We start from the raw sequence: 57,671 nt of genomic DNA, 5'->3' as shown, positions 1-57,671 counted from the left end.
AAATGAAAGGAGTAATTGTGGTAAAGTGCTTTTTGAGGAAGTACTCGCTGCCCTTTTAATACAACCTGACTCATTTCACCAAGTGCCACTTTTAAAAAAACCTCAGGCACACGGAGCCAATGTGGGCGGTGAAGGACGTCTGAAATTGACCTTCCGAATGATGACATGCGAATTGGATTAGGCGAGGTCACATTCAACGGTCCATCTATTTCGGGTTTAATTATGGCGAAGTAAAGCAACTCAACCACATCTTGAATGTGAACCCAGGAAATCCATTGCATTCCATTGCCGATTGTCCCCCCAATACCCAATTTATACGGTAGCACCATTAGCGGTAAGGCACCCTTTTGACCAAGAATTATACCGAAGCGTGCAAAGACCGTTCGAATGCCAAATTCTTTGGCCGTAGCCCCTTCATTCTCCCACAGCTTTACAACTTTTGCTAAAAAATCATTTGCATCACTTTGTGAGGTTTCATTAAACGTCTTAAAGTGTGACATCCCGTAGTAACTTAAACCCGAGGCGTTAACAAGAACTTTTGGCTTGGGATTAAGATGTCTTAGAATTCGAATTACCTCTTTTGTGGCTGTGAGTCGGCTATTTAAAATAGCCTCCTTTTTACTTTTGGTCCATCGCCCGCTATTGATTGATTCCCCGGCTAAATTGACCATTGCATCCACATCCTCAAGTTCGTTTTCAGGCTGATTATCTTTAGAAAGCCACTCAACATAATTAACGAACTCATCTGTTCTATTATGATCAGGAAGATGTCGTGTTAATATGGTTACCCGATGGCCTTTTTGAGTCAACAGGTGTGTTAAGGCTTGACCCAGAAACCCGGTTCCTCCCGTTAAGACAACATGCAATTTACTCGCCTCCAGCAACTACCTTTTTATTATGGATCAACTTTCGGTTAAATGAGGAAAAGTAGCCATTTTATTCGAGAATGAAATGGTCACCAAGTAAATAAAAGAGTAAGGGCCAATTAGTGAATAAAATAACGGCCTAAGAGATTGCCAACAAGAAAAATCGGGATCATTAATAGGCTGACGGGAATACTTGCGAAAATGAAATGCAAGTCTATCAGGCCGCGCTCGAACAAACTGTAATAGGCAATAAGACAGTAAGGGATGAGGAGGAACAGCGCCGTTATGATACCTGGTGTATAGCCTTTAAAAAAAATAGACTGAACAATATGCATGCTCGCCTGCAGAATAAATAAATTGAGAATTGCTGTATATAAGAGAAAGCCCCTTCCGTTCAAGGAGAAATGGGCAGTCATCAATGTGGTGAATGAGATAATTAGCAAAATCCATGTAGCCGAAACAGAAAGTTGGGCAGCAGTCGAACCTAGTTTTTCCCTCATTTTTAATGTTAGTTCGACGAAGGGAGGTTTTTGAGAACTATATTTGTATGTACTCATGGAAGATTCAATTGTTATGATCTCTTCTAAGTCATGGAAAATAAATATGATTGGGAACAACCAAATGACTGTATTAAGGTCGAAAAATTGGAGTAAAGTTTCAAACATCTTTTGCCTCCTGCTTGTTGGAAATAATTTGTATTTCATCAAGACTTTGTATGGTTGTAGTTTTGTTCAGTGTATGGGACAGGATATAAAAATATGCCAGCCTATATGTTTAATCACTCTATCTAGCATTCCTAACTGCCAACTCGCTCTGTTTTTAACTCCCTTCAGCTAAATTTTTATAATGCGCCAGGGCCAGGAATGGAAAAACGTATTCATAACAATGATAATTGAGATAAAAGGATCCCGCCATTCCCCTTCCTTTTGGATAGGTCTTTGTCCAATCTTTTTCTTTTCCGTCCACTAAAAATGCTGCACCGTGTTCAATTTCAGGTGTGACATCAGTCGCGGCCGAGATAAGTGTGTCAAGGGCCCATGCTGTATGAGTGCGGGTACTTTCGCAGAGCGGCACATAACAATTATCGATATCACTCTTACAGGATTCTCCCCAACCACCGTCTTGATTTTGAATAGCTTTTAACCAGTTTACAGCCTTCTGAATGGATGGATGATTAGGGGAAACCCCAACCGCAACCAATCCCGTTACAGCCGCCCATGTGCCATAAATATAGACGCCCCAGCGCCCTACCCAAGAACCATCCGAATTTTGATTCTTTAACAGCCAACGAATCCCACGTTTAACCATGGGATGGTGAAAATCCAAATGCGTATAGTTCCCAAAAAACTCTAATGTCCTTCCTGTTAAATCAACCGTCGACGGATCAATCAACAAATCTTTTCCGCCCTCGATCGGTAACAGATTCAATATTTTCTTGTTCACGTTCTTTTCGAATGCTGCCCAGCCACCGTCATTGTTTTGTATGGAAATGAGCCAGTTGATTCCGCGATCCCATGCCTGCCGACAATCTACCTGTTCGATAGCCAAAGTTCGAATCGCTCTTAGTGCTGCCGTTGTGTCGTCAATATCCGGATGGATTGTATTCATGTCCGCAAAGCCCCAGCCTCCAGGCAACAAGTTCGGGTCATGAATGACCCAATCCCCGTATTTGATATGTTGACGGGAGAGGATATATTGGTTTGCCTTCTGGACGGTATCCGCTGAATAGGGGACACCGGATTCTTGCAGAGCATAACTAATTAACGTCGTGTTCCATACCGTAGCAGTCGTATATTGGCAGTGAAGTTCTCCGTCAATCCTGCAGGTCATCGCTTTTAAACCTTGCACAGCACGAGTAATCACTGGATGTGTATTCGAATACCCCCTCGCCAGTAAGGCAAAAATCATTAGAAGAGTTGAGCTGGAATAATTTAAATAGGTGCCGTCCGGTTCGATTCGGTCCAGCATATATTTTTCGGCACGATATAATGATAATTCGCGAAGATTTACATGGGATTTCAGACCCTTAATCCCCTGTTTAATCCATTTGATTACCGAGCGGGCCTCTTCTGCTTGATCCTCTGTAAAAAAACGAACAGCTTTATTTTGAAACAAATCGGAGAGATTGGGCGATCGAGGCGTTCTCCTACGAAAATTCGTATTGGCGAGAATCAAAAACGGGATAATGTTCGCTCTTCCGTACACGGAGAGGTCAAAAAGATTGATGGGAAAGGAGTCTGGTAAAAGCATCACTTCAATATTAATGGGGAAGTGCGGCCACTCACATTGTCCTGTTATGGCCAACATGATTTTCAAAAACATATGGACTTCCGTAGCCCCTCCGTTGGCCATAATAAACCTTCTTGCAGCCTGGATTTCCTGGTCTTTTCGATCGCGGTAACCAGAATAAAGAAGGGCATAATAAGCTTCCACTGTGGCTGTCAGATTTCCTTTTTCTTCGTCATGAAACAGCTTCCATGACCCATCTTCCTGCTGTTTTCCTGCGATACGTTTCACCAAATCTTTTATGAACTCCTCATCATTTATCTCCAATGTCCGTAATAGGATAATCATACTGCAGTCTGTTGCGATTCCGGTCTCGAAGGGATATTGCCAGGACCCGTCATCTGATTGGTCCTTAATGAACTGATCGGTGATTCGGTTGATTTCCGCATTTACCCGATCCATCATGATACCCACCCTCTTTCAAAAACTCACTATGTATTCATATTCATCTAGTAATATGAATATGCATTATTTAATGAGAGTAAAAAAATCAAAACAATTAGTCATAATTTTAGTGAGAAAAGGAGCACAAATTTCGCGCTCCTTTTTAACTTCACTTATTTTGGACGTGCAATCCCATATGCTCAAATCACTTTTGCGAGCTGGTAGATTTTTTGAAGCCATTTCTGCCGAGTTTTATAGGTAGAATGTTTAACAGACGTTAATCGAGTTCTTTTGATATTTTTAATGCCGCAGAATTTTAAAATGTAATCTCTTACAACAATCCATTCGACATTTTTTCTAAACAATCGAATAAATAAAGAGGGAGCATCGATGGTATAAATAACCCATGCCGATTTATTCTTCAATAAGCCTTTCGGAAATATTCCTTTGTGTTGATACGCAAATCCGGAAACAAACACGCGATCAAAAAAACCTTTTAAAATGGCGGGTACGCCATACCACCAAATCGGGTAAATGAAAATTAACTGGTCAGCCTGCTCAATTTTTTTTCGATACTTTTCAGTATATGGATCATGCATTAAATCCCTTAATTTTTGCTGATTATCGATGACTAAAACAGGATTGAATTTCTCCGCGTATAAATCAATTAATTCAAATTTCCGTTTGGCTTCCTTTAACCCTTTCATGACGTTCTCTAAAATCGCATGATTAAGGCTATCCTTATTTGAGTGGGCATAAATAATTAAGGTAGTCATATGGTTCCCTCCATTAATGGATAATGAATTTTCCCTAGGCCAATACTGGCGGTTTCAGACATATCATATTCTAAGTTAATCGCTACGTTTACACCCTTTGGGAATCTATGTTCAACATAGGTTCTTGTTCACCAAAAGGGGCTGGATAGTGGAACAATAAGGGGGTATACAATGATTATTAATAAAAAAGTGTCTGCAATACATGCAAACACTTTTTTAGAGCTATTTATAGACTCTTTTTATATTTTTGGGACAAACATCCACACTCGGAGACAAAACCATTCATAGTTTATCTAAATGAGTAGCAAAGAGAGGAGAAGAAGTCATTGGCGGGGAATGATAATAAACAAAAACAAAAGCCAAATGAAGAAAAAATGGTGGAAGAACAAATCATCCCTTTAGAAAAATACAATTTAGTTCACAATTGGCAACTCATAATGCAATTCAATTTTGCTTTATTTAAAAATAAAGACGAATTTGTAATTATTAATAATAATGATGAATATATAGCTCGTTTTAGCATTACCGATGTAGGGGTAATCGAACTAAAAAAAACCTCATCTGAATTACCTCCGAAGATTGATTTTAAGAATAAAATGATTAAGATACCAATTTATTATAGAGTAGGGTGAGTAATGAGTATTTATAATAGAAAGGTTATTTCGGGGGAATAAGGAGTTTTTAGAAGAGGGATTGTGACTGAAATTCCTTTTTTGTTATCGAACTATCGGGGTACGTATCTACAATAAGTGAAGACGCTTTTTTACTAATGGGAGTTTAATTTAAGTAATTGTTAACACAAAATGTTGTTTATGTTAATCTATTACTAGGAATTTTTTTACTTTTAGGAGTGTTGAATAATGAAAAATAAAACTCGGACAATTATTACACTTGTATGTAGTTTACTTATTTTTGCTGTTGGTATGTTTAGAATACTTACAGAATCACTTTCTTCAACACCTTTGTATGTAGCATATATTTTCGCAATTGCTGGGTTAATTGGAGTTATTGCAAACGGTGTAATACTAAGAAAGTTACAAACAAATTAAGCAACGAGTAGTGTAGCTCCTTTTAGGGTCGCTTTATTCATGTTCGAATAACAGGTGCAAGAGGTTGAGACTGGGATCGCTGCGGTGATCTTTTTTTGTTATCGGGCTAATGGAACAGTATAGTTGATGTAGGAGAAGGAGCTTTTGTTATGTGTAGAGAATTTAAAAAGGAGTTAATGCTAATTTAATACATATATTGACGGGGGAGCCAGACAGTGAATAAATCAGCAATTGAATGCATAGATGAAATGGTATTTATGGATAGAATTAATCTTTTTGAAAAACCTGATGTTATTCTTTATCATCCAGGTCACTTTCCAGAGCTAAATGAACAATTATTGAATTTCTATGAGAAATCTGGAGCAAATTTAATTATGATTCCCGAAGTTTATAATGATTTCTTAAAATGTAGTGAATTTGATTTTTATTCCCCACTTTTAATAAAAAAAGGTATCGAAAAGAAAAAACTAATGCCAATTCCTACTAGTAACGGGATAAAAGGGGTAGACGGTGTAATTCAATCAGCATTTAGTTTTCTCAACAACACTAGTAATAAAAATATCTTATTGGCTGGAAAATCATTCTTTTGTAAACGATTCTATTTCTTGGCTTCTATCTATGCAAATGACGATAAGGTTTTAGATGTATTACCACTCCAAGATAATAGAGATATTATACCTACCAAATGGACGCAAAGTGAAAAGGGTAGAGCAAGGATATTAAACGAAATTGAACAATATGCAAATATTATAAAAGAAAAATCGAGTGCTTTGTTTTTATGAGGTGGAAAGAAATTTCTCTTATTCAAGTAACTTGGCGGCGATAGTTAAAGAAGAAGTTGTTTAGTTACTTCGCAATTGACCCAAACTATTGATATCTAGATGGCGAAAAGAAGGGGATGGGGAGCAATGTTAGTTAGAGAAGTGACAGAAAATGAATACTTAGAAGCAATCAAACTATCAGAGTATGCGTTTCAATATAAGGTTCCTGAAGCTGACAAACCAGCTAGAAAAGAATCTTTGAAAGACCATAAGATTTTAGGAATATGGGATGACAATAGGTTGGCGGCCAAATTGCACATGATTCCGCTAAAAGTTTTCATGAAGGAAGCTGAATGGGAAATGGGGGGAATTGCAGGAGTCGCTTCCTACCCGGAATATAGACGAAATGGTTATATAAAAACATTGATGATTGAGTCGTTAAAACACATGCAAAATAATGGTCAGATAGTGTCTTTATTACACCCATTTGATATCTCTTTCTATCGGAAATATGGCTGGGAAATATTAAGTGAACAGAAAAAGGTAACGATTGAAAAAATCGACCTAAAGTTCCTCGAAATGCAGCCAGGATTTATCAGAAGATATACAAAAGAGACTCATAATGAAGAGATCGAAAAGATTTACGACCAATTTTGCACTCAATATACAGGAATGCTCAAACGCGATTCAAATTGGTGGAAACAGAAGATATACGGTGAAGATTCGCAGCTGGCTGTTTATTACAATTCCAACCAAGAGGCCAAAGGCTATATTCTTTACGAGGTAAAGGAAAGAAAAATGACGGTGGAGGAGCTCGTTGCTCTTGACCACGAAGGAAGAATCGGGCTTTGGAATTTCATCTGCCAGCATGATTCCATGGTGGAGACCGTAACAATTACCCTTCCAGTTCATGAGTCGTTCCCATATTTTATGACACAGCCAAAGGTGAAAACAGAGTTATATCCGTATTTTATGGCGAGGGTCGTAAATGCTGAGGAGTGTTTGCGGAGATTTCCGTTTACTCCGGACAGTGAGTCCCTATTCCTGCATCTTGAGGATTTTCATGCACCCTGGAATAATGGAAGCTATTTGCTCGGACAGGGAGAACTCAAGGTATATAAAGAAAAGGCCGGAGCTCAATGTGCTCACCCTCCGAAAAAAGGGATTCAATTAAACATCAATTCTCTTTCAACGATTCTATTCGGTTACAAAAGACCAATGGAGCTTTATGACATGGGATACTTGAAAGGTTCCAAGACAGAAATTGAACTTTTTGAAAAAATGGTTCCAGCACTTAAATCATCATTTTTGGATTTCTTTTGATATTTTTTAAGATATTTTTAAAAAGAGACCTTGCTACTGTAAAGCAAGGTCTGATTTTCCATGCATGGGTTGGAAGTTGAAACTCATGTTAGTTTTTTGCTAGGAATATTCTGTTTTGAGGCCAACAGAACCGTACCCATGGTTTATTCCCAAACACTTTCAGCAATAGTAATGACGTGTTTTATCTTATTCCATTGATCTTCTTCGGTTAAATTGTTGCCTTCCTCCGTACTTGCAAAGCCGCATTGAGGACTTAATGCTAAGTTCTCTAAAGGAATAAAACGGCTTGCTTGTTTAATTCTTTCTCTAATCGTATCAGGGTCTTCTAGTTCCGGGAATTTAGAAGTGATTAATCCTAGGATAACCTTTTGGTCAGCTCGTTTAAAGCTTTTTAATGGTTCAAAATCTCCCGAGCGCCCGTCATCATATTCTAAGAAGAGTCCATCTACCTTTAAATCTGCAAATATGGCATCAGAGATCTGATCGTAACCGCCGCTAGTTATATAAGTTGACCTAAAGTTTCCACGGCAAATATGCATCGTGATCACCATATCTTCAGGTTTTTTAGAAATGGCTTCATTTAAACAGCGTACTCTTGTTTCGATGATATCCTGCACTTCCATATTAAGTTTTTCAACGACTGCTTGAATCCGTTCTTCCGAAACAAAATCAATCCAAGAAGTATCATCTAATTGTAAATATCGGCACCCTGCGTCATAGAAGGCTTGAATAGCCTTTTGGTAAGCCACAACTGTATCATGAAAGAACTGTTCTCTGTTATCGTTATAATATTCATCCCCCTGAATTCTGGTAAATAACATATTAGGGCTTGGAATCGAAAACTTAGCCACTTGACTACCATCGCCATAGCGATCGACTGCCTGTTTTAAGAACTTGAAATGATCTAACATATAATGATCATTGAAGTCTACTTTACCAACAACTTTAATGGCTTTATTTTTTGTTTTCGCTCCTTGGAAGTTACTAATATATTCCGTTTCAAACTCTTCTACGCCATCTAAGCCTGATAAGAAATCCAAGTGCCACCATGAACGTCTAAACTCACCGTCTGTGATGGAGTTAAGGCCAACTTCAATTTGTTTTTGGACAAGTTTCTCAATTTCTTGATCCTCTATCGTCTTTAAGGCAAATTTATCAATTTCTCCATTTGCAAAAGCTTTTCTTGCCTCTTTAATTGGTTCTGTTCTTAAAAAGCTGCCTACATGATCGGCTTTAAATGGTGCTTTCACTGCTGTCTTTATCATGTGAAATTCCTTCTTTCTCTAAAAAATTTAAAAACCTCTTCTCATAAATAAGAAGAGGAAATCATTAACGGCATTGTTTCACTTCTTATCTTCAAGCAAATCGCTCCTGGAATTGGCACAGTACTAACGAAAGTCTGCTGCCGAGGTATCGCGGGGCCAGTCCCTCCACCTCTCTTGATAAGAGTATTCTAAACTATTTAATTATTAATTACGTTACATTTGATTTAGTATTCTGTCAAATAGATAGTACTTCATGACATCAAAAATCAAACAGTAATAAACTGTAAAGTTCAGTAAATTTAAATAATTGTAAGGGAAACTCAAAGGAACTTAGTTATAATAAAAGATAAACAGTAATATTTACCCTGAAATAATCCTAATTGTTTGAAACTGAATTGGATTTTCCTATTTATCCTTTGAAAATAATTATGATTGTGAATCCAATTTGTAGTTGTTTAAAAAAGGGGATTTCAGCTGGTACAAAAATATCCAAAGTATATGAAAAGGTGAGTGAGAATAAAACCTGAAATCCCGCATTTTGCTGAAAATAGGTTTCCAATTTGTGAAGAAATTTTTTAGAAAAAAGCTTTCGTTAGTGATTAAGGTCAAAGAATTATGCAAATGGGAATGAGGATAACCAGTCTAAACATGAATTCGATCATCATGGACCTCCATTGGCATGACTTTTATAGTTTCAGTATAAAGGCTGCTTGTTAATCTCTAATAAACTAAGTGTAAATTAAATGTAAATCATTTAGTTGTATGATTTTTTATTAGGTGATTATGGTAAGTAAGGCTATTTTAAAAGGTTTAATCAGTATTTTAGTAAGTGGTCTTATAATGGAAAGCGAGGAATGCCTCTTATGAATATGAGAATGGGAGGTCGAAGGAATGAGCGGATGGGTTATAGTTTTTTTCATTGTATTTGTTGTTCTTTATGGCTTTTACGCAATTGATTTATATCTTCCAAAAAAGAAAAATTTAAAATATGTCATCTCTCTCTGCTTCTTGATCGTTGGTTTATTAGGTTGGCTGTATATCTGGTTTGGCTCGGGCTGGTTAATAGCAGGTATCGTTAGTACGGCCTTTTTAGTGTTATCGGTCATCTCTGTTTCAATTGCTTTCCTATTGGATTTAGGTTCAAAGGTAAAAGACAAGCGCAAATCCACAATAAATTAGCGTCCGAAAGTCAGTGCCTGACCCCAAGTGCAGAAAAGCATTAACGTAGTGAAAGGCAGGTACTTTATTTCCTGTGTGATTGCTGAAACTTGTTAAAACTGAATGTTGATTTCACTGTGTTTGAAAAATAAACGGAAAAATTCCGTTTAAATTGGGAAATAGCCATATTTCCTTAAAAATAAAGGGAGTTTTTCCGCTTATATTATCCAAATCGTTGGATTTTGCCTAATTTAGAGCAGTTAATCGGAATATCTCCGCTTATATCTGCTTCTTAAGCTTCCTCTATATACATTAGCAGGAAATTCTCCGCTTAAGAAATCTCATACCTACCCGAAAATCCACAATGAATAATAACAGAGCCATGAAAAGTGGTTCCATTGACCGAAACAGGTAAAAAGCATCTCGCTTGGGCCATGAAAAGTGGTTCCATTGACCGAAACAGGTAAAAAGCAGCTCGCTTGGGCCATGAAAAGTGGTTTCATTGACCGAAACAGGTAAAAAGCAGCTCGCTTGGGCCATGGAAAGTGGTTTCATTGACCGAAGCAGACAATAACAGCACGCTCGGGTCATGAAAGATGGTCTCATCAGCCAGCCTTTTCCAAATCCAAAAAAGGTGGCGGGGAACTGACCACACCACTCAAAAAACATCCTAATTTCCTTGTTTTTTTACGTATCCTAATAATCCGTGCAAGGTTCTCACAAAGTCACTCCCGGTTAAATGCCCGAGTCCCCCTTCAGCACAATCCATTTCATTGTATTGTAAGACTCAATCCCTTCGAATACTAGGGCCAGCAAATCCAAGTATATATATATTTCGGTGATACCCAATTAAGATACCTTTAAGCCTTGAGAAGGTTGGCTTTGCTTTGACGGTTTAAAGACATTAAAGACGATATTTAGAAAAATTGCCGTAAAACTGCCAGCAACAATCCCGCTGCTTGTAAGGATTCTAATGCTTTCTGGCAACTGTGCAAATAGATTTGGAACTGTTGTGACACCTAAACCGACACCAACAGAGCAAGCGATGATCAAGAGATTTTCTTGAGATGAAAAATCAACTTTGCTAAGCATTTTTATTCCGGAAGCAATCACCATCCCAAACATAGCCACCATCGCACCGCCGAGTACAGAGGTAGGAATTACGGTTGTTAAGGCAGCAATTTTTGGAACAAATCCAAGAAGAATCAATATGCCAGCTGCTGTATAAATGACCTTTTTGTCTTTCACGCCTGAAAACTGGACAAGTCCGACATTTTGCGAATAGGTGGTATAGGGGAATGAATTAAATATGGCTCCAATGACACTAGCCAGACCTTCGGAACGATAGCCTTTTACCAAATCTTTTTCCGTAAGTTTCCTCCCAGTAATATCACTTAAAGCAAAATAGACGCCTGATGATTCTACGAGACTCACAATCGCTACAAGGGTCATGGTAATGATCGGAGCCAGCTCAAATGATGGTGTGGCAAAATGGAACGGGGTTACCATATGGAACCAGGAAGCTTCACCGACTGAAGAGAAGTTAACTTTTCCCATAAAGAAAGCTACACATGTTCCAGCCATCATTCCTAAAAGAATAGATATCGCGCGAATAAAGCCTTTAAAAAATCGGTAAAGGATAATGATGAATAATAATGTCCCAAATGCAAGCGTAATATTGGTAATGGAACCGAAGTCAGGGCTGCCTTGATCTCCAGCAACGTTATTCATAGCGACTGGAATCAGTGTTGTTCCAATGATGGTTACGACAGAGCCGGTAACGACTGGCGGAAAGAAACGGATCATCTTCCCAAAGAAAGTTGCAATGAGCATAACAATTATTCCAGAAACCAGTATCGATCCATAGATAGCGGAAAGACCATATTGTCCTCCAATCGCAATGATCGGTCCCACAGCGGTAAACGTACAGCCCAGCACGATGGGCAGTCCAATACCGAAATAACGATTTTGCCATACTTGAAGTAATGTGGCGATTCCACTTGTCAGGATATCAAGTGAGACTAAATAGGCTAATTGTTTACTAGAAAGACCAAGTGCCCCGCCGATAATAAGCGGAACGATGACGGCGCCTGCATACATCGCTAATACATGCTGAATCCCTAAAGAAGCGGTTTTCAATGGATGCTGTTTCATTAGACTGATTCCTCCACTTTTTCATTGATAAAGGTGACTTCTCCATTTTCTAAAGAGGCAATTCTTGCAATGGATTCAATCCTAAGACCTTGTTTCGTTAATATTTGAGTTCCTTGTTGGAAAGACTTTTCAATCACGATGCCAATCCCTTTAACCTTGGCACCGCTTTGTTGAACGATGTCTACTAAACCAAGAGCTGCTTGTCCATTTGCAAGGAAATCATCAATGATTAGCACCCGATCTTCTTTATTTACATATTTTTTTGAAATAGAGATTTCGTTTGTTTCATTCTTGGTAAAAGAATGAACACTTGCTGTCAGTAAATCTCCATTAAGTGTTAAGGATTTTTTTTTTCGAGCAAAGACAACCGGAACCTTTAAAAATAGACCCGCCATTACCGCAGGTGCAATCCCCGATGATTCAATCGTTACGATTTTCGTGACTCCATCATTCGCAAATCGATCTGCAAACTCTTTTCCAATTTCGAGCATTAAGTTGGGATCTATTTGGTGATTTAAAAACGAATCGACCTTTAATACATGCTCTGATAGTACTTTTCCGTCCTTTATAATTCTTTTTTCTAAAAAGTTCATTGTATAGTTTCCCCCTAATGAAAATTAAAAAGCCCAAAGATCATCGCTCACTTCAATAATCGAGTGAGGCAATGACCTTTGGGCTAAATGTCCAAAAGGAAATAGAAAAAGCGCACGATTAACCTGTGCATTTTTCACATTACCCACTCATAGTCAGATTATTTACGGTAATCCGGTAGAAACTTGCAGGCCATATTCCTGCGATTATATGAGCGAAGTCTAATAAATTTATGTTCACATTATAGCATGTTGACACAGTAATTCAACCCTAAATTTCAAAAAGACGAACAATAATTCATTAAACGAAAATATTGTTCGCCTTTTTAGAACACTTTCATTAGATAAAGTGCATCCACTGTGGGTCAGGCACCACTTTTTGCAGACTCTTTTTCTAGTAATCACATTTGAATAAGACTAGCAAAAATAATAAACTAGAATTATCTGAAAAAGGTGAGAGCAAGGATTCCAAATGGCTAAATTAGATGGTAAGGTTCAAAAAGGGGAACGATTAATGGAAAGAATAATCAAGCTATTTTCATTTGAAGGTTTATCCATCGAATATTCGATAATCGGAAAAGGAGAACCCATATTTGTCATGCACGGAGGCCATTCCAATTGTCATGAGGAATTTGGTTATAAGGCATTAGTAGAGAATGGTTTCTCCGTCATAACCCCATCAAGAGCGGGGTATGGGGGAACATCAAAAGAGGTTGGAAAAAGCTTAGCAACTGCCTGTAGCCAATATTCAAGATTGCTAGCCCATTTAAACATCGAAAAAGTTCACGTTCTTGCTATTTCTGCAGGGGGACCGAGCGGAATATATTTTGCAGCACACTATCCGGAACTTGTTGCTTCATTAACCTTGCAATCTGCAGTAACAAAGGAATGGCTTACTCCTAAGGATAAGGAATATAAAGCGGCTAGGATATTATTCCGTCCAAAAGTTGAAAAATATACATGGAAATTAATTTCGCTAATGAACAATAGGTTTCCTCAGTTTATTTTTAGGCAAATGTTCCCTTCATTTAGTAATCTAACCTATGATGAAGCAAAAAGTAAAGTGAACAATGGAGATGTTGAAGCGATTAGAAAAATGAATAATCGTCAACGATCAGGAAATGGATTCTTTATTGATCTAATACAAGTTAATGAGATATCTAGTAAAGATCTACAAGCTGTTTGCTGTCCAACCTTAATCATGCATAGTAAACATGATGGCTCTGTCCCTTTAGAACATGCCTATTATGCTAATGAAAACATTCTTGGATCAGAATTATGTCTACTTGACTCGTGGGGGCATTTAATTTGGCTTGGTAAATCGGCTGGGGAAACAGATATCAACCTTATTACATTTCTAAATTCGAACGGAATTTTGGGAATAGGGAAATATTGAATATTGTGTATAAATAACTTGTACTGGTGATGATACGATGAGAATCGGAAAGTTTGCAGAAACAAATAAATTGAGTATTGATACGATTCGTCATTATATGGACCTAGGGTTAATTGTTCCGGAAAAAAGGGGCGGTCACTATTTTTTTGATGAGCAATGCCAAAGTGAATTAGAACATATTTTGGAATTGAAAGGCATGGGCTTTAGTTTAAATGAAATGAAAATGATCTTTTTTTATAAAAACTTTGGGAAATTATTAGATTATGAAGAGGATTCCTATTATCAATCGCTTTTTTTGGATAAATTCAAGAAACTGGAACAGGAAATAAAGAACTTAATAGAATTTAAAGACCGGCTAAAGTTGAAGCTTGAGCATTTATCCACTAAATCTGTAGGTTCGCCCCTAATGATGGGGGTTGATTTAAGGATTCTTGATATCTTAACATGCCTGAAATGCGGAGAAACGCCCACCCTCCAAGATGGCTTCATTAGCAGAAATCAAATTATCGACGGTAAGCTGCACTGTGATTGCGGTACCGAGTATCTGATTGAATCAGGTATTGTAAAAGTAGGTGAACCAGAAAGATCTCTTAGGGGACGGCCTCTTGAACATCATATTCATGAATATATTCGGGAAACGGATCACCTCTATTTGGAAAATTTACAGAATGGACTGCAATGGTCAAAAAGGAAACTGGATCAGGTTGATTTACATCACAGTGTTTTACTCGAATTAGGGTCAGGGTTGGGGTTTTTTCTGCGAAATATTTTTCAAGATTTGCCGGAAGATTGTCTCTATATTGCCGTTGATCATGACCTTGAGAAACAGCGCTTTTTGAAAAATTTACTTGAAAGAACAGGTTACAAAAGAAAAATTCTATTTATTTGTGCAGATTTTCTCGAAATTCCGATAAAAGCTCATTCTGTCGATATGATGATTGATTATTCAGGTACAAGCAATTATAGCTTTTTAAGTGAGGCGTTTTTGCTCCATGAAGTGGATTCGCTCGTCAAACCTGACGGATATTTATTGGGCTCTTATCTGGCTTTTAAAAACTTCAGCCCTAAAAGTAAAATTGCAGCCAAATTCAGAGGCAATTTTACCGTTGATAAAATCAGGAAAAATATTGATAAGTTAAAGTATATATCTCTTGAGGAAAGAACTTCGAAATATGTGGATAAAGGAGGAAGGTATGAAGATTTCTTTGTTCAAGGAGAAGAAATCTATTCTTATCGGTTTTTTGGAAAAAGGTAGGGTTAACCCTATCTTTTTTATTTTGCCATGATAAAATTCATGGATTATGCCTATTGATGTCGGGTTCACCCTACCCATTATGCTTTTTATAGAAGTGAAAATAGGGGGAATGATTCATGATTACTTTCCATTTGAGTAAGCCGGGGGCGAAGGACAGAAAAGAAGCAAAAAATATTTTTCTTTATGCTACAGGAAAAACCATTTCCATATTCGGTACATCTATTTATAATTTTGCGTTAGGATTGTACGTGTTGAAGCTGACAGGTTCAGCATTCAGCTTTGCGGTAACCCTCATTTTGGGAATTGTCCCGATGATAATAATGAATCCTTTAGCCGGAGTCATCGCGGATAAATTCAATAAACGGACCTTAGTTGTTTCAATGGACCTGTTAAGTGGACTCTTGTTAGTTTTGGTTTATTTGCTAAGTAATTTGTATGGGTTAAATTTAATTCTTATTTATTCCACTACCCTCCTTTTGACGGTATTTACCACCTTTTTTGGGGTCGGAGTGGAAGCCGGTAAGCCAAACATGGTGTCTGAAAAAAGGTTGATGGATATCAATTCTGTTGGCAAAATTATTGATTCTGTCTCCTCCATTTTGGGTCCGATGTTAGGAGGATTTGTGTTTGCAATCTTTGATATGGAAACCTTTATACTTATTAATGGTATTTCGTTCATTTTTTCTGGATTATCTATGCTGTTTATTAATTTCAAGCTATTCAACCATGAGTCTGATGTGGACCATTCAGGTGAAAAAATTCGTTTTGTCCATGATATAAAGGACGGCTTTCGGTATTTGGTTAGTAAAAAGAGTCTGATGAGTATCTTTATTTTGTTAATAACCGTAAATTTCTTTCTTGGCTTTGCTGTGACAATACCTTTGCCATATTTCATTAATACCGTCCTAAAGCTTGGCTCGAAAGATTTCGGTATGATTCAGGGAGCATTCCCTTTGGGCATGATCCTCGGGGCTGTGTTGGTAAAAAAAGTGACTGAAAAAATTTCTTATTCCAATTTGTTAAAGGGTTTAAGGTTTTCTTTAGCGATCTTTATGATTATTTCAGGTATGCCGGTCCTTCCTCATAACTTACAAATTAATCCTTCTCTATATACTGGTTTTTACAGTGTGGTTATGTTCTGTTTTGGATTCCTCATCGCATTTATCGATATACCTCTTGCCTATTTTATGCAAAAGGAAATTCCAGATGAATATAGAGGCAGAGTCTTTAGCATTAGTATTAGTATTGGGAAAACGATGCTCCCAGTAGCGATGATTGCTTCTGGAGCTTTATTAAACTACATTCCAGTATATTTGATTCCTATAGCAGGAGGAATTCTGTTCCTTCTCATCAATTTGCGTTCATCAAACAAGGTTAATATTGAAATCAATTCGGAAAAAGCAGTAAGGCACCCATCTTAATAACTTTCTGAAAATTCATTGACTTTAGTTTCGAAAATTATATAATATATATTATTATTCCGATTAAGTTGATATGGATTATAAGTAAAGTGGGTGATGATTTGTTTCTTCAAATAAAAAACATTAACAAACAATTTATCAATCAAAAGGTTACTAGTGATGTGCTTACGAATATAAATCTTGATATTAAAGAAGGGGAGTTTGTCTCGATTCTTGGACCTTCAGGCTGTGGGAAATCCACCTTGTTATCGATTGTTGCCGGCTTAACGAAACCAACCAGCGGTGAGATCTTGCTAGGTGGGAATCCGATTAAAAAACCAGGGAAGGATCGGGGGATGGTTTTTCAAGAGGCAGCCCTTTTTCCTTGGATGACGGTCGAAGAAAATGTAATGTTCCCGCTTCGGAAGGAAATGAGGAAAAGTGAAGCAAGGGAAGTTGCCCATCAGTATTTACAAATGGTTCAGCTTAGCAACTATACAAAACATTCCCCTCATGAGTTATCAGGCGGGATGCAGCAACGGGTCTCCATCGCCAGGGCACTCTCGATGAATCCTAAGGTATTGCTGATGGATGAACCGTTTGGTGCTCTGGATGAACAGACACGCGCAAGACTTCATTATGAATTAGAGAAAATCTGGATTGAAACAAAAAAGACGATTCTTTTTGTCACCCATAGTATTAGTGAGTCTATTAAGCTATCAGACAGAATCATTGTCATGGGAACGCGGCCAGGTGTTGTTCTTGAAGATATCGAGGTGAAGGTTCCAAGACCGCGGGGGGAGCACCCGCAAGCAGTGGTTGAATTAGAAGAGAAAATCAATGGTTTATTAAAAACGGAGATTGATAAAGTGATAAAAGAGGAACTGGCATATGCAGCGAACAATTAAACGAATTATTTTCTTTGGACTATTAATTATCATTTGGCAGGCAGCTGTGAAAATATTGAATGTTTCGCCAGCGCTTATGCCTGCACCGACTGACGTAGTGAAAGCACTAACTACAGGTTTTGAAGATAAAACCCTAATTTACGATATTCTTGCCAGTTTTCGAAGATTAGCGATTGGTTTACTTATTGCCATTATCATTGGCTTCTGTTTAGGAATCCTGCTGGCAAAAAATAAAACAGCGGATGAAACATTGGGCACGTTGATCTTAGCACTGCAGAGTGTACCAAGTATTGTCTGGCTGCCAATTGCCATTATGTGGTTTGGCCTAAATGAAAGCTCTGTTATTTTTATCGTGATTCTGGGGGCAACACTTGTTATTACCATCAATATGCGGATTGGGATTAAGAATGTCCCGCCGCTTTATATCAGGGCGGCGCAAACGATGGGGTCTGGGGGAATCGATCTGTTTGCAAAAGTCATTCTCCCTGCATCCGTTCCATATGCTGTTACCGGGATACGACTGGGCTGGGCCTTCGCCTGGCGCGCGCTGATGGCAGGTGAAATTTTGAGTACCGGGCCGGGGTTGGGTTATACGCTCAAGTACGCATCCGATTTTGGAAATATGAGTATGGTCATCGGAATTATGATTATTATCGGCGTCATTGGTACGATTGTAGATATCATTTTCTTCCAGAGAATCGAACAAAATGTCATTCGTCGTTGGGGTTTAGAAACAAGTAAATAAGGGGGAGAAATAAGATGAAGACAAAAATCATCGGTATGTCATTTTTACTTAGTTTAGGATTATTAGCTGGCTGTGATTCAAACGCATCGAGCGGAGGTGCTGGTTCCGAAAAGGTCGTAATTGGCTATTTTCCAAATATCGATCATGCACCGGCAATGGTAGCGAGAGAAAAAGGGTATTATGAAAAGGAATTAGGTAAAAACGTGAAATTGGAATATAAAACGTTTCCTGATGGCGGCGCCTTTATGACCGCATTAAAAACAGGTGATATTGATGCAGGGTTGGTAGGTCCAGGACCTGTAATGAATAACTTTACAAACGGTGCAGATGTTAAAATTATCGCCGGTGCGTCATCAGGCGGTACAGCAATCGTTGCAAGTAAAAAAAGTGGTATCAATTCTGTTGAGGATTTCCAGGGAAAAACGTTTGTCACACCTGGTATCGGCTGCACCCATGATGTCCAAATGGAAACATTCCTTCAAGACTACGGTATTTCATCGGCTCGAATCGGGGGAACGTTGAAGCATGTAACCGGAAATCCTGCACAATATGCAAGTATGTTTGAATCTGGTAAAGTAGATTTAGCCGCAGTTCCAGAGCCATGGGCATCTCAATTAGTAAAAGAGACAGGCGCGAAAATTATTGTCGACAGCTCCCAAATTTCATACGGAAATACATTACCGAATACTATTTTAGTCGCCAGCGGCAAGAAAATTAAAGCCAACAAAGACGTGATTGCGAAAATTGTCAAGGCACAGAAAGAAGCGATTGATTTTATTAATAAAAACCCTGATGAAGCAAAGAAAATTACGGTTAATAGTATTAAAGAAATCACCAAGCAAGGGCTTGATCAAGACGTAATGGATACGGCTTGGGGACACATTCACTTTACTGAGGATGTAAATCAGGACGTAATTGAACAATTTGCCAATTCTTCAGTTTACCTGAAATTTTTAAAAGAACTGCCAGAGTTTAACGCATTAATCGATACGCAATTTATTAACTAAAAAAGAGCGAAGGGATACTAGGTGAATTCACTTGGCATCCCTGCTTCTGTTTTGGAATCGAAAGATTTGTCCGTGGTATTTGTCTGTAACTTTTCGAAAAATCTGTTGCTGGTTGCGATTCGCTGATATAATTGAAAATTCGCTGATAAAGTGGATCAATTCGCTGATATAATCGGAAATTCGCTGAAAAACTTACAAAAATCGCCGATAAATCGGGTTTACTAACTCAAATGTGTAATTTTACTCCATAGTAGTGACTTTCTTGGGAAGAGAATTGTGGTTTAATAGCAATAATAAACAGTATACAAGCAAAATGATCAGAAAGGTGAAGGAAATGAAACTTTATAGCTCCATTCTTGATTTAATTGGGAATACCCCAACTGTCAAACTTAATAAAATACCAGACCCACCTGGTGCTGAAGTTTATATGAAACTTGAATCCTTTAACCCCGGGGGAAGCGTGAAGGACCGTGCAGCGGTGAATATGATTGAGCGTGCGGAGGAAACAGGAAAACTGATTCCTGGAAAGAGTACGATTATCGAACCGACATCTGGAAATACGGGTATTGGTATTGCCATGGTAGCTGCCGTGAAGGGCTATCGCTGTATTATTACCATGCCTGACAACGCCACTCAAGAGCGTGTGAAAATCTTAAAGGCTTATGGAGCAGAAGTTCATTTAACTCCAGGGGCACTGCGCATGCAAGGAGCGATTGATGAGGCCAATCGTTTGGCCAGCGAGCTTCAGGATAGTTTTATTCCGATGCAGTTTGAGAATCCGGCCAATGCGGATGCCCACCGTAGAACGACTGCTGTCGAGATTCTGGAAGCTTTTGAAGGAAAGCTGGATGCCTTAGTGGTAACGGCAGGAACTGGCGGCACTGTTACTGGTGTCGGAGAAGAATTAAAGAAATCCATCCCAAATTTAAAAATATATGTGGTCGAGCCATTCGGATCACCGGTCCTATCAGGTGGTAATCCAGGACCCCATAAAATCCCCGGAACAGGTCCAGGCTTTATCCCGAAAATATTAAACCGCGCAATTTTCGATGAAATCCTGCTCATTAAAGATGAAGATGCTGCGGTCATGGCCCGCCAACTTGCAGCACGAGAAGGAATTTTTGTCGGGGCATCTGGTGCATCCACCGCCCACTTTGCTGTTGAAATTGCCAAGGGACTTCCATCTTCGGCCAGGGTTTTATGTTTGGCTCCGGATACAGGAGAACGATATCTATCTTCTGACTTGTTTCCGGGATAAAGTAATCTGTGATTTTTATTAGAAGAATGGAATCTTCTAATTTTTCCGGAGGAATGGGCTCCAATAAGCCGGATTTGGGCTTCACACTATCGTTAATAACCCCGATTATAGTCATAAAAAGAAGCTTCCAAGTTGGATGTTTCTTTTTATGACTGTTTTTTTTGAAATGGTAGTTGTGCTTGCACTTAAATTTCAATAATAATCGGAAGAATCATCGGCCTTCTTTTCGTTCTTGTAAATAAATATTGGCCTACCGATTTTTTAATATTTTGTTTGACTACATTCCACTGGCGAATATTCTCCGCTTGTAAATCATTAACTGTTTTTTTTACGAGGCGGTTGATCTCTCTGAGGAGATCTTCAGAATCCTTTACGTATACGAAACCGCGAGTAATCGTGTCTGGTCCTTGAATAATTCTGCGCTCCGTTTTACTTAAGGTTAAAACAATCACAAGCATGCCATCCTCAGAAAGTTGTTTTCGGTCTCGTAACACGATTTCGCCTACATCGCCGACGCCCATTCCGTCCACATACGTATCGCCCGACGGAATCCTCCGGGTTTGACGGGCAATGGAGTTTTCGATATCCACAACATCCCCATTTTTTATAATAAACGTATTTCCTGGCTCAACTCCAACTGATTCGGCGAGCAGACGATGGTGGTGAAGCATTCTAAATTCACCATGAACGGGAATAAAATAGGTTGGCTTCATTAAGGTAAGCATGAGCTTCAAATCTTCCTGGTATCCATGCCCGGAAACATGCATGCCTGTTGTGCTTCCTGATCCATATGTTACATTAGCGCCCAGTTGAAATAAGTTGTCGATAATGCGGGAAACATCTTTCTCATTCCCGGGAATAGGGGATGCTGCTAAAATAACAGTGTCGCCAGGGTAAACGGAAATATCCCGATAATTTCCGCTAGCTAGGCGGGCGAGTGCAGCCATTGGCTCTCCCTGACTCCCTGTGCAAAGAATCGCAACTTTTTCAGGTGCTAATTGATCGACTTCATTTGCTTCAATCAGCATCCCCTCCGGGACGATTAAATATCCACGTTCAATCGCTACGGAGACTACATTAACCATACTGCGGCCAAGCAAAGCAAGCTTTCGATTCGTTTTCATACAAGCTTCGACCACTTGCTGAACACGATTCACATTCGACGCAAAAGTCGAAACAAAAATCTTTCCATCAGCTTTCATAAAAGCCTCGTTCATATGGCTGCCGACCATACGCTCAGATGGTGACAGGCCGGAGCGCTCGGCATTGGTACTTTCAGAGATTAAACATAAGACACCTTGCTGACCAATAGCCGCCATTTTATGAATATCCGAATATTGCTCATTTGTAGGTGTTAAATCGAATTTAAAGTCCCCGGTATGAACAATGTTCCCGGCAGGCGTATGAAAGACAATTCCTAAACAATCCGGAATGCTATGGCTTACTTGGAAAAAGGAAACATTCAACTCTCCTAGCTCGAGTTTGGAATCTGAATCAATAGCGATGAGTTTTGTATCCCTAGAAAGCCGGTGCTCCTCTAATTTCAATTCAATTAAACCAAGAGTAAAATGTGTTGCATAAATGGGGACATTTATTTTTCGTAAAAGGTAAGGAATTCCGCCAATATGATCTTCGTGCCCATGTGTCACAATTAAAGCACGAATCTTTTCCTTATTGTCTTCCAAGTATGTAACATCAGGAATAATTAAATCGATTCCTAATAAACTCTCATCTGGAAACTTACCACCACAGTCGATAACGATGAGATCTTCTCCATATTCGACAACATACATATTTTTACCGATTTCATTTATACCGCCTAAAGCAAAAATAGATACTGTATTTTCATTGGTTTTCAATTCCATCCCACCCAATTCCAATTAGATAATGTTAGTATTCCATTTTTGAAATTGTTTATTTAAGGAGGGATTACAAATATAGTTAGTATGAGCTTTTGGGAAAATTCCTAATTTTTGCAAATGCTTAAAAAATTTTTGTATAATTTAATTTAAAAGAAGCGAAGGGAGTGAATAATAATGAGGAGTAATCCAAGAGAATTTTTCATACATGATTTACGTTATTCTGTTAGGTCTGCAACTGAAAAGGATGCAAAAAATTTGTCTGAGCTAAGGGTACAAATCGATGGTGAAACAGAAAATTTAGATCGAGAAAGTGGCGAGGCATACATAGATGAATTAGGTTTTAAACAGATCATTAAAGATGATACAGAAAGTATGAATAACCTATTTTTAGTTGCTGAAGTAAATGAAAGAATTGTAGGTTTTTCAAGGTGTGAAGGGAACAAATTGAAAAGAACTTCTCATAAAGTAGAATTTGGCGTCTGTGTATTAAAAGAATTTTGGGGATACGGTATAGGACAAAATCTTTTAAAAGAATCGATTCATTGGGCGGATTCAAATGGAATTAAGAAAATTACTTTGAATGTACTTGAAACCAATGACAAAGCAATTACGCTTTATCAAAAATATGGTTTTGAAGTGGAGGGAATGTTAAAAAAGGACAAAGTTCTATCTGACGGGAATTACTATAATACTATTTTGATGGGAAGATTTAATGGTTTAGTTCTTAATTGACAGAAATTTGGCAATAAATATTTCAAAAATAAAAGTATATTCTAAATGCTTCTTCCAAGGCCTCTCTAACAGGTACGAACAATATAAACAATAGGATTATTAGAATTGCTGCAAAAAAATAATTCTTCACAATAATTCCCCCTTAAGAAGAATCTATCTTAAGGATAGGATAACTCAAACTTGTTAACTCCACGTTGTTGAGGAGTAAATGTTTTGTAAATTGGTAAATACACAATTCAAAGATATTATGCAAAAAAGCGGTATGAATAGGAGGCAATCAAATGAAAGAAAAATTAGTAAGGGTGGGTACAACATATTTACCTGTAAGGAATGTGGAGAATTCCTCCACATGGTACGTAAACAAATTAGGCGCAGAGTTAAGCTACAAAGATGAAGACAAAGCAATTTTGAATTTTGCCAACCAAAGCATTTTTCTTGTTAAAGCAAAGGAAAATCAAACTTCTAATTTTTATGATATTTACGGAGAAGAGCGTTTTTCGATAACTTTTGAAGTGAATGGATTAGATGCATTAAAAGCTATTCATAGAGAGTTTATAGAAAAAGAGATAAAAGTTGGTGAAATTGAGAACCGGGGACACGCGGGAAGGAACTTTGTTTTTTATGATTTAGATGGAAATAAATTTGATGTATGGAGTGAATTGAGTACGATATTTAAAGAAAAATATCTTGCTTGAAGAAAGATTCGCATAACGAGGAAAATATGATGAAAAAAATAAATGAAATCATTGATTTCTTAATTAATAAAGGTTTGATAATAAATGATGGTCTGGAATTAAAGAGGTTAGGAAGTGGCACAACCAATGGCCTATTATATACTCTTCTTGTAAATAATAGGCCGACCTTTGTAATAAAAATAGACCATCCGAAGATTATTTCTGCTACTGAGGATTTTCTGCTAGCCTATAAGGATATAAAATTGTTTCCCAATGTCCTTTATACAGACGATGACAAAGAATTTATCGCCTACTCGTATATTTCTGGAGAGACCCACTATAATCGAGGATCTAAATTAGAATGGATGACAATTTTAATAAATGAGCTTTTCGATAAATACCAAATGGCTGATAACAACATTCCCTGGGGCAGAGTAAATGGAATACATAGAAACTCATGGTCAGAATTTAATCAAAGTAGCTTAAAGTTTGCCCAAGAGAACATAGGCCATTTCCTGCCAAGTGAGGACCATAAGAGAATAGTGAAATTAGTAAATAAATTGGATGCTTATCATCAGCAAGAAGAGAAATATTATCTACATGGGGATACGGGTGTTCATAATTTTGTATATATGGATCATCAATTAAAAGGAGTTATTGATCCATCACCTTTAATTGGTCCAAAAGTATACGATTTTACGTATGCATTTTGTTCTTCGCCAGATAGTCTAAATTTAAGCACGCTTATGTCATTATTTTCGTTGTGGAATAAGCATGCTTCTTTTACTAAGGAACGGCTTGTGGATGAAGTTTTATTTCAATTATATACACGAATCGGTGTATGTATTAAAGTTCATCCGCATGACTTAAGTGGTTACATGGAAGCATGGAAAGAATGGAGAGAATACCTTCCCGCTGCTTAATATTAAAATCACTGGAGGAATTTGCAATTTATTAAATTCCTGCTTTAAGTTGGAAAGTTCGTAGTACCCTTCCTAGAAAAATTAAATCTATAATGTAGAAGTTGTGTATTAAATTTTTTTCCTATTCCATCTCAACGAGCCATAATATAGAGGCAGAAGGAAGATCCTCCTGCCATCTTTGTTATCCCAATATTCGCAAGGATTCTCGTACAAAGGCCGGTATGTCTTCAGGCTGTCGGCTGGTAACCAGCTGATTCTGGCATACGACTACTTCTTTATCATGTAAATTAGCGCCGGCATTCTTTAAGTCTACATGAATGGACTTATAACCCGCTACATCACGCCCTTCAAGTGTTTCCGCTGTGATTAGCAGCTGGGGGCCGTGGCAAATGGCTAGCACAGGTTTTTTAGCATCCATAAATGCTTTGGCAAAGCGAACAAAACGCTCGTCCGCACGAAGTATATCCGGTGAAAATCCACCAGGAATGAAAAGTGCATCAAAGTCCTCAGGAGAGACATCATCAATGCTTTCATCAATGACGGCCTCACTTTGTCCCTGCTTACCCTTCACTTTTTTTCCCTTTTCCATTTCGATTGCGGCTATCTTATGGCCCTTTTCCTTAAAGGACTTCACAGGCTCTGCAAATTCGGAGTCCTCAAAATAATCGGTTACTAGAACAGCAATTTTTTTGCTCAATGAAAACAACTCCTTATCTATGACTACAGCTTAAAGTACCCTTCTATAAATTGGTTGAAACATTGAGCTATAGGAGAAGAGTGTTAGACAAAAAACTTTTTTCATTTTAAATGAACCTTTTTGCCTTCTCATTTGTATAGGTAGTAAAGAAGGTGGATGGGGGATGTTTAAATGGATACTGGCTGGATTGTTTCTATTATCGTTGCAGGTTGTTTATTGATATTTATTTTAGCAATTTCTATTCCAATGAATCGCAAATATGTTATCCGTGAAAATGGTAAAATCAATTATAAGAAAACGAAGATCTATTTAAGATGGAATGTTTTTGATACACTTACGCTTGGTCTAGCTATATATTCCATTATTTGTGTTCAGGTTCTAAATTTTTTAGTCTCTAGTGGTGAAACGATTAAGAATGTTTTTGTGCAATTCTTTACCAACCAAGCACAAGTATGGACACTTGTTTCAATTATTTACTTAATTTGCAGGGTATCAATGACTTTGAAAGCTATCAAGGAACGCTGGGGCGATGAAATTGAGTGAGCGTGAGGATGAATTGATGACAGCTTATCAAAATGGAGATGACGGGGCGTTAGAAGGCATATACACCCTATTAAAACAGTCCCTTTATTCGTTTATTTTCCGTTATACAAGAGATGAGCAATTAAGCATTGATATCGTTCAAGATACATTTGTTAAACTTCAGCGTTATAAGCATAATTACAATCCAAGGAATGGAAAACTAAAATCATATCTTTTTCAAATTGCCTATCGATTGATGATAACAAAATTAAACCGCCGTAAAAAATGGAGGGGCCTTTTGCCCTTTCTTACTCCGATACAGACCGAAGAATTCCATCATTCAGACAGAATGACGATTCGGGAAGCTATTGCAAAGCTCCCTGAACTACAGCGTGCTGTTATTTTACTTTTTTACTATCACGATATGCCACAAGAAGAAATAGCCAAAATCCTTGAAATTCCGACTGGGACGGTTAAATCAAGATTACACACAGCAATCAACAGATTAAAAGAAGAATTGGAGGGAGACGAAAATGAGTCACGATCCCTTTAAAAAGGACCATCATCTGTGTACAAAGATGGATGAATATCATGTAGAGATACCTGATTTCCCAATGAAATCTAGTAGGTGGGAACGATTCATTAATCTTCTAGCATCACCAGCAAAGGACCCAGTGGATCCATTCATTTCTACAACTGGTGGGGTAATGCTTTTAAAAGTTGCACCAATAATAGGAGCTGCTGCAATCGCTTTAATACAGGCTTTAATTTTTCTATAGGGAGTAACGATAGTTATCGATTTTATGACAACTCTAAAGAAATTCCAACATGAAAAAGCCCGATTTCTCCACTATAATGCTGAGAAATTGGGCTTTTTCGTTACCCCATATTCAATACCGCTTACCAAGTTATGCTAAAATTAGATTGTAATTTGGAGGGATGCTGCTTATGTTTGAAGTTCAATTAAAGGCAATTGAAATGGAGAAAAGAAATTCATTTCTTGACTATCTTCTTTTAGCGGATGAAAGTGAAGAAATCGTTAGAGAGTATATCAATGATGGCGAGATGTTCGCCATGCTCTTTAATGGACAAATCATAGGGGTTGCTCAATTTATTTTCCTTCAGGACGGAATCGTCGAACTTAAAAATATTGCTATTATCGAGGATTACCGCGGAAAGGGAATAGGAAAATTAGTAATTAAAGAGGCTTTCGGTTTATATAAAATGAAGGGATTAAATAAAATGCTTGTCGGTACGGCTAATTCAAGTATTGCTAACTTAGCATTTTATCAAAAGTTGGGGTTTAGGATGGATGAGATTAAAAAGGATTTCTTTAAAAAGTATCCAACACCAATTTATGAGAATGGGATAAGGGCATTGGATATGGTGATGCTTGAGAGAGATTTGTAAACGTACATAGAGTACAAGTTAGAGGTCGATTTGATAAAAGGGGTATTTTAAATGGACAAAATTAAACAACTATCGATTCCAAATGATTCAAGAGTGATTGTGATTTCCGATATTCATGGAGAATTAGCGCTTTTTAAAGCGCTTCTTGAAAAAGTTCTATTTGGAACAGAAGATTACTTGATAATCAATGGTGACCTATGCGAAAAAGGAAGCAACAGTAAGGGCGTAGTCAGTTATGTCATGGAACTTGCGGCAACGAATCCAAAGGTTTATGTGATTGAGGGGAATTGTGAAACCTTAGTTGAAGAGCTTCTAAATGAAAATCCGCAGTTACTGGGCTACCTGCGCGCACGAAAGGACTCCATCTTCCATGAATGGCTGCAGCAAATCGGGGTTGAAATCACCGAAGAGACAACGGTCCAAAATATCAAGGAGTGCCTGACTAAGCATTTTTGCAAAGAAATAGAATGGCTGACCGCATTGCCGACGGCTATTGAAACAGATGAATATATTTTTGTTCATGCAGGGTTGGCCGACATTGAGGACTGGAAACAAACAGATCGGGATTCGGCGGTTTCACTGCCGGCCTTTTTAGAAAAGTCCCACCGCTCCGATAAATATGTGGTTGTCGGGCACTGGCCAGTAGGAAATTATTCTACCAACGTTTTGGAACATAATCCAATCATTCATCATGAGAAAAAAATCATTGCCATTGACGGTGGAAACAACGTAAAAGAAAGCGGACAATTAAATGCCTTAATCATGCAAAGAACGAACAATGAAACTTCCTATTCATTTACCTATGTTGATCATTACCCTACATATAAGGTCGGAGGAGATTTTAAGGCGGATCCAAAGATGTCCGGTTCTATCTCCTATCCATTTTACGAAATTGTCCCGGTTGAAAAAGGCAATCTTTTTACATCATGCAAGCAGCCAGGAACGAATCAACAGCGCTATGTTAAAAATGAATATATTCATAGAAATGAGAATGGGCAATTCTTTGCGAAAACAGATATATCCTGCGCTCAGATTAGTGTAAAGAAAGGCGATGTCGTTTCTCTGCTAGATGATAACTGTTCGGGATACAGCTTGATTAAAAAAGATGGTGCTGTCGGTTGGATAGCAAAAAATCTCATAAGAAGTTGAATATCGGGGGACGCATTTTTTAAAACTCATATTGGTCTAAGTTTTTTAGTTAATGGTTCTCTATTAGTGCAGCTTCCAAAAAAACGTTTCATTCCTCTTATGGGAGGGTAGTTAAAAAAAGACTACTCGTCCAAGGGAGGAATATCGATGAATGAACATGAAAAGCACCTGGTAGGAGTTTACGATACTGAAAATGAGGCCATCCGAGCTGTTGAAGCCTTAAAAAGACAGGGCTATGATGCTAAAGATATTTCTGTCGTTGGGAAAAATGAGAATATGGTAGATGAAATTAAAGATGTCACTGGTACGAAGACTGGAGAAGGCATTGCTGCCGGTGCTGCGACAGGCGGTGCACTTGGCGGACTTGTTGGGTTGTTGGCAGGGGTAGGTGCCCTCGCTATACCAGGCATTGGTCCGTTTATTGCAGCTGGACCGATCGTAGCAACCCTAACCGGTGCTGCTGTTGGTGCGGGAACAGGAGGATTGGCTGGAGCTTTAATTGGAATAGGTATTTCAGAAGAAGAAGCGAATCATTATGAAGACCTTGTTAATGAAGGCAAAATCATCGTCCTTGTTGAACGCCGTGAAAATCGTGTTGGAGTTGACAATTTTGAGACAAGTGCCGACCAAAACCTAAGAGACGAAACCATGCCTGCAAATGATTTAACTAATGATCCGCTTGCTCCAAAAGATCCAGTTGACGTCCGTCTTAACAATCATAGAATTTATTAATATTCAAATGTAAAAGGGCGCCTTACCCCAAAATGAGGTTGGCGCCCTTTTAAATTGGATTATTTTTATCGCAAAGTTTTTAATGCGCCACTCCAAGCGATAACTTGGTCAAGCATTGCATTAACATTAGTTAGATGAAGTTCAGCTGGTTTGAAATCTGTTCCGTTTTCAAAATCTGTAAATAAGGATAAGGTAGGATGTACACGAACATCCGCAATCATTAATTCACCCATAATTCCACGTAAATGTTCAGCTGCGCGAGCTCCGCCAGTTGAACCATAACTTACGATACCTGCTGCTTTGTTGTTCCATGCTTCACGAGCAAAATCAAGTGCGTTTTTTAGTGCTCCTGTAATGCTGTGATTATATTCTTGAGCGATAAATACGAATCCGTCCAAATTAGCAAGCTTTTCATTCCAAGCCGCAATTCCTGGTTCTGTTCCGTCAGTTGTTCCTAAAAATGGAAGATTAAAATCAGCAATGTCTACAATTTCATAATTGGCATCTCCACGTTTGTCAGCTATACCTTTTACCCATTCACCTACTTGTGGGCTAACACGTCCTTGACGTGTGCTTCCTAAGATGATTCCAATATTTAATTTTTCAGTTGTCATAGATTCTTCCTCCTTAATTGATTTCCCAAATAGTTTGTCTAAAAAACCCATGATTCACACCCCAATACTTTTTTTACTTACTTGTTTCTTTCCGAACAATAGGAGCTATTTCTGTAGCTAATAGCTCAATGCCCTCGGCAACCTTTCTAAATGGCAGACCGCCAATATCTATCTGTGCCATGAAACGTTGATGTCCGAAGAGTTCGTACTGCCTGAGGATTTTCTCAATGATCTGTTGTGGACTGCCCACAAACAATGCAGTTTCCTGCCTTGTTAATTGTTCAAAATCTGCTTTAGACATTCTTCTACTAGTCATTCCCCGCTGATGGTTTACATATGACCAATAATTTGAATAATATGGATAAAATTCGTCTTTCGCTTGTTGGGTTGTCTTTGAAATATACCCATGCCCCGTTACACCTACCTTGAGATTTTCGGGATCATGCCCTGCCTCGATGCCAGTTTTACGGTACAAATCAACCAGTGGCTTAAATCGCATTGGGTCGCCGCCAAGTATTGCTAATGCCATTCCAGCACCTAATTTACCAGCACGGGCTGCGCTTTCGGGTGTGCCTCCAACACCGACCCAAATTGGTATCTGATTCTGTAAAGGTCTAGGTGCAATTTCGGCATTCCTTAATGACGGACGAAAATGACCGTCCCATGTAATTCTCCTGTTTTCATTAAGTTTTAAAAATAAATCTATATTTTCCGAGAATAAAGCATCATAGTCATTTATGTCATAACCGAAAAGGGGGAAGGATTCCACGAACGCGCCTCGACCTGCGATAATTTCTGCCCGTCCATCTGAAAGCAAATCTAGGGTAGCAAAGTCTTCAAACAAACGAACTGGATCAACAGTGCTCAACACTGTGGTCGCACTGGTCAGTTTAATTCGTTTGGTTATTTGAGCAATGGCAGCCAAAACAACTGGAACGGCTGAAGTGGCATAATCTAATCGGTGATGTTCACCAACTCCGAACACATCAAGTCCAGCCTCGTCAGCAAGTTTGGCTGCTTCAATTATTTCCTTAATTCTTTGCTGTGCATTAATTGTTTTGCCGGTATGAGGATCCGAACCCATATCTCCAAGTGTATAAAGACCGATTTCTATTCCTTGCTTTTTAAAACCCTCTTCTTTTCGCATTGCAGTATGATCCTCCAGCTAAGATATAAAGTTAAACATAGTATAGAATTAAACTTGCAATAATATGCGATTACCAGAAGGATCCGAGGTCACGAAAGAACCATTTTCTTCAGTGACGGGCGCTCCAATATTCTTTAACTGAGCTATAATTTCATTTCTCTTTTCCTCATTTGGAAGCATCAAAGTATATGATTCAAGTCCAGTACTATTTGGAGAAGGTGAAGGTGCACCTACGCCATTCCAAGTATTTAAACCAATATGGTGATGGTATTTACCATCCGAAATGAAAAGTGCCTGAGCGCCATATCGGTTTACTACTTCAAAACCGAGTCCCTTGATATAAAATTCTTCCGTCTTTTTTAATTCGGATACATGCAAATGGATATGTCCCATAACGGTGCCAGCAGGCAGGCCTTTCCATGATTGCTGATTACCTCCAGCAAGGAGGTCTGCAAAATTCAATGGATCGACTGTCATTGCCACTTCACCGTTTTTCCAATCCCATTCGGAAGGGGCACGATCTATATAGATTTCAATTCCATTTTCATCGGGGTCAGATAAGTAAAGAGCTTCACTCACAAGATGGTCTGACGAACCAAATCGCAAACCAATTTCCACAAAATGGCGCACTATGTTAGCTAAATCAGAGCGTTTAGGCAGAAGAAGTGCATAGTGATATAATCCCGTAGTTCTTCCTTGTTTAGGAACAACGTTATCTGGTTGTTCAATGGATAGTAATACTGTCTTTCCATCCGCAGTTAGGCTTGCGGATCTTTCAGTTTGTTCTAATACCTTAAAGCCGATTACTTGTTGATAAAAAGCTAGTGACCGTTCTAAATTTTGCACCTTTAAGTTAACTTGACCTACGAATGTAATAGGTTCATGATGAAAATTCATTTTAGTTACCTCCCTAATAATTAAGCTTTCTCGGAACGAAACAGTAGGTTATCTAATGCTAAGAAAGATTTTTTTGTTGCAGCAAGATATAGTGAAATTACCATTAATGCTAAATCAAGTTCATAGCCTGCCATTTGATCATTTCCAAGAAATCCTACAGCAAGTTTAACTTTAACAATCGCAACAGCCAAAATAATAACAAATAGAATTGAGATAATCCTTGTTCCCACTCCTAATACAATCGCAATACCGCCAATTAATTCAATGAGAGCTACTACATAGGCTGTAAAGCCTGGAAGACCTAAACTTTCAAAAAATCCTACGGTATTTTCAATGCCGCCTTGAAATTTTGCTAACCCATGTATTAAGAAGGTTGCACCTAAAAATACTCTTAATATTGTTGTAATTACTTCATTTTGTCTTAACATTTACTTAATGCTCCTTTGTTATTTATTTGTTCATAACTAACAAACTGTTTTTTTAAAAACGCAATTTGTTAGTTAGTTACTTTATGTAAGTAAGTATAATATTATAATTAAGTGGAGTCAAGTAAGTTTTTTATAAAAAGTAATTTAATTATTTTTAAATATGTTTATAATAATAGTAAGGAGTTGATTTAAATGGATAAGTCGATTTGTCCTAGATTTGAAAAAGCCATGGGGTTATTGAGCCAAAGGTGGACTGGAATGATTATTTACCAGTTATTATTCGGTCCGCAGCGTTTTTGTACGATTGAATCTTCAGTGGGTGTAAGTGGCAGAGTGCTTTCAGAGAGGTTAAAGGATTTGGAGACCGAGGGGATTGTAAAACGAGATGTTTATCCAGAAACTCCAGTTCGAATTGAATATTCCTTGACGGATAAAGGTTTAGCACTAGAACCTCTAATGAGAGATATAGAAAAATGGTCACAAAACTGGTTGGAAGCATAAAAGGAGCTCCTTTCAATCTAAAGAATTTAGACTTCAAAAGGATACAAATGGGTGAGATAATTACCCGTTGTATCCTTTTTTTTATAGAAGAACGGGCAAAAGATAAAGCATATAATACAGTAAGCAATCAGTTACAATGTCAATGTTGGGAGAGAGAAAGGTGAAGGAAGAATCGACCACTAAACAATCATCTATGGAAATCGGGATTTATACATTAGCTGATTTGTGTTCAGATCCCAAAACCGGGAAAACCATCAGTGCAAAACAACGTGTAACAGAAATCATCGAAGCAGGTAAAATGGCGGATGAGGCTGGGTTGGACGTTTTCGGGGTTGGAGAACATCATCGTCTGGACTATGCAGTTTCAGCACCGCCGGTTGTGTTGTCTGCACTCTCACAAGTCACGCGGCAAATAAAATTGACAAGTGCTACAACGGTATTAAATACTGTTGATCCTGTACGTTTATTCGAAGATTTTGCGACCCTCGATCTCTTATCAAATGGAAGGGCCGAAATCATAGCGGGGAGTGGGGCGTTTTTCGAATCTTTCCCGCTGTTTGGCTATGACGTAAAATATTATGATGAATTGTTTGAAGAACATATTGAACTTTTTCTGAAGCTGAATGCAGATGAGAGGATTAACTGGAATGGCCATTTTCGTTCAAGCTTAAAGGATGCTGAAATTGCACCGCGGCCTGTGCAAAAAAATATTCCCTTATGGGTTGGGGTCGGTGGAACAGCGGAAAGCGCAGCACGAGCGGGGAGATTAGGTACCGGTTTAGCGTTAGCGATACTCGGGGGCGATCCACTTCGGTTTAAGCCGCTAGTGGACATTTATCGAGAGGCAGCAAATCAAGCCGGGCACATGCCTGAAGATTTGAAAGTTGGAGTTACCGGACACGCCTTTATTTCGGAGACGACGCAACAGGCTAAGGATGAATTCTTTCCGTATCATGCAAATTATTGGGGAGCCCTTAACAACCAAAGTGGTGGGATGAGTACTCAGATGTCCAGAGCTGATTTTGATCAGTTGTCAGCACCAGGAACGGCTTTATTTGTCGGAAGTTCCCAGCAAATCATTGAAAAAATTCTCCAACAATACGAGCTATTCGGTCATCAGCGGTTTATTGCCCAAATGGATATAGGCGGAATGCCATTTAAAAAAGTGGCGGAGAACATTGAACGATTAGCAACGGAGGTCGCACCGGTTGTACGGAAGGAAACGAGAAAATGATTGTTGAATCCAGACATTTTCTTTCATTGAAAATATGGAACTGTATCACGATGGCTATTGGCTGATCTTGTAAGCGGAACTCATTATATTTCAATTGTAAGTTTATTAAATTTAAACAAAAAAACGGCAGGGAAACCTCTGCCGTCTTAGCGTTATTTAATAAATCTGTTACCTCTTAAATTCCGATAACGTTCAATGACTGACGAAGACCTTCTAAAGCAAATCCGCCTAAATATTTTAAAGCAAATAATGCGATAATCGGTGAAAAATCAATTGGTCCAAGAGGTGGAATAAACCTCCTAAAGAAGCTTAAATAAGGATCCACTAGTTTGTAAATCCATTCCCCCAGCTTTGACGAGCGAAATTGTGGAAACCATGAACCAAAAATAGCTATTATGATTAGCCAATAATAACCCTCAAATAAATAAATTCCAAGTTGATAAATGTTTGAGCCCAAACTAAATCTCCTGCCTATATGTTTTTTTTACTATTGTACCAAATCTTTATGTGAACCTATACCATATACGTATAAGTCTCTATAAAGTTTCAAATTTCTTATGTTGGCGCTGGGACGAGGGGCAAGTTCCTTGTCCCATCCAAGTTCTTCTATCTAACTTTTGTGCAGGGGCAGGCAGCCTGTCCTTATTTCACTAAGGCTTAACCAAACCATGCTTTTTAATATGATACTGTAAGCTTTGCCTGGTGATTCCTAGTGTTTTGGCGGCTTTAGAGATGTTCCAGGATGTTTCGTCTAAAGTTTTATGGATATAATGCTCTTGTGAGTTGGAGAAAATCGATTTTAATGGATTTCGTTTTAGTTCTTTTTGTTTACTAAGATGTGCGGACTGAACTGAAAGTATCTTTTTCTTCATGTAGGCAGGTAGATGCTCTACATCAATGGACTCATCCGATTCTTTTGCACGAATGATCAAATTTTCGATTAAATGCTCGAGTTCCCGCGTGTTGCCGGGCCAATGGTATTGCAGAAGCAAGGAGAGCAATGCCTTAGAAAGCTCTGGAACCAATTTGTTAAACTTTCTTCGATATTTGTCGAGAAAGTAATGAATGAAAAAGTGAATATCTTCTGTTCGTTCCCGTAATGGAGTAATATAAAGGCTAGTGTGGGCAAGTCTGTAAAACAAGTCGAGGCGCATTTTTTCCTCTTCGATTAATTTCTCAGGATCTTCGTTGGATGCACTAATAACAGTACATTCTACCTGAGTCACCTCATTTGAGCCAACCCTTCGGACTAGCCGTTCTTGTAAAACCCGAATTAATTTCGATTGTAAAGTAATCGGCATGGAGTTAATTTCGTCAAGAAAAAGCGTGCCTTTCTTTGCATATTCGAATAGACCCATCTGGTTAGTCGCCCCGGTAAATGCCCCTTTCACGGTCCCGAATAACGTGCTCTCTAGGAGGGTTTCAGGAATTGCGGCACAGTTAATGGCAACGAATGGACTTTCTGCTCTTAAACTGTGGTTATGCATGCTTTGAGCAAATAATTCTTTGCCTGTCCCTGTTTCGCCGACAATTAGGACGTCCGTATTATGTATAGCAATATTTTCAGCTTCATGAATCAAGTTTTTTAATGCGATACTTTTTCCTTTAATATCTTCAAATGAAAAGGTAGTGCCATTTTTGCGAGGCTGATGGTTCGGGTCCTCGTACTCCACCTGCCTTTTTAGTTCCATTGTTTGATGGAGCCAGTTCTTGAGATGAGACTCATTTGTGCTAAGGGAAAAAACGGCAATCGTTTCTCCGTCCTTTTGGATTGGGTAGGTACTATAATTTACATACTTCGGAACACCATTCACTGTTGAGTGGGCCCGATATCTTGAGAAAATTGGTTTTCCGGTCTTAAAAGTATGTTTATGCTCGGAGTATTGCGGGTTATAGTTATAGGCTTCCCACAGTGGTTTTCCGATAATTTCGCTGCTGTCTAAACTCTCTAGTTTTTCCTGTGCCTCATTATAAAGAGCAATCCTTCCATTGTGATCACTCATCATCACGCCTTCCCTAAGGGTATCGATGATTTTTTCGAGGCAATATAATCTAGTTTTCTGATTGGTCGAGAGATTACTAGGATCCTCTATACAAATAACGGTATAGTTCAAATCGGCAGCAAATTTTTTCACTTCAATATTTAGTTTTTTATCGTTAAAAGTAATAGGAAATGTTCCATTTTCGATAAACTTTTCTCCAGTGCGTGGGAGAATTTCTAGTAAATTATCTCCATTGCTGATATCTAAATGAATATCTCCATGAACGTCATGCCAAAGTATTTCAAATTTTTCATTTAAGACAATCACTCCATCAACAAAACTTCGTATCATTGTTCCAATAGATGCTGGGTACAAGGTGTATGCCCCCTTTTCGTTGTATATTCAGAATATAACACTTATTTGTAAAATTTAAAATAGTCTGCATGCAAGTTCCGTCTGCTCTCCTAGAAATGCAATTGGTCAAGATGCTGACGAAGGGTTTTCTATTATCTCTATCGATCAATATGCAAATTCCATCTGCGTTTTTTATGGATCTATTCCGTCGCCAAATAACCCCCGGTGGGAAACAGCCTTGACTATTCCCGGTGTTTTGTACGAATAGGAAAAATGGCATGAAACTTGCAATATATGAAAAAAAGAACTTGTATTATATTTTTTATCAAAATGAAGAGGGCGAGTGATGTACATTGAAAAAACGTAGTTTCTTTCTTGCTGGCTTATTAGGGATCTCCTTGTTTGTAACTGGATGTGCCAGTGATAAATCCTCTGGTTCAACCAAAAGTAAGGATTCAATTAAACTTGGCTGGGTAGGTCCTTTAACGGGTCCTACATCGACCGATGGGACGCTTAGCCGAAATGCTGCCCAGCTTGCCATCGAACAGATTAATAAAGAGGGTGGAGTTAACGGAAAAAAGGTGGAACTTGTCACGGAAGATGATCAAGGGAAACCGGAAGAAGCATTGAAAGCAGTCCAAAAGTTGATCAATAGTGATAAAGTGGCAGGGATTGTCGGCGGTGGATACAGCGGGCCGATGAAAACGGTTACACCGAAGGTTCAATCCGCAAAAGTGCCGATGGTGGTCGCGTATGCGGTTCATCCTGACATTACTAAAGGCGGAGACTATGTAAATCGTGTCATTTATACAGCTGATATTCAAGGAAAAGCGATGGCTGATTATGCAGTAAATGATTTGAAGAAGAAAAACATTGCTGTCTTGTATGTTGATATTGATTATGGAATTTCCATTTATAGCGCCTTTAAAGATGAAGCGAAAAAACTTGGAGCAAACGTCGTGATTGAGAAACCATTTAAAATGGGGGATAAAGATTTCAGCTCCATTTTAACAGCGGTTAAAGCGTCTAAACCAGATGCCTTGTACGTGGTTGGTTACTATAATGAAGCGGCAGGAATTGTCACACAGTCAAAGGAGTTGGGGATCGATGCACAGTTCTTGGGCGTGGATGGTTTTGACTCACCTAAATTCCTAGAATTGGGTAAAGAAAATACGCAAGCGGCCACATTTACCACTTCATTCTTTGCTACAGACACAAGAGAGGTTGTCCAGCATTTTGTTAAGGCATGGCATGAAAAATATAAAGATAGTGAACCCGACATGCTCTCGTCTCAAAGTTATGATGCAACCGAAGTGATGTTAGAAGCGATGAAAAAGGCAGGGACCGATCGAGAAAAATTGGCAAAAGCAATCAGTGAAACGAAAGATTTCGAAGGTACTTCCGGGAAAATTTCATTTAACGCTCATCATGAGGTAGTAAAACCAGTCATCTTTATGACGGTTAAGGACGGAAAGTTCCAATACGTCAAATCTTTAAATTATTAAAGCTTAAAAGACTTGAGAGGCAGGAGGGGAGAAAACCTCTCCTCTTTGCATTTATTTTCTTCGCTGTGTTAAAGCACATTGTTGATTTTGAGCACAATGTTGATTGGACGTGGATACAGCGAGACTCCTGCGGGAGCAGCGGGACAGGTGAGACCCCGCAGGCGCTTAAGCGCCGAGGAGGCTCACCGCCCGCCCCGCGAACCGCTCGCGCCTGGAACGGAAATCAACATTCACTTTTAACATAGCTATTTTTTACAAGAAAGGATGAACGAAATGTTAGCACAACAGTTGATTAATGGGTTGGCGATTGGTTTTGTCTATATCCTCGTTTCCGTTGGTTTAACGATGGTGTATGGGGTTTTGAAATTATTACATTTTGCCCATGGAGTTATTTACATGGTCGGTGCTTTTTCGGCGATGTTGGGAATGATTTATTTTCATTTACCTTTTCCGCTTGCATTGCTTTTAGCAATGGCAGTATCCGCCGTCATTGGGATGGGCATTGAACGCTTTGCTTATCGGCCGCTGCGAGGCGGACACCCGATTACAACGTTAATTAGCGGCGTCGGTGTTGCCATCCTTCTTGAGAATTTTTTTCAAGTAATCTTTACATCCGATACGCTGTCATTCCCAGAAACGGGCATTGAAAATACCATCTATCATCTGACGCAATCCGTTTCGATTACCAATTATAAGTTTTATATTGTCATAGCAGGAGTCATTGGGCTCGGCCTTCTCTACGCCTTTCTTAAATTTACGAAAATGGGAATAGCGATTCAGGCTGTCGCCCAGGATATGCGGGCTGCCTCCTTAATGGGAGTTAATGTCAACAGGGTAGTATCTGTGACATTTATGATTGGATCTGCACTGGCTGCTGCTGCAGGTGTTCTTGTTGCCCTTAATTACAATTCCTTGTTTCCGAGCATGGGCTCGATTCCCGGATTAAAAGCATTTTGTGTGGTCGTTCTGGGGGGATTAGGATCAATCGGTGGCACAGTCGTAGGCGGTCTCATCCTTGGGTTGGTTGAAACAATGAGCGATGGCTATTTATCTGGAATGGTCATTGATAAAGATGCGATTGCTTTTGTAATTCTAATCGTCATTTTGTTAATCAAACCATCGGGATTATTTGGAAAAAAGGTCGAGAAAGTGTAGGTGATGGTGTTGGAAGCGTTATTTAATCCATATTACGTTGATATTGTTGTCTTTTTAATTATCTATATTTTGCTCGGTTTAGGCTTAAATTTAATTACAGGCTATGCTGGTCAAGTTTCACTCGGTCATGCAGCTTTCTTTGGAATCGGAGCATATTCATCTGCCATTTTATCTGTTAAGGCCGATTTAAATCCATGGCTCGCTATCACGCTGGCAATTGTTATTACCTTTGTTATTAGTGCAATTCTGGGGTTGCCGAGTCTTAGGGTGCGCGAAGACTTTTTGGCCATTACCACTTTAGGGATGGGGCTAATCATCCAGTCATTTTTTAAAAATTCATCGATTACCGGCGGGGCATATGGGATTGATTCCATTCCCACTCCATCCTTGTTCGGCATGAAGCTCGAGAATATGAGTTATTTAATCTTTCTACTTATCGTCATGCTGATTGGCATTTATGCTGTGAGAAGAATGACGCAATCCCGTATTGGGCGTGCCTGGATGGTTATTAGGGAGGATGACATTGTCGCCCAATCGATGGGAATTAATACAACTTATTATAAGGTGTTAGTGTTTGCCATCGGTGGTGCATATGCGGGAGCAGCAGGTGCCCTGTTTGCACATAAAGTTTCATTTATCAGTTCGGACTCCTTTGGCTTCGCAGTTTCGGCCACACTCTTGAGCATGGTCGTGATTGGCGGGTTGGGCAGTATCCGCGGTACGCTATTTGGCGTAAGTGTGCTATATTTATTACCTGAATTTTTCCGGCTATTTCAATTTACGTTTATTGATATGAATTATCTTGATATGTATAAAATGATGATTTATGGCTTGCTAATGGTGCTGATGATGCGCTACCGTCCAAATGGGATTTTTGGTAAAAAGGGTGCAAAGAAAGTTATGACGAAGCGATTGCACAAGAAGAAGGCTGTCAAGGGTGGTGAACATATTGCTTAAAATCGAGGGAATCAGCAAACGATTTGGCGGGTTAGTCGCGGTTAACCAAGTCAGTCTTGCTGTTAAGGAAGGAGAAATCTTCGGGTTAATTGGACCAAATGGGGCGGGGAAGACGACATTCTTCAATATGTTAACAGGGATTTACAAGCCCAATGAAGGAACCATTGTATTTGAACAGCAACAAGTGCAGGGAGTAAAGCCGTTTCGGATTGCTAAATTGGGGATTTCCCGGACCTTCCAGAATATCCGTTTACTTAAGGATGAGTCGGTTCTTGAAAATGTAATGGTTGGGATGTTTGGCAAGACACATACTGGACTTTGGTCTGCGATTTTGGGGCTCGGGTCTGCGAAAAAAGAAGAGGAACTGGTGAAGGAAGAAAGCCGAAAAATATTAGAACTTGTTGGGCTCGCCGGCTTGGAAGATGAACTGGCTGGGAGCCTATCCTATGGAAATCAGCGCCGTGTAGAAATAGCCAGAGCATTAGTTTCCAAGCCGAAGCTTCTTTTACTCGATGAACCGACGGCGGGAATGAATGCGGATGAGACGAATGAAATTGGCGAACTGATCCGGAAGATCAGAAAGAATGGAACGACTGTTATTTTAATCGAGCATAATGTTGGCTGGGTGATGGGGCTCTGCGACCGAATTGCGGTATTCGACCACGGAGAGAAGATTGCTGATGATGAACCGGAGAAGATTATTGCAAACCCTGCCGTGATTGAGGCATATATCGGAAAAGAAGACACGGAAGAGGTGAACAAATTTGCTGCAAATTAAAAATCTTAACGTTTCTTACGGAAGCATTCATGCGGTCCGGAATCTGTCATTGGAAGTTCAGGAAGGCGAGGCTGTTGCTTTAATTGGGGCAAACGGTGCCGGAAAAACAACAACGGTAAATGCCATTTCCGGAACAATCCCCTCTAAAGGGTCGATCATTTATCAAGGAAAAGAGCTGAATGGGCTCGCCGCCCATAAGGTTGTTAAAGAAGGCATTGTGATGGTACCGGAGGGAAGACGGATTTTTCCAAAATTATCGGTCGTCAATAATTTAATAATGGGAGCGTATGCCAGAAAGACATCGAAAAAGGAATTACAGCAGGAAATCGAGAAAATTTTTGTTTTATTTCCACGTTTAGCTGAACGGCGCTCTCAGATGGCTGGTACATTGAGTGGCGGGGAACAGCAGATGCTGGCCGTTGGACGGGCCATGATGGCAAAGCCAAAGCTGCTGATTCTTGACGAGCCGTCGATGGGTTTAGCACCAATTGTTGTTAAAAGTATTTTTTCAACGATTAATCGGATTAAACAAGAGGGATTAACCATTCTGTTAATTGAACAGAATGCGACGATGGCCTTATCAGTAGCGGATCGTGGATATGTTTTAGAGAATGGGGAAATTCGTTTTCATGATACAGCAAAAAATCTGCGTGAACAGGATGTGGTGAAAAAAGCCTATCTCGGGTAGAGCAAACAGCCAAGGTTTTCTATAAAATATATGAATTTATACCATTTCGACTTCGAGAATTGTCCAGCTCCAGCGCCCTAGCGGCTAGTGTCCTTCGCGCTCTACCCTACGATAAGTCAAGCACGAATGCGTTAACGCTCTTCGTGTTTACTTTATCTTAGTTGGAGCGCTACAGGCCTGTCGTGAGCTGAACAGGGCGCTTGCGCTTTTAAAATAAAATCCGATTCGCTAATAAATTGAAATATTCGCTAATAGGTGGTCCAGATACGCTAATATACCATCTAGATTCGCTAATAAACTCCTGAAATTCGCTAATAAAAAAATCAGAAATAAATTCTTAACAATTTTTGCTGAAATTCAGAAGGATTTTCTCCCGCATTTGTTTTCCGAAGATTTTTCAATGGTAAATTTCAATTCGCTAATAAATCCTTAAATTCGCTAATAAACATGGCAGATTCGCTAATAAACTAGTAAGAATCGCTAATAAACTCTCGAAATTCGCTAATAAAAAAATTGAAGGAGTATAATTGGTTGCTTTTCTACGAGAAAAACAGGTTTTTCAGACGGACAAGTCTCTTCTAATTAGATTTTTTCGCCAATTCGATGTCCGAAATAGATAATCTCCCCCACAATAGGCTGTTTTTTCCCCAAAAGTTACTATATTTAAATCAATTTACGATATTTTTAAAAGATAAGTAAGTTTGACTTCGAGAATTGTCCAGCTCTCTAGCGGCGAGGTGCCTTCGCTCTACGTCTTACGAAAAGTCAACATCTGAACGCTTACGCTCACTGTGTTTCCACTACTTACTTGGAGTGCTCCAGGCCTGTAGTGAGCTGCCAAGAGTACTTGCGCTTTACTTAAAATCTTGGCTGTTGCTATTTGTAGATAGATAAGTGCCCGGTAATGAAAACACGAATTTGCATGCAGAATTTATCTGCAGTAAGAATTTGAAACCGTTTACAACGCTATTGTAATGATTGCGTCAAGGACAGGTAAGAGAGTGCAAAAAACATCTGCAGTTATTTTCAGATCGTTTATCAAAATACTTTTACAAGATGGATGACAGGAACCGAAAAATGTAGTCACAATACGAGTTTTAATAGAAAAATATAAAATTCTAATAATTCAATCGACTTGGCACGGTACTTGCAATATATAAAAATGAGAACACCAACATTACTTTTCATTACAGGAGGAACTATTTATGTCAAAACCAGAGATTTTATATTCCGTCAAAGCACAAAGAGGGCCTGAATTGCGTTGTAAGGGCTGGAGACAAGAGTCAATCTTAAGAATGCTTGAGAATAATATGGAAAATGCTGAGAAGCCAGAAGAACTAATCATTTATGGCGGGATTGGGAAGGCGGCTCGTAACTGGGAGTCCTACCATGCGATAGTGAAATCGTTAAAAGAATTGGAAGATGATGAAACACTAGTTGTTCAATCCGGTATGCCTGTTGCCGTTTTCAAAACACATAAATATGCACCAACGGTTGTTATGGCAACGACAAATATTATGAAAGCGGATTGGCCAACATTTTATGAATTGCAGGATAAGAACTTAACGATGTATGCCAATTATACAGCGGCACCGTGGGAATATATTGGAACGCAAGGTGTAATCCAAGGGACATTTGAAACGTTGTCTGCGATTGCCCGCTTACATTATGATGATTCACTTGTTGGAAAAATCCTCTTAACAGCCGGTGCCGGCGGTATGGGCGGAAATCAGACGAGAGCGATGACAATGCACGGTGGTGTAGCGATCCTATGTGACTCGAATGTGGAAATTATTAAGCGCCGGATTGAGAAGCAATTTATTGATGTTTTAGTAGATTCATTGGATGAAGCGATTGAAATGGCGAAAGAATATGCGGCTGCTGGAAAGCCATTGGGAATTGCCGTTGTCGGGAATGCGGCTGATATTTTTGAAGAAGTGCTGCAGAAAGGATTCCTTCCGGATATTACAACCTCGATGACGCCGGCACATGATCCAATTTCTTATTTGCCAGCAGGATATTCAGTAGCTGAAGCAGAAGAACTACGGGAAACGGCTCGTGAACTCTATTTAGAAAAAGCACGTGGAACGATGATTCGTGAACTAAGAGCACTCATTAAGTTTCTAGACCTTGGGGTTAAATCGTTTGAGTACGGCACGAGTATTCGTAAAGAGTGTATTGATGCAGGAATGCCTGCTGGAGAAGCAAAGCGTCTTCCAGGATTCGTTGCAGAATACATTCGCCCGCTCTTCTGTGAAGGCCGTGGACCTTTCCGTTGGGTGTGTCTATCCGGAGAAGCTGAAGATCTAAGAAAAATTGACGATATGATCTTAGAAAAATTCAGTGACGACCTGCTTGTTACGCGCTGGATCAAGCTTGCTAAAGAGCATATTCCAATTGAAGCATTGCCAGCACGTATTTGTTATATGGGCTTTGGCCAGCGTAAAGCGTTTGCCTTAGAAGTTAACGATATGATCAGACGCGGTGAACTTGCTGGCCCAGTAGCTTTCTCTCGTGACAACCTTGACTCCGGTTCTATCGTGAACCCGACATTTGAATCTGAAAATATGAAGGACGGCGGGGACCTAATTTCCGACTGGCCGGTATTGAATGGTCTTTTGAACGCTGTTGGAATGTGTGATCTAATTGCCCTGCAAGCTAACTATTCAATGGGTGAAGCCGTTCATACTGGGGTTACAATGGTAGCTGATGGAACTGCTGAGTCAGATATGAGGCTTGAAGTCGCGATGACCGTTGACTCTGGAATTGGGGTTATCCGCCATGCTCAGGCAGGCTACGAAACGGCACGAGACGTTGCTAATGGGAAAGGAAAACTGACAAACGAAAGCATCAAGGTTCCGTTATGGTGGTCACCGAAAGCAACATTTGGCCCGAAGGATTTAGAAAAAGAAGATGTGAAGGCTTAACATGAAAAGCGGAAGCGCCCTGGTCAGCGGCGTATGGCCTGGAGCGCTCCAACTGAGATAAAGGAAACACGAAGAGCGGAGCGATTCGATGTTGACTTATCGTAGGGCGGAGAGCGAAGGACACTAGCCGCTAGGGCGCTGGAGCTAGCCAATTCTCAAAGTCGAAATTTATACTTTAATTTCTATTAATAAAAGGTAGAGATCCTATATAATCGGATCTCTGCCATTCCTTTTTGTATATTACCAGTGATTCCACTAATACCTTATGAAAGATACCTTGAAAAAAATCGTATCCCTTGTAAAGGTCCTGCTTTAAATCAATCAATAATTGTTCTATTAGAATTTAAGGGGGCATTCGTTTGGAAAATCCACAGTTACAAGTATCTACTGATATTAAACAAAGTGAACCATCTGGTAATCTACAAAAAAAATTAAAAACACGCCATATTTCGATGATTGCCTTGGGCGGGACAATCGGAACAGGTGTTTTTCTTGGAACCGGACCGGCGATCCACGCGGCAGGTCCGGGGGGCGTTTTAGTTGCCTACAGTATTATTGGCATCATGGTCTATTTTGTGATGACAGGGCTTGGGGAACTCGCAACCTTTATGCCGACAAGCGGCTCGATTAGTACGTATGCCACCCGTTTTATTGATCCTGCTTTGGGCTTTGCATTTGGTTGGAACTACTGGCTGTCATGGGCGATGACACTTGCTGCCGAACTATCAGCCTCTGTACTGTTGATGAAATATTGGTTTCCCGATAGTCCGTCACTGTTATGGAGCGGATTATTTTTAGCTATGCTTTTTCTATTAAATATTTTATCTGTTAAGGGATTTGGCGAAGGAGAGTACTGGTTTTCGTTTATTAAAGTCGCAACCATTATTATCTTCATCGTTGTTGGAATCTTGATGATTTTTGGAGTTATGAACGGCAGCCATCCAGTTGGATTTAAGAATTTCACTGTTGGCGATGCTCCATTTGTTGGCGGATTTCTCGGTACATTAGGGATTTTTCTCGTTGCCGGTTTCTCTTTCTCAGGAACTGAATGTATTGGTGTTGCAGCGGGTGAAACGGAGAATCCTGTCAAGAATATACCTCGTGCGATTCGCAGTGTTTTTTGGCGCATTCTTCTATTCTATGTTTTAGCGATACTCGTCATTTCATTTCTCGTTCCTTACACAAATGAAAGCCTGCAGAGCTCATCTGTTTTAACCAGCCCCTTTACAATTGTTTTTCAACGAGCTGGCTTTGCTTTAGCTGCTTCCGTTATGAATGCCGTCATTCTAACAGCTGTATTATCTGCTGGGAACAGCTGCCTCTATGTAACTAGTCGAATTATGTATGCAATGGCGAAAGACGGACAAGCACCGCGTATCTTTACAAAGGTTACTAAAAGTGGTGTTCCGGTAGCAGCCCTAGTTGCAACCACTTTGATCGGCATGCTTGCCTTTTTAGCCTCTTTTGTTGGTGATGGAACAATCTATCTTTGGTTGATGAACTCTGTCGGGGTGACCACTTTTATATTTTGGCTGGGTATTGCTTTAAGTCATTATCGATTCCGAAAAGCATACGTTGCACAAGGTAACTCCATAAGCGACCTTCCGTATCGAGCCAAATGGTATCCTTTTGGACCTATCTTTGCTTTTGTTATCTGTTTTGTCATTCTATTAGCACAGGACTATCAAGGCTTCACATCAGGCCATATCGATTGGCAAGGTGTATTCGCTGCCTATCTAGGAATACCAGTTTTTCTTGTATTTTGGCTAGGTTATAAATTTATAAAGAAAACAAAAGTCATTCCTTTGCAAGAATGTAAGATTGATGTCAAAGAGTTTCATCAGTAAGAAATAGAAGTTTACCTATAAAACAGTCACAACTTGAGGGAGGGCGTACACCTATGTTTGAAGATAGTCGAAGCATAAAACCTGATTTAATCATTCGTAATGCGGCAGAAGTAATCACCTGCACAGGGGATAGCATGGAGGAAATCGGATTATTGACAAATGCAGCGATTGCCATAAAGGACGGTAGAATTGTTGGAGTGTGTTCCAATGAAGAGATCGAGCTGAGATTTAACTCTGATGAAGCCGTTTCCATCGATGCTTCCGGAAAAGTCGTGGCGCCAGGTTTTGTCGATTCCCACACACATTTGGTATTTTATGGCACAAGGGTCGAGGAATACGCGGCAAAGCTGACTGGAAAAAATAATCCTGAACAATTAAAAAAACTAGGCATTGCTACCGGCCCAAACCGAACGGTTGAGTTAACAAGAAATCGACCAGAAGAAGAGTTACTAGAGCAATCAAAGAAACGCCTCTTGACCATGCTGGAACATGGGATTACCACTGTCGAAAGCAAAAGCGGTTATGGGTTAACGACTGAAAGTGAAATCAAAATTTTAGAAGTTAGCAGAAGATTAAATGAAGAAACACCGCTTGATGTATTCAATACATTTTTAGGTGCCCATGGGTTCCCGGAAAATGTAACAAAGGCTGAGTATCTTGATGTGATTATCAATGAAATGATTCCGCAAGTAGGAGAACGGGGATTGGCGGAATTTTGCGATGTTTGGTGTGATGAGGGCTATTTTACAGCGGAAGAATCAGAATTAATTCTAAAAGCTGGTTTGCAGTATGGAATGAAACCAAAAATTCATGCAGATGCCTACTCCTATATTGGCGGTACGGACCTCGCGGCTGAGATGAAAATGGTGTCAGTAGACCATTTAAACTATACACCAGTAGAAGTTATGGAAAAGCTTGCAGAAGCAAAAGTAACGGGAGTGTTAATGCCTTCCCTAGATTTTGCAGTGAGTCATAAACGCCCATTTGAGGCACGAAAAATGCTTGATTTAGGCATGAATATCGCCCTGGCAACCGATCTGTGTCCGGCAAGCTATACCCAATCGATGCAATTTGTCATTGCACTTGCTTGCAAACTTTATCAATTCTCCGTTGAAGAAGCAATTAAGGCGGCTACTTATGGGGGAGCGAGGGCGCTTGACCTTGATGATCGGGGAGTCATACAGGAAGGAAAACTAGCAGACTTGCAAATTTGGGATGTCCCTACTTATAAGCATATTGCCTATGAGCTTGGAACGAACATTGTTGAAACAGTGATTAAAAATGGCAAGGTAGTTGTGAATCGCTAGAAAAATAGAATTGCAGGAGGGAATGAACTTGAAAACCAATCAAGTATCAAATGCAGCAGACCATGTAAATGCGGAACGGTTACAAGCGTTATTTCTTGAACTGGCAAAATTAAATGCACCAAGCGGGAAAGAAAGCTTAGTGGCGGATTATTTGAAAAAAGTCCTGCCTGAGCTGGGCTTTACATTGGAATTTGATGAGGCACATAAAAATTTCAACGGTGAAGTTGGCAACCTAATTGCCTGGCGTGAGGGAACAGATCCTCAGGTCCCGCCGTTATTTTTCTCAACACATATGGATACTGTATTGCCAACAGAAGGGCTGAAGCCTGTTATTAAGGACGGCGTGATTTATTCAGATGGCACGACGATTTTAGGAGCGGATGACCGTGCTGCCTTAGCTGCTTATTTGGAAGCTATCCGAGCCATCATTGAAAGCGGGGTACCGCATGGACCGATCGAATTAATTCTAACTGTTAATGAACAGCCGGGTCTTGTTGGTGCTACCTATTTGGATTACAGCAAGACAAAAAGTAAAACCGGTTATATTTTTGATAGCAGCGGGGATGTCGGTCAAATTATTCTTAAAGGTCCATACAGCAGCCGTATCTGGATGGAAGTCCAAGGAAATGCTGCTCACATTGCGCTAAATGCTGAAGAAGGTAATAGTGCTATTCTCCTTGCCGCAGAAGGTTTATCAAACATGAGGCTGGGGGGAATTGACGAAGAAACGCTTGCCAATATTGGAATCATTAAGGGTGGAGAGCTAACCTCCATCATTCCTGGAAGTGTCACCATTGCCGGGGAAGTACGCAGTTTTTCTAAAGAAAAGTTAGACGCACAGTTGAAACATATGGAAGAAGTCATGGAGCAGGCCGCAGGGAAAAATGGCGGAAAAGTTGAGGTAAGAGTTGAGAAGAAATACCTTGGTTTTGATATTGCCAAGGATGATATTTTGGTAAAAACCGCTAATGAAGCGGCCGACACTATTAAGGTGAAACCGTATTTAACCGAAACATTAGGCGGTGCCGACACAAATGTATTAAATGAACATGGGTTGACCTGCTTGACCCTTGGATTAGGATTCCAAAATATTCATTCATTCCGAGAGTGTATCAGCGTTGAAAATCTTATTAACACGGGCAGATTGACCGCGGCATTGATTGAGCAGTGGTATGAAAACCATAAAAATGCTTGATGGAGAAAAGGGAATCAAGCGGCTCTCACAAAATTTGATGTTGAGTCACTATTATTCTATTAAATTCACTATTCTTTTTTGGTGATTATGTGAACTAGATTATAATGATTAAAGACGGAATATTCAGCTAAAGTATGGTAATAGGAGTTGGACATAATGAGCAGCAAGGAATTAGTCGAATTAAAATTGGTAGAATTAGACGGGGTTACATTGGACCGCTATAAAGTACAAAGTGTTGCGGATGGAGAGGCACAAGTAGGGATACCTGAGCAAAACTGGCAGAGGGTGCGAGTAAGCCGCGAACGGGTTGAAAAGCAAATCAATGATGGAAAAGTAGTTTATGGTGTCAATACAGGGTTTGGTAAACTGAGTGATATCGAGATTGACCGCGCAGATAATGCCAAATTACAGCTGAATTTATTGCGTGCCGATGCTGTCGGTGTAGGGGAACCACTTCCGATTCCAGTAGTAAGAGCAATGATGACATTAAGAGCCAACTCACTTGCGAGAGGATTCTCTGGAATTAGAGAAGAAACCTTACAGCTCCTAATTGATATGATTAACAGCGGCGTTCATCCAGTCGTTCCCTGTAAGGGATCGGTCGGGGCAAGCGGCGATTTAGCACCGCTTTCCCATATTGCTATCGTCTTAGTCGGCGAGGGAAAAGCGGAATATAAAGGAGAAATTCTACCAGGTGCTGAAGCGCTAAAACGTGCAGGACTACAACCGGTTTCTTTAGAAGCGAAGGAAGGTCTAGCCCTCATCAATGGAACACAAGCGATGTCGGCTGTTGGTACGATTGCACTTAACGAGGCGGAACGAGTTGGTTTAGCGGCAGATATGGCAGCAAGCTTAACAATGGAAGCACTAAACGGAGTAATCTCCGCGTTTGACAGTGAATTATTAGCTGTCAGGCCTCATCCGGAGCTTGAATTTGTTGCATCGCGGATGAGGAAATGGCTGGAGGGCAGTAAACGGATTACCCGGCAAGGGGAAATCCGCATTCAGGATGCCTACTCCATTCGCTGTATTCCCCAAGTCCATGGCGCATCGTGGCAGGCGTTTAATTATGTGAATGAACGTTTAAGTGTCGAAATGAACTCGACAACGGATAATCCGATTGTTCTCGAAAACGGCGAAATTCTTTCGGGCGGGCACTTCCATGGGCAGCCGATTGCGTTATCGATGGACTTTTTGAAGGTTGCGGCCGCAGAGTGGGCGAATATTTCCGAGCGAAGAACGGAACGGCTCGTCAACCCGCAATTAAGCGGTTTGTCGCCATTCTTAGCGCCTGACCCAGGGTTAGAATGCGGCTTGATGGTTGTCCAGTATGCTGCAGCAGCACTGGTTTCTGAAAACAAAGTACTTGCCCATCCGGCGAGCGTCGACTCCATTCCGACCTCAGCCAACCAAGAGGACCATGTCAGCATGGGGACAATCGCTTCCCGGCAAGCAAGAGAGATTATTCACAATTCAGCAAGAGTCATTGCGATCGAAATGATCTGTGCCTCGCAGGCGATTTACTTGGAACAGGCAGAGAAAGAGCTAGCACCGGCCACAAGAGCTTATTTGGAAAAAATCCGCGCCATCTGCCCGCCGCTAGAAAGTGATCGTGCTATTTCCGATCAAATGGAAGAACTCGCCCAGTTTATCTTAAATGATCAATCATTAGTCGATAATCAATGGCTGCAAAAGGAGCTTTAATTTGAAGGGGAGATCCTGAAGAAGAAGCAGACTCGTCAATGAACCTGGAATCATGCTCAGCCATGCTTCCAGGTTCATTTTTTTAAAATTTAAAGTAAAATCTCCCAATTAGGTCATATTCTTGGAAAAAGATACAAATACTATTTTCGTTTGTATGATTTTATAAGGGAGGTTTATCGATTGGTTAAACAAGTTTCCATCTTTTTAGTGTCCATGCTGCTCGTGGTTGCACAGTTCCTGCCTTTACATGCCAAAGCACAAGGACCTAAAGGGACTGTTCAGCTGCGGTTGCTTGAAACGACCGATATCCATGTTTTCTTAGCGAATTATGATTATTATCAGACAAAACAAGACGACAAGGTTGGTTTGGTGAAAACCGCTACCCTCATCAAACAGGCACGAAATGAAGTGAAAAACTCCATGTTGTTTGATAATGGGGATGAGATTCAAGGGAATCCTTTAGGTGACTATGTAGCAAAAGTAAAGGGATTAAAAAAAGGCGAGGTCCATCCCGTTTATCGCGCCTTTAATCTATTAGGTTACGACGCTACTACAGTGGGCAACCATGAATTTAATTATGGGCTAGACTTTTTAGCCGAAACCCTTAATGATGCCAAAATGCCTGTTGTGAATGCGAATGTCTATAAGGCTGGAACAGAGAAGCCTTATTTTGAACCATATGTCATTTTGAATAAAAAGGTTATCGATAATCGTGGAAAAAAGCAAATGATCAAAGTAGGTGTCATTGGCTTTGTAACGCCACAGATTATGGAATGGGATAAAGCTAATTTAGAAGGGAAAGTGGAGACGAAATCCATTGTGGAATCCGCGAAAAAATATATCCCGATGATGAAAAAGAAGGGGGCAGATGTCATTGTTGCCCTTGCCCATACGGGAATAAGCGGCGAACCTTATCAACCTGGAATGGAGAACGCGGCTTACTATTTAACACAAATAAAAGACATTGATGCCGTTTTGACAGGACACCAACATAACACCTTCCCTGGTCCTATTTATAAAGATTTAGCAAATACGAATCTTGAGAAAGGAACCATCAATGGGAAACCTGTAGTAATGGCGGGAGCATTCGGCAGTCATCTTGGAGTCATTGACCTCCAATTACAAAAGCAGCGTGGAAAGTGGAATGTGGTTGACAGTAAGGCTGCATTAAGACCGATTGTCGATGCAGATGGTAAATCGATTGTGCAAACAGATGAGAAATTAATGAAGGCGATATTACCAAAGCATGAAGGGACGATTAAATATGTTAATCAACCTGTCGGAGAAACGACTGCCCCAATATTTAGCTATTTTGCTCTCATTCAGGATGATCCTTCTGTTCAAATTGTAAATAATGCACAAACTGATTATTTAGTGAACAAATTAAAGGACCCAGCCTACAGTAAATATGCAGGTATTCCTGTTCTTTCAGCAGCAGCGCCATTTAAAGCAGGCGGCCGAAACGGTCCTGATTATTATACAGACATACCTGCAGGAACATTGGCGATAAAAAATGTCGCGGACCTATATTTGTATCCAAATACTCTTCAGGCAAAAATCGTGAATGGCGCACAGCTTAAAGAATGGCTGGAAATGAGTGCTGGGCAATTCAATCAACTGGATCCAACTAAAACGGGTGAGCAGCCATTAATTAATCCGGATTTTCCATCGTTTAATTTTGATGTGATTGATGGTGTGCAGTATCAAATCGATGTGACAAAACCGGCTAAATATGATGGTAACGGAAATGTCATCAATGCAGGGGCAAGTCGAATTGTGAATCTCACCTATCAAGGTAAGCCTGTCGTAGCAGACCAACAGTTTATCGTCGCGACAAATAACTACCGTGCTTCAAGCACCTCTTTCCCTGGAGTCAGTCAGGGTGAAATCGTCTTAAAGGCTCCAGATGAAAATCGGCAAATTGTCACGAACTATATTCAAGCGCAAAAAACGATTAATCCATCTGCTGACCAAAACTGGTCATTTGTAAAATTCAAAGGTACGGTGGTACCGGTGTTTGATTCATCAACGAAGGCACAAAAATACCTTAGTCAGTACCCTAATATTAAATATATTGGACCATCTAGTGGAGGATTTGTAAAATATTCGATTAATTTAACGGAATAACCAGTACTTGAAAGGCTGCCCCAATTAATTTAGGGGCAGCCATTTTAATGTATAATTCAAGTTTCTAACTATTAAAGGAGTTCTGCTTTGTTTCCTGAAGCGGGTTAATAACCATCGGAATATAGTCCGCATAGCTATCAATGTGGAAATCAGCTTCAATGTTTGGATTTTGAAAAGCAACAGTTTTAATCTTTAACTGTCTTGCAGGAATCAAATCCAATTCGCGGTCACCCACAACCAAATCAATATGGTGGCTTTTTAAGACAAATTCATAAGAAGAACGATGAGGTTTTCTCGTGAAACCTTGTTCTTCAACCGATACAATTTCTTTAAAGTATGTGGCTAAATGGAATTTTTCAAGGAGATAAATGGTGGATTCCTTATCTCGATGAGTCACAATAATATTGTTAGCCGCAGCAGCTAAAGCATTCTCTAGGTGATCAAAGGGTCTGCTATACAGCTTCGAGTAGTGATTATGTAAATTTTGGTATTCTATTCTTTTCTCCTCACTAATACCATAGTGTTTAAAGGCGGTTTTGGAATCTTTTTTTAGCCATTTTAACACTTCACTGCGGTCGAGTTCTTTTTGACTCAGGCTTATGAATCCTTCAACAAGTGCCGGATAGGTATCAAATAAGGTTCCATCAAAATCCCACAATATATTCATCAAAATCTCCCCTTCAAAAAAGTTACTCTAAAGATGTTATCATATACAGCTGCAATTGCTAAGTCGGAAGAATGTTAAGAAGATTTATAATTTTTGTAAAATTATTGTGTAATCTAATAAATTCTCCCTTTTGTATGTTATAAAAGGAGTGTGAATAAGTGGTATCAGTTGTGATTACTACGTTAAAAAGAAAGGGTGTTGTTAACTTTGATACATTCCGCAGTCCTTCAACATGATAGTAAACTGAATTCAATCCATCCTATTTTGAAATTTAATGGAACGAGGAAAGTAAAAAATGTCATCTTACTAATCGGAGATGGGATGGGTTTTTCATATACTACTGGTCTTCGCTACTTCAATCATGCGTCTCAAAACGGATTCATGACTCCCACAATATTTGACCAATACTTTGTTGGCTCCCAATCAACCTATTCATTAGACAGTGAAAGTAATATAACAGATTCCGCCGCAGCAGGTACGGCATTAGCGACGGGGTATAAAACCTATAATGGTGCTCTTGGTTTAAACATTGATCAACAAGCTGTGCCGACAGTTTTAGAATATGCGAAATTTCGAGGGAAGTCTACTGGTTTAGTAGGAACAAGTCAGATCAATCACGCAACATTGGCTGCCTTTGCCGCGCATATTGAATCTCGAGAACAATATGATCAAATTGCTGATGACTATCTTGATGAACGATTAGAAGGCAATCTGAAAATTGACGTAATGCTTGGTGGTGGAACATCCTATTTCGTTCGGAATGACCGAAATTTAGTAGAAGAGTTTGTTAAAAATCGTTTTGGCTATGTAAGCAACTTACAAGAGCTTGTTACGAATAAAAACGAGCAGCTGCTTGGTTTATTCGCACCGGTTGAGCTGCCAAAACAAATTGACCGCAATTCGACTGTTCCATCCCTTTCCCAAATGACGAAAGCAGCTCTTCAGCGCTTGCAGCTAAATCCAAATGGTTTTTTTCTGTTAGTAGAAGGAAGTCAAATTGATTGGGCGGGGCATGATAATGATATTGTAGGGGCAATGAGTGAGGTTAAAGACTTTGAAGCAGCCTTTAAAGCGGCGATCCAGTTCGCTTCCGATCGAGAGGATACGATTGTCATTGCGACAGCAGATCACTCAACCGGGGGAATGAGCATTGATCGAAATGATAATTATAAATGGAACCCGAATGTGATTAAATCGATTACCTCGACACCGTTTGTGATTGCCAGACGATTGCATGATACAAAAGATATGACCATATTAAAGCATCATATGCCCTTTTCACTTCATGAAGAGGACTTGAAAACCATCCAATTAACGCTAGACATGGCAGTAGAAGACACAAGGCAAACACTCATTGACATCATCAATCATTATTCCAGTACGGGCTGGACAACAAAAGGGCATACGGGAGAGGATGTTCCCGTTTATGCGTATGGTCTAAATAGACATTTGTTTAGCGGAAGAATGGAAAATAGTGATATTGCAAGGATTCTTTTTCAGATAATGGATTAAAAAGCCGAGGCAAACCTATAAATGAGATGAGAAAAAGAAGTGTACAATGTGTAATTTCTTTATATTTAAATTGTAAAATTATTGTAAAACTTTCCGTGAAAATAAAATAGGCGAACAGTGATTGATACTGTTCGCAAAAATTCATCCGTTTAATGCTAAAAATAATGTTGAACGACATTCGTTTACTAATTCATCATCCTTTTGATCATCCGCATATAAAAGGAGTATGACGTTTGTATAAATTGCTTTGAACCTTGCGATTTTTTTTATTTCAGGTTGAACATCACCATATATTTTGAAAAAATGTTCCCTGCCTTCCGCAGGAAGAAAACTATAAACAATCGATAAATCGATCGCCGGGTGTCCAATATGCGTATCGCCCCAATCAATTACTGCTGAAACTATGCCATCCTCATTTACAAGCATATTGCGAATATGTAAATCACCATGAACGAGTGTTTTGGTTTCATCCTCTAAAGGTTTCTCTACAGATGAAAGAAAGAATTGCAGCGGCTCCACTGCATCCAGATCGATTAAACCTTTTTCCCTGGCTGATTCGATATTTGCTTCCAGCATTGGTTTTCTTTTAGTGATATTGATTCGCCCCAGTTGGTCATAAGGAATTTGGAGCTTTTCTGCATCTATTATCGGAAAATTATGCAGTGTTAGTAAAAATCGAGCCAAAGGTTCTACCGAAGACATTCGCTGTTCGAGTGTCAAATTAGTGGGTGTTTTTCCTAATAAGATAGTGTATCCTCCAAATGGCCACGGATATTGATCTTCTGGAATGCCTTGAAATTGTGGATTTGGAACAGGAATTGGCAGCAAGGGAGCTAACACAGGAAGGAGCCGATTTTCAGTTTGAATTAAGTGTGCTGCCATTTCTCTTCTAGGAAAACGAAAAACGTATCGATTATTTACGAGAAAAACGGAATTATCAAACCCTTCACCCAATACCTTCACTGCTACTGGCTTAAACTCTGGGAATTGGTTCTCAATGATCCTACTCGCTCTTTTTTCCGAAATTACCTGCTCAGGAGACCAAGGCTGACTCATTTCATCCACCACCATTTTAAAACTTCTATTATTATAATATCATCTACATTCTGCCCGAAAGTGTCCTTAAATGAAATCATCGGTAAATAGGCGGACAGTTCATAATTACTGTTCGACCTGTGCACTATTAAACATACCGATTGCGGCCTGATAACATACCAAATAGCATCATTACAATAGAAATCAAGATAAGCGTGATAATTGGAACTGTCCAGATATGGGTTTTATCAAACAAATATCCAATAATAAGGGGACCTACTGCCGCCAGGACATATCCAGTTGATTGTGCCATTCCAGATAACTCAGCAGCCTGATTAGCATTTCGAGCACGAAGGCCGATATAGCTTAGAGCAAGTGGAAAATTTCCACCTAATGCAATCCCAATTAGAATAATACTTGTTATTAATATCGGATAGGACGAGCCTAAAAGTAATCCACCATAACCAATTACAGAGAATAACCCTAACACGAAAGCAACCCATATTTGGGAACGATAACGTCCTGCAAAGACTGGGATGAAGAAACTCGCGGGTAATCCCACAAGCTGGGTAAATGACAGTAGCCAGCCTGCAGTCCCCATCCCTATTCCTCGACTATGTAAAATCTCAGGTAACCAAGAAATCGTTACATAAAATAAAAAGGATTGAAATCCCATAAAGATAGCGATTTGCCAGGCAAGAGGTGTACGCCAGATGTGATAAGAGGTAACACTAACTTTTATTATTCTTTTTTGACCTCCTTGCTTAAATTTGAGTAGAAAAGCCCATACCAAAATAGCGATTACGACCGGTATTCCCCAAACAATTAAAGCTCCCTGCCACCCAATGCTCAAACCAGTTGCTAAAGGGACACTTACTCCTGATGCTAATGATGCAATCAAGCCCATTGAAGTGGAATAAACACTTGTCATAAGACCAAATTTCTGTGGGAATTTATCCTTTACAACCACTGGCAACAGAACATTACCAATCGCTATCCCGGCCCCAATAAAAAGAGTCCCAGTGAAAAGAAAAAACGTCATTGGGATGGAGCGAATCCCTATCCCGATTAAAAGAGCGATCAAACCAACGAGTAACGTCCGCTCATTTGTTAACCGATAGGCGATTTTGGGCACAATAGGCGACATGATGGCAAAAACAATTAAGGGCAAACTCATCAATAAGCCTGCGCTCCAATGTGCTAATCCAACATCTTCCTGAATCATTGCAACTAACGGTCCTACTGATGTAATAGCAGGGCGCAAATTAAATGCGACAAGGACAATCCCTGAAACGAGCAGAAACATATATATCGATTTCGTACGTGTATTCGATTTTTGTAACTCCACAAAAAGAACTCCTCTCATATAAAAAAACCTCTTAAAGTATATCATGGAAAACTATGACAGTCACTGTTTGCCCGATGATACTTTAGCTGCATGCACTTTAAAAAATAGATGGAAAATTTACAATTCTTCACATGCGCTAAACATTCTATTAACCGTAGCTTAATATTTTTGAGTTTTAATGGAGAGGTAATCAAAATTGGGGGAGGAAATGAAAAAATGAAAAAGCGATTGACGGCTGTATTAGCCCTTAGTTTAATGATTCCTGCAGTAACACCTGCGGCTGCGGCAGGGAAGGATATCACGATCAACTCTTTTAAGTTTAACTCAATGAAAGCTCCAGCTACCATTGAAGAAATGGTACAAACCTATACAGGTGCATCCGTGGATGTTACGTATAGTAACGGGGCCACGAAGAATTTCCCACTTACTTATAAACAGTTATACCTTTCAGATGAAAAAATTGTGACAAATAAAGGGGTA

Annotated in this window: 52 protein-coding genes, 2 pseudogenes and 2 riboswitches (2 of these 56 only partly in view); of the genes and pseudogenes, 36 read left to right on the top strand and 18 right to left on the bottom strand. The window is 39.5% G+C overall.

What is annotated here, in order from left to right; genetic code table 11:
* The 4 genes from AA980_RS12035 to AA980_RS12020 all read right to left on the bottom strand — a co-directional run.
* Window positions 1-866, bottom strand: the 5' portion of a protein-coding gene (locus tag AA980_RS12035) for a TIGR01777 family oxidoreductase (RefSeq protein WP_024026749.1). The gene continues 40 nt to the left of window position 1, outside the view; the window shows 866 of its 906 coding nt (coding positions 1-866); it begins with the start codon at window positions 864-866; the stop codon falls past the left edge of the window.
* Window positions 867-985: 119 nt separating this feature from the next.
* The gene (locus AA980_RS12030) at window positions 986-1,531 is read right to left on the bottom strand and encodes an HXXEE domain-containing protein (protein ID WP_024026748.1); all 546 of its coding nucleotides are present in this window, start codon (window positions 1,529-1,531) and stop codon (window positions 986-988) included.
* Between the two features lie 154 nt (window positions 1,532-1,685).
* Complete coding sequence (gene shc / locus AA980_RS12025; protein ID WP_034723134.1) at window positions 1,686-3,557, bottom strand: squalene--hopene cyclase; 1,872 nt, start codon at window positions 3,555-3,557, stop codon at window positions 1,686-1,688.
* 179 nt (window positions 3,558-3,736) lie between these two features.
* Window positions 3,737-4,312 (bottom strand): NAD(P)H-dependent oxidoreductase, encoded by a 576-nt coding sequence (locus AA980_RS12020; protein ID WP_024026746.1) that lies wholly within the window; start codon window positions 4,310-4,312, stop codon window positions 3,737-3,739.
* 326 nt (window positions 4,313-4,638) lie between these two features.
* Here AA980_RS12020 and AA980_RS12015 point away from each other — a divergent pair, with 326 nt between their 5' ends.
* From AA980_RS12015 to AA980_RS12000, 4 genes are all read left to right on the top strand, one after another.
* Window positions 4,639-4,944, top strand: a complete 306-nt coding sequence (locus AA980_RS12015; RefSeq protein ID WP_024026745.1) for a hypothetical protein — start codon at window positions 4,639-4,641, stop codon at window positions 4,942-4,944.
* A gap of 228 nt (window positions 4,945-5,172) precedes the next feature.
* Window positions 5,173-5,361, top strand: coding sequence for a hypothetical protein (locus AA980_RS12010; RefSeq protein WP_024026744.1), 189 nt, complete (start codon window positions 5,173-5,175; stop codon window positions 5,359-5,361).
* Window positions 5,362-5,576: 215 nt separating this feature from the next.
* Window positions 5,577-6,143 carry a hypothetical protein gene (locus AA980_RS12005; RefSeq protein ID WP_024026743.1) on the top strand — a complete coding sequence of 189 codons (567 nt, stop codon included), beginning with the start codon at window positions 5,577-5,579 and terminating at the stop codon, window positions 6,141-6,143.
* 126 nt (window positions 6,144-6,269) lie between these two features.
* Window positions 6,270-7,445, top strand: coding sequence for a GNAT family N-acetyltransferase (locus AA980_RS12000; RefSeq protein ID WP_024026742.1), 1,176 nt, complete (start codon window positions 6,270-6,272; stop codon window positions 7,443-7,445).
* Window positions 7,446-7,588: 143 nt separating this feature from the next.
* On the opposite strand, the gene AA980_RS11995 is transcribed toward AA980_RS12000, so the two are convergent.
* Complete coding sequence (locus AA980_RS11995) at window positions 7,589-8,710, bottom strand: 5-methyltetrahydropteroyltriglutamate--homocysteine S-methyltransferase (protein ID WP_024026741.1); 1,122 nt, start codon at window positions 8,708-8,710, stop codon at window positions 7,589-7,591.
* 82 nt (window positions 8,711-8,792) lie between these two features.
* Window positions 8,793-8,894, bottom strand: a riboswitch (SAM riboswitch).
* 707 nt (window positions 8,895-9,601) lie between these two features.
* On the opposite strand from AA980_RS11995, the gene AA980_RS11990 reads away from it, so the two are divergent.
* Window positions 9,602-9,889, top strand: a complete 288-nt coding sequence (locus AA980_RS11990; protein WP_024026740.1) for a hypothetical protein — start codon at window positions 9,602-9,604, stop codon at window positions 9,887-9,889.
* 828 nt (window positions 9,890-10,717) lie between these two features.
* Here AA980_RS11990 and AA980_RS11985 read toward each other — a convergent pair.
* Together AA980_RS11985 and AA980_RS11980 are read right to left on the bottom strand one after the other, a co-directional pair.
* Window positions 10,718-12,022: a nucleobase:cation symporter-2 family protein gene (locus AA980_RS11985; RefSeq protein ID WP_024026739.1), complete on the bottom strand. Its 1,305-nt coding sequence runs from the start codon at window positions 12,020-12,022 to the stop codon at window positions 10,718-10,720.
* Window positions 12,022-12,615 (bottom strand): xanthine phosphoribosyltransferase, encoded by a 594-nt coding sequence (locus AA980_RS11980; RefSeq protein ID WP_024026738.1) that lies wholly within the window; start codon window positions 12,613-12,615, stop codon window positions 12,022-12,024. Before AA980_RS11980 ends, AA980_RS11985 begins: the two co-directional genes overlap by 1 nt.
* Before the next feature lie 130 nt (window positions 12,616-12,745).
* A riboswitch (purine riboswitch) is annotated at window positions 12,746-12,847 on the bottom strand.
* A gap of 279 nt (window positions 12,848-13,126) precedes the next feature.
* Between AA980_RS11980 and AA980_RS11975 the strand changes: the two genes are divergently transcribed.
* From AA980_RS11975 to cysK, 7 genes are all read left to right on the top strand, one after another.
* Window positions 13,127-14,008, top strand: a complete 882-nt coding sequence (locus AA980_RS11975; RefSeq protein WP_034723132.1) for an alpha/beta fold hydrolase — start codon at window positions 13,127-13,129, stop codon at window positions 14,006-14,008.
* A 37-nt stretch (window positions 14,009-14,045) separates the two neighbouring features.
* Window positions 14,046-15,263 carry a MerR family transcriptional regulator gene (locus tag AA980_RS11970; RefSeq protein WP_024026736.1) on the top strand — a complete coding sequence of 406 codons (1,218 nt, stop codon included), beginning with the start codon at window positions 14,046-14,048 and terminating at the stop codon, window positions 15,261-15,263.
* Between the two features lie 116 nt (window positions 15,264-15,379).
* On the top strand, window positions 15,380-16,684 hold the full coding sequence (locus tag AA980_RS11965; protein ID WP_024026735.1) for an MFS transporter: 1,305 nt from the start codon (window positions 15,380-15,382) through the stop codon (window positions 16,682-16,684).
* A gap of 101 nt (window positions 16,685-16,785) precedes the next feature.
* Window positions 16,786-17,571, top strand: coding sequence for an ABC transporter ATP-binding protein (locus AA980_RS11960; protein ID WP_034723131.1), 786 nt, complete (start codon window positions 16,786-16,788; stop codon window positions 17,569-17,571).
* The gene (locus AA980_RS11955; RefSeq protein WP_024026733.1) at window positions 17,555-18,316 is read left to right on the top strand and encodes an ABC transporter permease; all 762 of its coding nucleotides are present in this window, start codon (window positions 17,555-17,557) and stop codon (window positions 18,314-18,316) included. The genes AA980_RS11960 and AA980_RS11955 overlap by 17 nt, the downstream gene beginning before the upstream one ends.
* Before the next feature lie 14 nt (window positions 18,317-18,330).
* A complete protein-coding gene (locus tag AA980_RS11950) occupies window positions 18,331-19,323 on the top strand; it encodes an ABC transporter substrate-binding protein (RefSeq protein WP_024026732.1) in 993 nt (330 codons plus the stop codon).
* A gap of 334 nt (window positions 19,324-19,657) precedes the next feature.
* Entirely contained in the window at window positions 19,658-20,581 is a 924-nt protein-coding gene (gene cysK, locus AA980_RS11945) for a cysteine synthase A (protein WP_024026731.1), read from the top strand.
* A 185-nt stretch (window positions 20,582-20,766) separates the two neighbouring features.
* Here cysK and AA980_RS11940 read toward each other — a convergent pair whose 3' ends face one another.
* A complete protein-coding gene (locus AA980_RS11940; protein WP_235815106.1) occupies window positions 20,767-22,446 on the bottom strand; it encodes a ribonuclease J in 1,680 nt (559 codons plus the stop codon).
* 171 nt (window positions 22,447-22,617) lie between these two features.
* On the opposite strand from AA980_RS11940, the gene AA980_RS11935 reads away from it, so the two are divergent.
* The 3 genes from AA980_RS11935 to AA980_RS11925 all read left to right on the top strand — a co-directional run bounded on the left by AA980_RS11935 (window position 22,618) and on the right by AA980_RS11925 (window position 24,772).
* Window positions 22,618-23,175: a GNAT family N-acetyltransferase gene (locus tag AA980_RS11935; RefSeq protein WP_024026729.1), complete on the top strand. Its 558-nt coding sequence runs from the start codon at window positions 22,618-22,620 to the stop codon at window positions 23,173-23,175.
* Window positions 23,176-23,456: 281 nt separating this feature from the next.
* Window positions 23,457-23,870: a VOC family protein gene (locus AA980_RS11930; protein ID WP_024026728.1), complete on the top strand. Its 414-nt coding sequence runs from the start codon at window positions 23,457-23,459 to the stop codon at window positions 23,868-23,870.
* Between the two features lie 26 nt (window positions 23,871-23,896).
* A complete protein-coding gene (locus tag AA980_RS11925) occupies window positions 23,897-24,772 on the top strand; it encodes a hypothetical protein (protein WP_034723138.1) in 876 nt (291 codons plus the stop codon).
* 181 nt (window positions 24,773-24,953) lie between these two features.
* Here the strand turns inward: AA980_RS11925 and AA980_RS11920 are convergent, their stop codons facing one another.
* Window positions 24,954-25,469: a type 1 glutamine amidotransferase domain-containing protein gene (locus AA980_RS11920; RefSeq protein ID WP_024026726.1), complete on the bottom strand. Its 516-nt coding sequence runs from the start codon at window positions 25,467-25,469 to the stop codon at window positions 24,954-24,956.
* A 171-nt stretch (window positions 25,470-25,640) separates the two neighbouring features.
* Between AA980_RS11920 and AA980_RS11915 the strand changes: the two genes are divergently transcribed.
* The 6 genes from AA980_RS11915 (at window position 25,641) to AA980_RS11890 (ending at window position 29,282) form a co-directional block, all read left to right on the top strand.
* Entirely contained in the window at window positions 25,641-26,012 is a 372-nt protein-coding gene (locus tag AA980_RS11915) for a hypothetical protein (RefSeq protein ID WP_024026725.1), read from the top strand.
* A 16-nt stretch (window positions 26,013-26,028) separates the two neighbouring features.
* A complete protein-coding gene (locus AA980_RS11910; protein ID WP_024026724.1) occupies window positions 26,029-26,544 on the top strand; it encodes an RNA polymerase sigma factor in 516 nt (171 codons plus the stop codon).
* On the top strand, window positions 26,525-26,770 hold the full coding sequence (locus tag AA980_RS11905) for a hypothetical protein (RefSeq protein ID WP_024026723.1): 246 nt from the start codon (window positions 26,525-26,527) through the stop codon (window positions 26,768-26,770). The genes AA980_RS11910 and AA980_RS11905 overlap by 20 nt, the downstream gene beginning before the upstream one ends.
* Window positions 26,771-26,939: 169 nt before the next feature.
* Complete coding sequence (locus tag AA980_RS11900; protein ID WP_024026722.1) at window positions 26,940-27,401, top strand: GNAT family N-acetyltransferase; 462 nt, start codon at window positions 26,940-26,942, stop codon at window positions 27,399-27,401.
* A 51-nt stretch (window positions 27,402-27,452) separates the two neighbouring features.
* The gene (locus AA980_RS11895; protein ID WP_024026721.1) at window positions 27,453-28,550 is read left to right on the top strand and encodes a metallophosphoesterase; all 1,098 of its coding nucleotides are present in this window, start codon (window positions 27,453-27,455) and stop codon (window positions 28,548-28,550) included.
* Between the two features lie 147 nt (window positions 28,551-28,697).
* Window positions 28,698-29,282, top strand: a complete 585-nt coding sequence (locus tag AA980_RS11890) for a general stress protein (protein WP_024026720.1) — start codon at window positions 28,698-28,700, stop codon at window positions 29,280-29,282.
* Window positions 29,283-29,347: 65 nt separating this feature from the next.
* On the opposite strand, the gene AA980_RS11885 is transcribed toward AA980_RS11890, so the two are convergent.
* The 4 genes from AA980_RS11885 to AA980_RS11870 are packed head-to-tail and all read right to left on the bottom strand — an operon-like array spanning window position 29,348 to window position 32,368.
* Window positions 29,348-29,947 carry an NADPH-dependent FMN reductase gene (locus AA980_RS11885; RefSeq protein WP_034723129.1) on the bottom strand — a complete coding sequence of 200 codons (600 nt, stop codon included), beginning with the start codon at window positions 29,945-29,947 and terminating at the stop codon, window positions 29,348-29,350.
* 22 nt (window positions 29,948-29,969) lie between these two features.
* Window positions 29,970-31,043 carry an LLM class flavin-dependent oxidoreductase gene (locus AA980_RS11880; RefSeq protein WP_024026718.1) on the bottom strand — a complete coding sequence of 358 codons (1,074 nt, stop codon included), beginning with the start codon at window positions 31,041-31,043 and terminating at the stop codon, window positions 29,970-29,972.
* Between the two features lie 48 nt (window positions 31,044-31,091).
* Window positions 31,092-31,940 carry a VOC family protein gene (locus AA980_RS11875; protein WP_024026717.1) on the bottom strand — a complete coding sequence of 283 codons (849 nt, stop codon included), beginning with the start codon at window positions 31,938-31,940 and terminating at the stop codon, window positions 31,092-31,094.
* A gap of 20 nt (window positions 31,941-31,960) precedes the next feature.
* A complete protein-coding gene (locus tag AA980_RS11870; protein WP_024026716.1) occupies window positions 31,961-32,368 on the bottom strand; it encodes a DoxX family protein in 408 nt (135 codons plus the stop codon).
* 192 nt (window positions 32,369-32,560) lie between these two features.
* Here AA980_RS11870 and AA980_RS11865 point away from each other — a divergent pair, with 192 nt between their 5' ends.
* Both AA980_RS11865 and AA980_RS11855 read left to right on the top strand, forming a co-directional pair.
* Window positions 32,561-32,869: a winged helix-turn-helix transcriptional regulator gene (locus tag AA980_RS11865; protein ID WP_024026715.1), complete on the top strand. Its 309-nt coding sequence runs from the start codon at window positions 32,561-32,563 to the stop codon at window positions 32,867-32,869.
* Between the two features lie 193 nt (window positions 32,870-33,062).
* Window positions 33,063-34,103, top strand: a complete 1,041-nt coding sequence (locus AA980_RS11855) for an LLM class flavin-dependent oxidoreductase (RefSeq protein WP_034723136.1) — start codon at window positions 33,063-33,065, stop codon at window positions 34,101-34,103.
* Between the two features lie 175 nt (window positions 34,104-34,278).
* Here the strand turns inward: AA980_RS11855 and AA980_RS11850 are convergent, their stop codons facing one another.
* Both AA980_RS11850 and AA980_RS11845 read right to left on the bottom strand, forming a co-directional pair.
* Complete coding sequence (locus tag AA980_RS11850) at window positions 34,279-34,560, bottom strand: YggT family protein (RefSeq protein WP_024026712.1); 282 nt, start codon at window positions 34,558-34,560, stop codon at window positions 34,279-34,281.
* A 193-nt stretch (window positions 34,561-34,753) separates the two neighbouring features.
* Window positions 34,754-36,460: a sigma-54 interaction domain-containing protein gene (locus tag AA980_RS11845; RefSeq protein ID WP_024026711.1), complete on the bottom strand. Its 1,707-nt coding sequence runs from the start codon at window positions 36,458-36,460 to the stop codon at window positions 34,754-34,756.
* A 332-nt stretch (window positions 36,461-36,792) separates the two neighbouring features.
* On the opposite strand from AA980_RS11845, the gene AA980_RS11840 reads away from it, so the two are divergent.
* From AA980_RS11840 to AA980_RS11790, 11 genes and pseudogenes are all read left to right on the top strand, one after another.
* Window positions 36,793-37,944, top strand: coding sequence for an ABC transporter substrate-binding protein (locus tag AA980_RS11840; protein ID WP_024026710.1), 1,152 nt, complete (start codon window positions 36,793-36,795; stop codon window positions 37,942-37,944).
* A gap of 273 nt (window positions 37,945-38,217) precedes the next feature.
* Window positions 38,218-39,099 carry a branched-chain amino acid ABC transporter permease gene (locus tag AA980_RS11835; RefSeq protein WP_024030418.1) on the top strand — a complete coding sequence of 294 codons (882 nt, stop codon included), beginning with the start codon at window positions 38,218-38,220 and terminating at the stop codon, window positions 39,097-39,099.
* Between the two features lie 3 nt (window positions 39,100-39,102).
* Complete coding sequence (locus AA980_RS11830; protein ID WP_034724860.1) at window positions 39,103-40,056, top strand: branched-chain amino acid ABC transporter permease; 954 nt, start codon at window positions 39,103-39,105, stop codon at window positions 40,054-40,056.
* Window positions 40,049-40,834, top strand: a complete 786-nt coding sequence (locus AA980_RS11825; RefSeq protein WP_024030420.1) for an ABC transporter ATP-binding protein — start codon at window positions 40,049-40,051, stop codon at window positions 40,832-40,834. Before AA980_RS11830 ends, AA980_RS11825 begins: the two co-directional genes overlap by 8 nt.
* Window positions 40,821-41,522, top strand: coding sequence for an ABC transporter ATP-binding protein (locus AA980_RS11820; protein ID WP_024030421.1), 702 nt, complete (start codon window positions 40,821-40,823; stop codon window positions 41,520-41,522). The genes AA980_RS11825 and AA980_RS11820 overlap by 14 nt, the downstream gene beginning before the upstream one ends.
* 1,205 nt (window positions 41,523-42,727) lie before the next feature.
* Window positions 42,728-44,449, top strand: a complete 1,722-nt coding sequence (gene hutU / locus AA980_RS11815) for a urocanate hydratase (protein WP_024030422.1) — start codon at window positions 42,728-42,730, stop codon at window positions 44,447-44,449.
* A 452-nt stretch (window positions 44,450-44,901) separates the two neighbouring features.
* Window positions 44,902-46,296, top strand: a complete 1,395-nt coding sequence (locus AA980_RS11810) for an amino acid permease (protein WP_082195727.1) — start codon at window positions 44,902-44,904, stop codon at window positions 46,294-46,296.
* 53 nt (window positions 46,297-46,349) lie between these two features.
* A complete protein-coding gene (hutI, locus tag AA980_RS11805) occupies window positions 46,350-47,603 on the top strand; it encodes an imidazolonepropionase (protein ID WP_024027652.1) in 1,254 nt (417 codons plus the stop codon).
* A 28-nt stretch (window positions 47,604-47,631) separates the two neighbouring features.
* Window positions 47,632-48,798 carry a M20/M25/M40 family metallo-hydrolase gene (locus AA980_RS11800; protein ID WP_024027651.1) on the top strand — a complete coding sequence of 389 codons (1,167 nt, stop codon included), beginning with the start codon at window positions 47,632-47,634 and terminating at the stop codon, window positions 48,796-48,798.
* A gap of 156 nt (window positions 48,799-48,954) precedes the next feature.
* The gene (gene hutH, locus AA980_RS11795) at window positions 48,955-50,502 is read left to right on the top strand and encodes a histidine ammonia-lyase (protein WP_024027650.1); all 1,548 of its coding nucleotides are present in this window, start codon (window positions 48,955-48,957) and stop codon (window positions 50,500-50,502) included.
* A 213-nt stretch (window positions 50,503-50,715) separates the two neighbouring features.
* A pseudogene (locus AA980_RS11790) lies at window positions 50,716-52,626 on the top strand (bifunctional 2',3'-cyclic-nucleotide 2'-phosphodiesterase/3'-nucleotidase); the annotation flags it as partial.
* 67 nt (window positions 52,627-52,693) lie between these two features.
* On the opposite strand, the gene AA980_RS11785 reads toward AA980_RS11790, so the two are convergent.
* Window positions 52,694-53,296, bottom strand: a complete 603-nt coding sequence (locus tag AA980_RS11785) for an HAD hydrolase-like protein (RefSeq protein WP_024027648.1) — start codon at window positions 53,294-53,296, stop codon at window positions 52,694-52,696.
* Window positions 53,297-53,503: 207 nt separating this feature from the next.
* Here AA980_RS11785 and AA980_RS11780 point away from each other — a divergent pair, with 207 nt between their 5' ends.
* Window positions 53,504-54,808 (top strand): alkaline phosphatase, encoded by a 1,305-nt coding sequence (locus tag AA980_RS11780; RefSeq protein ID WP_024027647.1) that lies wholly within the window; start codon window positions 53,504-53,506, stop codon window positions 54,806-54,808.
* Between the two features lie 141 nt (window positions 54,809-54,949).
* Here the strand turns inward: AA980_RS11780 and AA980_RS11775 are convergent, their stop codons facing one another.
* A complete protein-coding gene (locus AA980_RS11775; protein WP_024027646.1) occupies window positions 54,950-55,864 on the bottom strand; it encodes a phosphotransferase in 915 nt (304 codons plus the stop codon).
* Window positions 55,865-55,991: 127 nt separating this feature from the next.
* On the bottom strand, window positions 55,992-57,191 hold the full coding sequence (locus AA980_RS11770; protein WP_034723654.1) for a CynX/NimT family MFS transporter: 1,200 nt from the start codon (window positions 57,189-57,191) through the stop codon (window positions 55,992-55,994).
* A gap of 108 nt (window positions 57,192-57,299) precedes the next feature.
* Here AA980_RS11770 and AA980_RS11765 point away from each other — a divergent pair.
* Window positions 57,300-57,671 (top strand): annotated as a pseudogene (locus AA980_RS11765) (alkaline phosphatase PhoX) (its annotated part continues 2,005 nt past the right edge of the window); the annotation flags it as partial.

This window comes from Neobacillus vireti (assembly GCF_001026695.1).
Classification (GTDB): domain Bacteria; phylum Bacillota; class Bacilli; order Bacillales; family Cytobacillaceae; genus Neobacillus; species Neobacillus vireti.
The sequence above is the reverse complement of the archived record's forward strand: the minus strand, read 5'-3'. Positions and strand labels throughout refer to the sequence as shown.

What these genes read in the sequence shown, in the direction of transcription:
- AA980_RS11880 (WP_024026718.1), bottom strand. Translation starts at nt 31,043, where the DNA reads ATGCGAAAAGAAGAGGGTTTTAAAAAGCAAGGAATAGAAATCGGTCTT.
- AA980_RS11925 (WP_034723138.1), top strand. Translation starts at nt 23,897, where the DNA reads ATGATGAAAAAAATAAATGAAATCATTGATTTCTTAATTAATAAAGGT.
- AA980_RS11955 (WP_024026733.1), top strand. Translation starts at nt 17,555, where the DNA reads ATGCAGCGAACAATTAAACGAATTATTTTCTTTGGACTATTAATTATC.
- cysK (WP_024026731.1), top strand. Translation starts at nt 19,658, where the DNA reads ATGAAACTTTATAGCTCCATTCTTGATTTAATTGGGAATACCCCAACT.
- AA980_RS11890 (WP_024026720.1), top strand. Translation starts at nt 28,698, where the DNA reads ATGAATGAACATGAAAAGCACCTGGTAGGAGTTTACGATACTGAAAAT.
- AA980_RS12020 (WP_024026746.1), bottom strand. Translation starts at nt 4,312, where the DNA reads ATGACTACCTTAATTATTTATGCCCACTCAAATAAGGATAGCCTTAAT.
- AA980_RS11810 (WP_082195727.1), top strand. Translation starts at nt 44,902, where the DNA reads ATGATTGCCTTGGGCGGGACAATCGGAACAGGTGTTTTTCTTGGAACC.
- AA980_RS11940 (WP_235815106.1), bottom strand. Translation starts at nt 22,446, where the DNA reads ATGGAATTGAAAACCAATGAAAATACAGTATCTATTTTTGCTTTAGGC.
- AA980_RS11930 (WP_024026728.1), top strand. Translation starts at nt 23,457, where the DNA reads ATGAAAGAAAAATTAGTAAGGGTGGGTACAACATATTTACCTGTAAGG.
- AA980_RS11905 (WP_024026723.1), top strand. Translation starts at nt 26,525, where the DNA reads ATGAGTCACGATCCCTTTAAAAAGGACCATCATCTGTGTACAAAGATG.
- AA980_RS11990 (WP_024026740.1), top strand. Translation starts at nt 9,602, where the DNA reads ATGAGCGGATGGGTTATAGTTTTTTTCATTGTATTTGTTGTTCTTTAT.
- AA980_RS11900 (WP_024026722.1), top strand. Translation starts at nt 26,940, where the DNA reads ATGTTTGAAGTTCAATTAAAGGCAATTGAAATGGAGAAAAGAAATTCA.
- AA980_RS11910 (WP_024026724.1), top strand. Translation starts at nt 26,029, where the DNA reads ATGACAGCTTATCAAAATGGAGATGACGGGGCGTTAGAAGGCATATAC.
- AA980_RS12000 (WP_024026742.1), top strand. Translation starts at nt 6,270, where the DNA reads ATGTTAGTTAGAGAAGTGACAGAAAATGAATACTTAGAAGCAATCAAA.
- AA980_RS12010 (WP_024026744.1), top strand. Translation starts at nt 5,173, where the DNA reads ATGAAAAATAAAACTCGGACAATTATTACACTTGTATGTAGTTTACTT.
- shc (WP_034723134.1), bottom strand. Translation starts at nt 3,557, where the DNA reads ATGATGGATCGGGTAAATGCGGAAATCAACCGAATCACCGATCAGTTC.
- AA980_RS11775 (WP_024027646.1), bottom strand. Translation starts at nt 55,864, where the DNA reads ATGAGTCAGCCTTGGTCTCCTGAGCAGGTAATTTCGGAAAAAAGAGCG.
- AA980_RS11965 (WP_024026735.1), top strand. Translation starts at nt 15,380, where the DNA reads ATGATTACTTTCCATTTGAGTAAGCCGGGGGCGAAGGACAGAAAAGAA.
- hutH (WP_024027650.1), top strand. Translation starts at nt 48,955, where the DNA reads ATGAGCAGCAAGGAATTAGTCGAATTAAAATTGGTAGAATTAGACGGG.
- AA980_RS12030 (WP_024026748.1), bottom strand. Translation starts at nt 1,531, where the DNA reads ATGTTTGAAACTTTACTCCAATTTTTCGACCTTAATACAGTCATTTGG.
- AA980_RS11935 (WP_024026729.1), top strand. Translation starts at nt 22,618, where the DNA reads ATGAGGAGTAATCCAAGAGAATTTTTCATACATGATTTACGTTATTCT.
- AA980_RS11950 (WP_024026732.1), top strand. Translation starts at nt 18,331, where the DNA reads ATGAAGACAAAAATCATCGGTATGTCATTTTTACTTAGTTTAGGATTA.
- AA980_RS11980 (WP_024026738.1), bottom strand. Translation starts at nt 12,615, where the DNA reads ATGAACTTTTTAGAAAAAAGAATTATAAAGGACGGAAAAGTACTATCA.
- AA980_RS11830 (WP_034724860.1), top strand. Translation starts at nt 39,103, where the DNA reads ATGGTGTTGGAAGCGTTATTTAATCCATATTACGTTGATATTGTTGTC.
- AA980_RS11875 (WP_024026717.1), bottom strand. Translation starts at nt 31,940, where the DNA reads ATGAATTTTCATCATGAACCTATTACATTCGTAGGTCAAGTTAACTTA.
- AA980_RS11785 (WP_024027648.1), bottom strand. Translation starts at nt 53,296, where the DNA reads ATGAATATATTGTGGGATTTTGATGGAACCTTATTTGATACCTATCCG.
- AA980_RS11855 (WP_034723136.1), top strand. Translation starts at nt 33,063, where the DNA reads ATGGAAATCGGGATTTATACATTAGCTGATTTGTGTTCAGATCCCAAA.
- AA980_RS11865 (WP_024026715.1), top strand. Translation starts at nt 32,561, where the DNA reads ATGGATAAGTCGATTTGTCCTAGATTTGAAAAAGCCATGGGGTTATTG.
- AA980_RS11915 (WP_024026725.1), top strand. Translation starts at nt 25,641, where the DNA reads ATGGATACTGGCTGGATTGTTTCTATTATCGTTGCAGGTTGTTTATTG.
- hutU (WP_024030422.1), top strand. Translation starts at nt 42,728, where the DNA reads ATGTCAAAACCAGAGATTTTATATTCCGTCAAAGCACAAAGAGGGCCT.
- AA980_RS11985 (WP_024026739.1), bottom strand. Translation starts at nt 12,022, where the DNA reads ATGAAACAGCATCCATTGAAAACCGCTTCTTTAGGGATTCAGCATGTA.
- AA980_RS11995 (WP_024026741.1), bottom strand. Translation starts at nt 8,710, where the DNA reads ATGATAAAGACAGCAGTGAAAGCACCATTTAAAGCCGATCATGTAGGC.
- AA980_RS11835 (WP_024030418.1), top strand. Translation starts at nt 38,218, where the DNA reads ATGTTAGCACAACAGTTGATTAATGGGTTGGCGATTGGTTTTGTCTAT.
- AA980_RS11975 (WP_034723132.1), top strand. Translation starts at nt 13,127, where the DNA reads ATGGAAAGAATAATCAAGCTATTTTCATTTGAAGGTTTATCCATCGAA.
- AA980_RS11870 (WP_024026716.1), bottom strand. Translation starts at nt 32,368, where the DNA reads ATGTTAAGACAAAATGAAGTAATTACAACAATATTAAGAGTATTTTTA.
- AA980_RS11885 (WP_034723129.1), bottom strand. Translation starts at nt 29,947, where the DNA reads ATGGGTTTTTTAGACAAACTATTTGGGAAATCAATTAAGGAGGAAGAA.
- AA980_RS11895 (WP_024026721.1), top strand. Translation starts at nt 27,453, where the DNA reads ATGGACAAAATTAAACAACTATCGATTCCAAATGATTCAAGAGTGATT.
- AA980_RS11970 (WP_024026736.1), top strand. Translation starts at nt 14,046, where the DNA reads ATGAGAATCGGAAAGTTTGCAGAAACAAATAAATTGAGTATTGATACG.
- hutI (WP_024027652.1), top strand. Translation starts at nt 46,350, where the DNA reads ATGTTTGAAGATAGTCGAAGCATAAAACCTGATTTAATCATTCGTAAT.